This window comes from Prochlorococcus sp. G4PB16 (assembly GCF_059772465.1).
The window spans coordinates 1,459,962-1,517,632 of record NZ_CM186289.1 but is presented as its reverse complement, the minus strand read 5'-3'; the positions used below and the strand labels follow the sequence as shown (position 1 = coordinate 1,517,632).

Sequence of the window (57,671 nt, the reverse complement as noted above, 5' to 3'; positions counted from 1 at the left end):
ATCTACCCTGACGCCTGGTCCGCCAGGAGGCAACCAACCTGTGATTTTACCTGGAGAAGGTCTGAAATTATGACTAGGATCTTCAGCATTAATTCGACATTCAATTGCATGTCCTTCAAGCTTGATCTCAGATTGACTAAATTGTAATTTTTCTCCTCCTGCAATACGTAATTGTTCTGATATTAGATCCATACCAGTAACTAATTCCGTTACTGGATGCTCCACTTGTATTCGAGTATTCATTTCCATAAAATAGAAATTACCTTCTCGATCCAGCAAGAATTCCACTGTTCCAGCGCCTTCGTAATTGATACTTTTTGCAGCTGCAACAGCTGCTTCTCCCATTTTTAATCTCAGATGATCATCTAAAGCTGGACTTGGTGATTCCTCTAATAGTTTCTGATGCCGTCTTTGAATCGAGCAATCCCTTTCTCCAAGGTGCACAACATTTCCAAAACGATCAGCAAGAATCTGAACCTCTACATGCCTTGGGCGATCGATAAATTTCTCCATATATAATCCTGGATTACCAAATGCAGCTTCAGCTTCCCCCTGTGCAGCTTTAAAAAGATTCTCCAATTCATCTGAATGTCCAACTAAACGCATACCTCTTCCACCGCCTCCTGCAGTTGCTTTAATCATTACTGGGTACCCCATTTCTGAGGCCAGCTTGGATGCATCTGAGATACTATCTAGCAAACCCTCACTTCCTGGAACAGTAGGAACTCCAACCTTTTGCATAGTCGATTTAGCCGTCGACTTATCCCCCATAGAACGTATTGCATGAGGAGATGGGCCTACAAAAATAAGTCCGTGGTCCCCACAAATCTCTGCAAATCGATCATTCTCAGCTAAGAAACCATACCCAGGGTGAATAGCATCGACACCTCTGGATGTAGCTGCAGCTAATATGTTTGGAATATTTAGGTAACTTTTACTGCTAGGCGAGTCTCCAACACATACAGCTTCATCAGCTAACTGAACATGTAATGCATTTTTATCAACAGTACTGTAGACAGCAACCGTTGCTATCCCCATTTCGCGACAGCTTCGGAGAATTCTTAACGCTATTTCGCCACGATTAGCTATCAGCAGTTTGCCTATGGGCATTCAAAATTATCAAGTCCTCATCTGGATCGTATCAGTATTCGTGCCCAAGATTAAAACCAATTAGGTAGAAGCTTAATAGGTTTAGCATTATGATCAGGTTACTTAGTGCTCAACTAAGTTAAAGCGGATGTGGCGGAATTGGTATACGCGCATGTCTAAGGAACATGTGGCTTCGGCCTTGCGAGTTCAAGTCTCGCCATCCGCATTCTCAAAACCTAGTGCTCATCAATAAATGAGTAATAATTCTCTAGCAATTATTTTCGTCTCAAATGGACCAGGAGAACTAACTACATGGGTTAAGCCTCTAGCTCAAGAGCTTCACAAACAATTAGATCTGAGACCAAAAGCGCATAATTCTTCAATATCTCTAAATTTGGTATTAGTTCCATGTCCAAATGCAACTGGCAATGAAAGTTTTGCTGCAAAAAAGTGGTTGCTTTTTGAAAAAATAATAAAAGCAAAAAATTTCTGGGAGCTTCTCTTAAAACCTAAAAAATTTGGAGCATGGCCATCACAAGGATTAGTGATTTTTTTAGGAGGTGATCAATTTTGGAGCGTTCTGCTTTCCGCGAGATTGGGATATTTAAATATGACCTATGCAGAATGGATCGTCAGATGGCCTTTTTGGAATAATCGAATTGTCGCTATGTCAGAAAGTATCGTTAAAAAACTACCCAGACGAATTCAACATCGTTGCTCAGTAATAGGAGACCTGACCGCTGACTTAACTAAAACTGCAAAAGTTGATGATCCACTGCCTTCCGGGAAATGGGTCGCTCTCATGCCAGGTTCGAAAAGTGCCAAACTCAAAATTGGAATACCTTTTTTTCTTGATGTAGCAGATAAAATCTCACAATCAATGCCAGATTGTCAGTTTCTAATACCTCTTGCTCCTACCACAAATATAGACGAAATCAAATACTTTGCCAGCAGAAGTAATCCAATTTCAAAACAATATAAATCTGGAATTAAATCAATTACTAAAGTCAATAATGAAGAAAAAAGAGGAATATTAATAACCAATAATTCAACAGTTATTCTAATACAAGAAAAGTATCCAGCATACAGTGATCTCAGTCAGTGTGACATAGCACTTACGACAGTAGGAGCAAATACTGCTGAGCTTGGATCATTAAATATTCCAATGATAGTTGTTGTACCTACACAACACATTTTAGCCATGGAAGCATGGGATGGATTCGTTGGATTAATAGCTAGATTACCAATTTTAAAATGGTGCCTAGGTTTATTAATTAGCTTTGTAAAACTGAAAAGAAGGGGTTTTATGGCTTGGCCAAATATATCTGCAAAAAGAATGATTGTACCTGAAAGAATCGGGCACATAACTACCACACAAATAGCCGAAGAAACCATTGATTGGCTAAATTCACCTTCAAGACTTCAGGGGCAAAGGCAAGACCTTAAAGAACTCAGAGGAGATAAAGGAGCAACAAAAAAATTCTGTAAACAAATTATTAATCTTTTAGTAGAAAAAAAACTTTTAAAATAATCACCATGGATCTTCAATATCTAAAAGTTCTTTATTATTAGATGGATAATCCTGAGGGTTTTTAGTAGACAATCTTTCTATAGGTTCAACATCCATAGGTTCTTCATCTCTTTTAGTTGATGATCTATTTTTAGTATTTCTAGGAGATATTTTTTTCTCTACGATATCAGATCTATTTATTAATTTTGATTCACTATAACTTAATTGATCTTCTTCAATTTCTGAATAAAACGAAGGCTGATTAGGTTCATCTAGGTATCTTAATTGTTGATCATATTGCTGTTCTTCTGAATCTTCTAATTCTACATATTCCATTTCTTCTTCTTCAAATACATCTTCTTGGGACTGTTCTAAAAGTCGTTGATCATCGCTTGAACTCTCCCCAGAGGCCAATTGGTTTTCTACTGGAACAAGGTTAACTCTATATCTCTCTCTTTCACTTTCTTCCCATCCAGAATTACCTACACCAAGCTTTTCGAGAAACCCACTATTTAATTGTTTTAACTTCTCTTCAGCTCCCTCATAAACAATTATTCGATCTGGACCACTACTTACAATTTCATCAACTGGCATCTCCCAAGTACTTAAAACACCTTCACCCAATAAAGGCACTCCAAGTGCTCCCATAACCAAAGTAAGTAATTCACCCGTTTCAATATCAAATGAAAAACCTAAGACTCTGCCCAACTGATCTCCTGATTCAGTAATAACCTGGCAATTAATAACTTTATTAAATCTTTCAGGAACAAAGCTTTCACTTAAAGAATCTATTGTATCTACCAATATCACGTCCCCTACTTGACGAATCTGATCAAGAGGTAACCATCTTGGCAATCCAGGTAAAAAACGTGTTAAGGGATTATCTCGTAATCCCAAAGCCACAACTTCTCTACGATCAATATCAACAACTACCTCTCCTACAAGACCCAACCTACGTCCAGTATCACGGGTGATAACCTGAGTCCCCATCAACTCAGAACGAAGCCACAACCTGTCACTTGGGACAGCAGATGTTGATTCTTGTGGGGCTTGAGTGTTGGTCAACTCAAATATGCAGAAATGAGATTCGTATAACCATATTGGACCATCTTAGTAAATTCAATCAAGCTGCGATTGGTAACCCAACAACTTGAGTATGGTTTCCTCTTGCTTGCGTAACTCCAATAGTCCTCATAGATGCTCCAATCATAGGTCTTCTATGACTAACTACAAGAAATTGTGCATGTTCAGCTTGTTTAGCAATTAAGGCAGCTAACCTTTCAACATTTACTCCATCCAAGAAACTATCTACTTCGTCAAGGGCATAGAAAGGAGAAGGTCTAAAACGTTGCAATGCAAAAAGAAAGCTTAGAGCAGTTAAAGATTTTTCTCCACCTGACATAGCTGCGAGCCTCCTAACTGGTTTCCCTTTAGGATGAGCGACCAAAGTCAAGCCACCTTCTAAAGGTTCTTCAGGATTTTCAAGTTGTAAATGTCCATCACCTTCCGACAGACTTGCAAAGATTTCGCGAAAATGTACATCAACTGCTTGAAAAGCCTCCATAAATGCCTCTTGACGCAAAGTTGAAACTGTCTCAATACGTAGCAATAACTCTGATCTTTCATCAGTTAGCACTTGAAGTCTATTTTTAAGTTCATTTAGCCTCTCCTCTAATTTTTCCAGTTCTTCTAAGGCAAGCATATTTACAGGTTCCAATTCTTCCATTCTTTTTTGCACGGCTTCTAAATTAGAACGTAAAGCCTCAAGGCCATTTTCTTTTATTTGATCAGAGATCAAAGGCAAAGGGTTCGGCAGCTTCTTCTCTAATTCAACACATCGAATACTTTCCATTCGTATCTCTTCTTGCAAATTTTGTTGGTCTTGACTAAGACGTTCAAGACTCCATTGAATTTCTTGGAGGTTCACGCGTTTTTTAGCTACATCGGCTTCCACGGAATCTCTTTCACGTCGTTTTTCTCCAAAGCGAGTTTCTAGATTTTGTTGTTCATTTAACAAATCTTGCCGACTTGAATCAAGTTGCTTGTTTTGCTCACGCCAACTCATGTGAGCAGTAGCAAGAGTCTCTATTGATTCCTTAAGACGTTCTTCTTCAATAACTAAAGAATTTTCTTTATCATTCAATCGATCGATCGCAAGCTTATTTTGTGACTGTTTATTAGAAATCGCATCTCTTTTATTTCTAAAATCAAGAAGGTTTTTATCAGCATCTTCTAGTTCCTTTTGTAATTCAGTCCAAATAGATGAGTTCCTAGATTGATCTAGTGTTTTTTCTTCCTTCTCAATTTTCAATAGATCGACTTCTAAAGGTTTGATATTCAAATTAATAGAATCTAATTGAAAGAGTTTTTCTTTTTTAGATTTCAGAAGATCTTCAATTCTTTTTGAACGAAGACTTTGGCGTTCTAGTAAAGGTGAATTTGATCTTTTAGAAGTAACTCTCTCAGCATCAATCGCTGCTTTTTTTTGTTCCAATTTATTAAGATCATTTCTAAAATTATCTAACTGATTAATGAGTTGTTTTTCTTTCTTTTGACAATTAACTAAAGTCTCGCCAACTTCAAATAATCTACTCTTTAATGGATCACAATCATCATTATCTTTTACTCTTCCAAAACTTAAACCTAAACCTCTAGTATTTAAACTTCCACCAGTCATAGCGCCACTTTTCTCTAACAATTCTCCTTCTAAAGTCACAGCTCTTTTAATACCAAGTTGATCACGAGCTGATGACAAGTCACCAAATACAACTGTCTCACCAAATACATACATAAAAACATTTTTATATATTGGATCAAATTTAATCAAATCGATCGCTTTACCAATTAATCCAGTATTTGTATTAAAATTAGTGGAAAACGATCTCTCAAATACTTCAGATTTATTTTGAAATTTTTTTAAAATCTTATTAAGAGGTAAAAAAGTCAATCTTCCTGATCGTTTGCGTTTTAAAAGATTGATTGACTGTGCAGCAATTTGATCGTTATCAACAACAACTTGGCCAAGTCTTGATCCTGCGGCCACCTCAAGAGCAATCCTATATCGATCTTCAACCTCACCTAAGTTAGCAACAGTTCCATGTATACCATCTATGCCAGATTCTAATAACAAAGTTAATGCACTTGTTCCTCTACTTTCATATATAATTTCTTTTCTACTTTCTATACGTGCAATATTATTTTCAAGCTTTGCTTGTTCTTTCTCTAATCTATATCTAGTTCGTTCTTGTATACCTTTTTCGGAAACTAATTCTTGGAATTCTGCTTTTTTAAGTTCTATTGAACGTAATATTTTCTCCCATTCTTTATTCAAGTCATTAATTTCTGCATGTACTTTTTGACTAGCAGATTCATCAGCTTTTTGATCAATATTTAATTCTTTTAAAATAACATTTAATTGTAATAAGCTTTCTTCAAGATTTTGTTTTTCTAGTCTTATAGGATCTAATTTCAATCTAATTTGATTTAAATCATTTTTATGTTTCTGTTGTTTTTCTATCCAAGCGCCAGAAAGACCTGCAACTTCTGAAAGTTTCCTTCTGGAAGATTCAACCCAACCCTCAGCTTCTTTGCATTTCAATTCAGCTTCATCTAAATCTTTAGGATTAATTTCATTAAATCTATTTTGTAATTCAGTTTTATATTCTTTCTTTCTCTGAAGAAGATTATTTCTATATTCCTTTAATTTTTCCCCTTCATTTTTATGATTAATTCCCTGCCGTTCTAACTCTCTATGCTGAGATTCAATTCCTGCTATTTTAGCTTGAACAGCAAGTAATTGATCTTCTCCAAGTTCTTTAACATTTTTCTGTAAAACATCTAATTTATCTATAAATTTCTTAAGATCATTTTCACTATTTAGTAGTTTCTCCGAATCTATTTTTTCTTTATTTTTCAATTCTTTATGCTTTATCTCTAACTTTTCTAAACCCCTTTTTGAATCTTCATAAGATAAAACCAATTCTTGCTCTCTTCCAATCAATAATTGATTTTTAAGTTCTTTATATAAACTGGCTTTTTCACAATCTTTTTGTAAGCGCTGTTTTGAAATATTCAACTCTTGTTCAACAATTCTACAACGTTCCTGTCTTTCGTAAACATCATCTAACTTTGAACGAGTTTGATCAATACGAGTATCAAACAATGCAACGCCAGCAAGTTCGTCTATAAGGCCTCTACGATCTTTATTACTCATAGAGACAATTCGAGTAACATCTCCCTGCATAACAACATTGCTGCCTTCAGGATCAATCCTGAGACGCCTTAGTTGAGTTTGTAATTGCTGCAAATTACAAGTCTCACCATCCGCACTGTAAGTAGAAGCATATGACCCCCCTGGCATTACCTTTAATTTTCTCGAGACTATCCATTCTTTTTGACCATGCTTGATCCAAGGTCCTTCTTCAGTAGGTTCTATTCCATCTTCTGCTTCATCGGGCTGCCAATCAGTTAAATCAAACTTTACAGTTACTTTAGTTTCTGAAGATTTTCCAGCTTTTAATACTCCACTATTAACCAAATCAGGTAATCTATCAGCTCTCATACCTCGACTATTTGCAAGGCCTAAACAAAATAAAACCCCGTCAAGAATATTACTTTTACCTGAACCATTTGGACCTGTTACAACTGTAAAGCCCTCTTCCAATGGAATCGACATCGATCCACCGAAGGACTTGAAATGAGAAAGATCTACATGGTTGATATGGACCAACAGAATGAATCCACGATATGAATGACCATAGCGAAATATCAGAGAAACTCAAGGCCTTCTATTTAACAAGCAATATTTAAGATTTTTTGCTGAAAATTCTAAAACCTTTTTTATCTATCACCAAATCAACTTCAGAATCTTCCCAATGAATGGTTAAGTTTAAAAATTTACTTGGAATTGTTTGTATGTAGCTAGCAAAAATACCCCTTTTAATTCTAGTTGCAACTCCTCTGTTGCCAGATATAACCTTTTCTTCAATTTCAAGCCATTCGAGTTTATGAGGAGCAATATAAATAGAATCCACACTAGGTCCATCCAATAATGGTATGTCACTTAAACGCCAAGTTCTGCAAAAATTTTTATCTTCTAAAAGAAAATCAAAATGAATACCTTTAAAGTCATCTGGCGCTCCAACATGTCTTAATAAAACCCACCTATAAGGTTTTTGTTTACCAAGAGTATTCAATTGAAAAATAAAAAGACTACATAAGAAATTTCCATGAAGATCTCTCAGGAGACAAGTCTCCTCAATAGAAATTCCCGAACGATAAACCTTTTAGCTTTTAGCCTCAGGCACAAACCTTAAGGCAATTAAAAGAAGGCTTCCAGCACCTGCTATTGCAGCTAATACTAAGCCAAAATCAGTAGGTATTGTATTAGAAGCAAAAACCATTGATGAAATTCCGACGCCCATGGGTTGTTAAGGAGATACCAATGACGTTTAGCACTATAAGTATTCGAATAGCAATATTTGTAAGCAAAGACGACGAAAAATTCTTCTGAAATTTTGGACTTCAAACATTTAAAACCCAAAAATCAATATTCTCATAGGGCAACTTTCCAAAATTGAATTTCACTAAGGGGTTTCGATTAGGACAATATCTCTCTATTCTTTAATAAACCTTTGGGTTTATGGAATCAGTGAATTCCTCATCCTCTACAACATCAAATTCAGTTGAAGCTGAAGAGCCAATTGCTGAGAGGTCGTCTGAGCAATGGTTCAATGAACAATTTGAGAATTTATTGCCAAAAATTCAAGAGCGTTGGCCAGATTTGGCTAAACAAACATTAGAAGCCACAAAAGGCAGTCTTGACGATTTAATCAATGTCATATCAATACATTCAGGCAAAAATAATTTGGGTGTACAAAAACAACTAGAAGAAATTTTTAATTCAGCAACTGATACAACAAGGGGACTAGCAGAATCGCTAGAGCCACTCGAACAACAGCTTGAAAACCTCTTAGACGAGCTGAACAGTACATTAAGACCGCGAATTGAAAAGCCAGTACGAAAAAGACCTCTCTTAGCCATAGGTATTGCAGCTGGAATCGGAGTGTTATTTGGCATACTGCTTGGAGGCGGCAGAAGAAATTAATGACCAACTCAGAACGCAAAAAAGGCTTAGGTGCTGCAGCAAGAGTGACTGCATTAGCAAGTTCAGTTATGGATCTTCATGTGCGCATTGCACTGCAAGAAATGGACAAAGAAAAACGGCGCCTGATAAGTGGTGGGATTTTCTTAGCGACTGGAGGAGTATTGATGTTATTTGCCTTACTAGGGTTTGAAATAATTCTTGGATTTTGGCTTAGAGACCTGCTTCAAATAGATAACAAATCAACAATTTTAATTTTAGTTTTTATCAATCTTGTTTTGGCTGGAATGAGTCTAAGAATTGGTGGATATCTTGCTAAAGGACCTTATCTTCCAGAAACCTTAGAGGGCATTGCAAAAACTACAAAAGCAGTTTTCGGAAAAAATTAAATTACTTAATTTTGTAGTTCAACCATCGACAATCGATAGAACCATTATTCACTTGAAAACGACGATTTGCTTTCATCCCTAGGTATTTACTTAATTGTGGATTCCCATTCAGTAACCAAAGATCCCAGCCAGATGCATTTCTTTTGCAATATTCACCTAATTGTTTGTAAAGATTAGGTAATTCATTTTTGTCTCCTATTCTTTTTCCATAAGGAGGATTACAAATCAAAAGTCCTAATCCAACTGGCAAAGAATATTCTTGAAAAGAGCAATTAATGATTTCTATGTAATTTTCTAAGCCGGCTTTAATAACGTTATCCCTAGCAGAATTAGCAATCATTTCATCAATTTCACACCCAATTATTTTTGGTAACCTCCCATTAAAAGTTTTCTTTTTCTCTGCCATTTTTAATTCTTTATCCCAAATAGAGATATCAAAATCTGGCCAATTTTTGAACAGAAATTGTCTATCTAGACCAGATGCAATTCCAAGCAAAGTACTAACTGCTTCAATTAAAAATGTTCCAGAACCACATAATGGATCAACCAAATTTTTTGTTCCATCCCACTCAGTCATTCGCATTAAACCTGCAGCCAGCGTTTCCTTAATGGGAGCCATACCAACAGCTGGCTTATATCCTCTTCTGTGAAGACTTGAATGACTACCATCAACACTTAAAACAGCTTGATTATTTGAAACGTGTAAATGAAAACAAATATCTGGATTGATCAAATCAATATTCGAACGAAAACCCCAACGTTCTCTTTGTAAATCAATAATTGCATTTTTGACCTGTAAAGCAGTGAAATGAGTGTGTGATAATCCTTGACCAAATCCAGTAACATCTACTCGAAAACTTTTTTTGGGATGGAGCCATCTTTCCCAATCAGTAGCTCTTTGAACACAGCTATATAATTCACGAGGCCCATGACAAGGAAATCGGTTAATCTCTCTTAAAAATCTAAAAGACAAGCGAGCCTTTAAATGCAATCTATATAAACAAGCCAAATCAGCTTCGAATAAAATGTGCCTCCTTGAAGGTTGAACTGATTTAGCTCCAAGTTCAATCAACTCTTTTGCACCCTCTTGTTCCAGGCCTTGTGAAATAGATGCAACAAGTTTCATTTTATTTAAGTTATCAAAACTACCAAAAACTTCTTTAAAACTAATCGATTAATCTCAAAAGATCTGTCAGAATATATTTGTCTATTTTCTAATGGACTAGGTGATTCACACCAGTATCTCGGACAGCGGTTCGATTCCGCTCAGCTCCATAAATGGGGCTGCAATGGCTTCGACGGGGTATCAGGCGAGTGACTGAAGCCTGCTCGGTCAGAGCAAAACCATAACTGCTAACAACATCGTTAGTTTCTCCCGTCAAACAGCCCCTGTTGCTGCTTGATCCTTAAAGGAGATGGGGTCAGATCAGCCTTATTACCCAATTGATCCATGGACGCTGGAAGGCGTCCTTTTTAATTGCTATCAATTGAGTTATGAATCTAAGAAACTCAAAAGGAACTGATCTAAGTCAATCCATCTGTTTCAGATAGAAAGCTACTTTCAACCAAATCTAATTATCCTTCAACATTTGTGAGAGTAGGAACCCCTTCAGCTGCTGCAACAGTTACCCACATAACTGCTGGTACTTTTCCATTATTAGCCATGATATGAGGAGGAGTATCAGCCGCTAAAACAAAAGTATCTCCCTCGCGAAAAGTTGTGCTCTTACCTTTCTTAGTCTTTAAAGTTAATTGACCTTCTTCGATATAACTAGTTAGTGGTGCCTCATGAAAATGAAGAGGGACAACACCTCCTGGTTGCACATCGACTTTATAAAGACGCATTTCCGCTTTACCTTCAGGGTATGTGAAGGACTCTCCATAAATTGGTTTTGTGCTTGTGAAAAGCTCTTGTACATCTACCGGAGGCTTATCTTCGACTGCCATCGCAATCGGCGCATAACTAATCAATGTCAAAGCAATACAGACGATAAGGCTGAAGATCTTTGGAAGCATTAATGTAAAACCGTCATAGATATAGATTCTATCCCATGCAAAAAATTAGGAAAGTCCTAATGAATAAAAAGCGCTACATACAAAAAATATCGAGAAACTCATTACTAATTTTTATTTATTGAAAACGAGGACTCAACTGATCAATGGTCAAGTAGAGACATACAGAGATACTTTAAAATTGTTTTGAATTAAATTATGGTAATAAAAAGCCTAAAAAATGAAAATAACTAACTGAGAAAAAATGCTAAAAAAGAAAAAATTCAAAGTTACTTTTCGAACAATAAAATTAATTTAGCTATCATAGAATAGAAAATTAATTTAAATTTTTCAAGATTTTAATAGATTAATAGATATAATAATTTTTAATAAGGAATTGAATTGAAAAATTCATTTTTGATATTATGTTTATTAATAAATAGTTATTTCTATGCAGTTATCTATTATCGCCTTAGCCTCATCAGAATGGGGTATTGCTAGATTCACAACAGATTCTTATGCACTCATCTCATTAGGGATATTAGCTAGTCTCCCAATTCTATTGCTTAAGAGTAAAGTAGGTCTGAAAAATATATGGACTAGCGGAAATGCTCTATCAAATCGATAAATAGTATATGTTTAATTTCAAGACATTTGAGTGAGTAAATAAAAAATAAATTTTTTATTTAAATTAGGACATCTTTTCGAATAAATCCTTGTGATAATCAACTACATTTTGACAGCTTATCACTGGGGTTATTTCCATATCAATTCCAAATTGTGCTCTCCATGGTGCAAAGTGTAAGAAAAGTTCCTTATCACCATTTGCATTGCATAGAATCACAACACGCCCTTCTCCTGGTGCATGAACACGAAAAAGCATTTCAAACCCGTCAAAATTATCTTGCTTAGTCATCTCTCCATTTTCCCAAAACTCAACAAATTGCTTATAGGCAGCAACTTGATTCTCAATATTAGGGAATTGACAATCAACCAAATAGAGTTGCATTAGTTATGGGATAAAAACTAATTTTAGCCATAAAAGCAAAATAAATGATTGATATATCAATCAAGAAACAAATATGTTGCAAAAAATAGAAATATGGATAATCAAATCATCAGAAACTATTTCTAGTTGGAAAAATAATATCAAAATATCTTCTAAACGGTCCGTAAAGCATCAAGGAGAATTGAAAAAACCATTCGAGAATAAAAACCAACACATAAGAAGCAAAGGACCAACGCCAAATACAAAAAGAACAATTTTTGCATTTCTAGGTGTTGTTTTTTTATCTACATTCGAATCAACAATCTTAGAAGATACTTTTTTTGTTGATTTTTTACTAGGCATACCAAAATAATAGAATCAAAAAACTATAATAGCAATTATCTTAGAGGAGCCATATTGGAAAAATTAATTTCATCTAACAAAAGCAGAGTTTCTATAGCTTTTAGTGAGAACAAATTGAAAGAATATACTGACATTTCTTTTAAATAATGAAAAATTTTGGATTAAATAATTTTACTATTAGCTTGAGAACAATTAATCAATTCCTTGAATAATGCTTTCTATTTCTCTAGCCGTATCAAACCAATTAAAAGATGCAGCTCTTACAGGTCCTTCATTAAAAGCTTTCTCAAAACATTTTTTATCATTGATAACTGCATTCATCGCATCAGCTATGGATTGAAGATTAAATGGATTAACAAAATAACCATAGTTACCAATCACCTCAGGAAGTGCACCTTTGTCAGAAGCAATAACTGGAGTTCCACAAGCCATTGCCTCAAGAGCTGGGAGACCAAAACCCTCCCAAAGACTCGCAATAATTAATGCTTGACATTCGTTCAATAATAATAATTTTTCGTCATCATCTATCCAACCTTTCCATACACATAAATGTCTAATATTTAGCTGATCAACTAGTTTCAAAAGACTTGGTGTATACCTTTGGTCAAGAGCACCAACAAAAACAAGTTTATAATCATTGAGTTTAGCAAATGAAAATGCTTTAATCACTCTCTCCAAATTCTTGTGTGGATTATGTCTTCCTATAATAAGAAAGAATTTTTGTTTAGTTTTTTTTATTGGATAATACTTTTTATTATTAAAACCTAATTTAATTGGAAATAATTTATGCTTTGGAACTTTATAAAAATTATGCAAATCGTTAGAAGTAGAGATAGAATTACATAGAATTATCCTAGATTGTTTTAAAATGAAAGGAATATAAATTAAATGATATAGAGTTAAAAATGATATTGAAGGATACCTAAGTGGTATAAGATCATGAGCCAAAACAATTGATTTCACATTTTCAAATATTGGTGCTTCCAGCAATGGCGACAAGAAATATTCAGCATTTAACTTATGCATAATTTTTGGAACAACTTTTTGAAGCCAATGCAACCTTCTAAAATGACTTTTAAAACCTTGGCCTGGAGAAAGATTATTAGGAATATAAATATCTCCTTTTATTCCTAAATCTTTAGGAATAAGTGAAGTTATTTTTTGAGACGATAAAGAATTCACTAATTCCTTCGAAACCACTCCAATACCTGTATTTTTTTTTGTTATGTAGCTACCATTAAAAACGATAGAGGACATGGTTATACTATTCACATATGAATCTATTTAGATAATAGTAAGTCAAATGTTGATAGCAAACTTTTTTGATAAATTTTTTAAATACAAGCAAAATAATAGAAATAAAATTGTGAAGTACAGTTCAAATAAAACAATTGACTTAGAAATTGATATAAACAATAAAATCATAGAAATAGATCAGAAAATATCAGAAAATAGTCAAGCTTTGCTTCAGGCACAAATCATAAGATTAAGATCCACTTTCTCAACATCAAATAATTTTATCAAAAGAATAGGGACAAATGTCTATAAGAAGAAATTAGAGGAATCAATTAATTGGCATCAAAAACAGATACAAGAACTATATTTTGAAAGAAGAGAATTACAAATTAATCTAGAAAAAATCAAAGGTAAATTTTGGATAAATCGATTCAAAAGATTTTTGAAAATTATTTTCTTAGGATTTTTTATCTTTTTATTTATAGTTATATTTTTATCTGGTTTTATGATTATTATTTATTTATTACCACTTTTAATATTAATTTTCCTAGGCTATTTATTAGCGACAAAAAAATATTAAGCAATCTTTTAATGTAAATAAATCTTAATTTAAATTTAAATAAATTTCATCATCAAAAGAATGCTTTTTAAAAAGTTATTTCTAGATTTTCCTACCATTGGCTTAAACAACACATACGCAAACACCCAAAGAACTGGCTTAAGACAGAGAAATAACTTCTAAAAATTCAGTAATTTTATAAAATGACTAGCACCAGCAAAACTTATCATCTATTGGTGCGTCTACTAAAGGCACTACCAGTTAAAAGAAGAAAGTCTTTATTAAAACTAATTCCAGTAGCAGCTTTGACTGGATTAGTAGATGTAATTGTCGTAGGAATTGTATCTAGATTATTCACAGTTTTTATAGGTCAGGCTAATCAACCGCCATTACCATTTCAAACCTTTATACCTGAAGATCCAAAAACAAAAGTTATCACTCTGGTTGTCATATATATTTCGATGAACTGGCTGGCATCATTTTCTAAATTATTCCTAAAAGCAGCACAAGAAAGACTTCGAGTAGCAATTTGGCGAGATTTATCAGAACTAGCACAAAAAAAATTACTCTCTCAACCATATGAATTTTTCCTAAACAAGAAAAGATCTGATCTATCTTCAAAGGTTTTGATCAATATTTCCAGAGTTTCAGAATTTCTAGTACGGCCAATCCTTCAGATTTCTAGCGGCTTATGCGTTATTACTTTTATATGTATCGCTGTTCTTTTTATAGCCAAATCAATAGCACTTTATTTAATTATTAGTCTCTTAACTTTTTATATATTTATATCATTGTTTGTAACACCTTATATACGATACTCTTCTCGTCAAAGATTAAAACTAGAGAAAGAAACAAACAATATTCTAACTGAATCAATGAGAACAATTATAGACGTACAACTTACTAGCTCAGAATCTTATTTTGAAAAAAGATATAAATTAGCCGGTAAAAACTCTTTCCCTTTCATTTGGAAAGCTGAAGTTCTACCAGAGTTCCCTAGATCATTAATAGAGCCTTTTGGTATTACGTTAATTTTCGCAATTGGTCTATTTCCTTATATTACTGGAAAAAACGATTCAATACTTATTGAAATAGTTCCATTCCTTGCGACCATAGCAGTTGCTGCACTAAAACTAACTCCTCCATTACAAGATTCATTTAGAGCTCTAACATCAATGCGCGCATCAATACCAGATTTGGAAGAAATACTAAAATTGATCGAACTTCCATCTAATAGGCTAACAAAAAGTTCAATAGGAGTCCCTACAAAACAAGGAATAGAGCCTAGAAACAATATAAAACTGGAAAATTTAAGTTATAAATATCCCAATAGTAATGAATACACATTAAAAGGTATCAATATCACTATCCCTATTGGTGCAAGAATAGCTTTTGTTGGAGAAACTGGAAGTGGCAAAACAACCACAGCCAATCAATTACTATGTCTTCTGAGGCCCACAGATGGAAATCTATTGTTAGATGGAGTTGAAGTTACTGATACGGAAGTACCTGCATGGCAAGATTGTTGTTCTTACGTTCCACAATCAATTACTTTATTAAATAGCAATATTATTGAAAATGTTGCATATGGTTTAGATCAGGAATCAATCGATATAGAAAGACTATGGGATGCACTTAAAGCAGCTCAACTAGCAGAACTAGTAGCAGAAATGCCAATGGGATTGCAAACGCAAGTTGGTGATAATGGAATCAGACTATCTGGAGGACAAAGGCAAAGATTGGCAATAGCAAGAGCCTTTTATAGACAATCAAAATTATTAGTTTTAGATGAGGCTACTAGTGCATTAGATAACAGAACAGAAGCAGAAGTAATGAATGCAATTGAAATTATAGGTAGACGATGCACAATAGTAACTATTGCCCACAGATTATCTACTATTGAAAAATCAGATTGCATATATGAATTTCAAAATGGAAGAATAATCGCTTTTGGTAATTATCAACAACTACTAAAAAAGTCTAATACCTTTTTTGATATGGTTGAGATTGCAAAAAGAACAACTGAATCGAATATATAAATTAAAATAAGATAAATATACTAGTGATAAATCAAACTTAAAAAAGGATTTTAAAATCTATAACTTCTTTAGCTGTAAGATATAAAATAAGACCTGTTCCAATTATTGATCCAGATAGACCGCCAAGAATACCAAAAAATAATACACTCAAATTTTTTCCATCAGAGATGGTGGTTTTAGTCGAGATAGGGCGTTTTTCAACAACTTTTAAGCGCTCAGTGGCAGGTCTGCGACTGGTTTGTTGATGTCTAACAAGTGCTTCGAAATCTGGCATTGAATTTGTTTGGCAATGGAACAATAGGCCGACCAACCTGACATTCGCCTGGGATCGGATCGACCTTTATCATCAACTGCATCAATTACTGCTGCTCCCTGGTTTTCTGCTTTATCAAAGGCTGATAACAACGGAATATCTCCCTCCAGTACAGTTAAATCAAATTTTTCAAGAGCTTCTCTTGCTTCGTTTGCAATTCTCTTTTGCCGACAGTCAACTTTAACAAGTAAAACTGCATGCTGAATATTTAACTGCTTCAGTAAAGATGCTAATTCAACAGTCAATTCAACAGACCTTGCTTTTGGCGCTGTAGGCAAAAGAACTAGGTCAGAACCAGCTGCTAAATGTTTCAACTCCTCTTCATCAGTACTTGCTTGACCATCAGTGATAACAATTTCCGACATTCTCGTTGCTTTAGCAGCTGCTTCTACAGCAACAACATTGAACTTGAGGTTACCTCTTGAGGCATATGCCAGAGCAGATCTATTTCTATCAGCATCAACTAGGCAAACATTTTTCCCTTGAGAAGACCAAACACTTGCTAGATGGATTGAGGTGCAAGTTTTAGCTACTCCACCTTTTTGGCCACATACAGTTATGAACAAAGAAAGGAAATAACATCTAAAAATTAATTTGCAGGATTAGTTCAGAAAGTCAAGTAGCAAAAGAAGGACTAATCAAGCAATGCTAATGATACATATACCAAGCATAAGAAAAGTAAATACAAGCAAGCTTATTTTGTATTTAATACTACATTTTACTCAATTATTTAGTTACTCCGGCATCAAAAGAAAATATTTTTGCTTGCAAGAAGTTTTTTCTAATGCATATTGAATTATATATATTAGAAAAAAATGTTCATCAAAAAAATTTTATTAAATACAAAAAGAAAACTTTCCAGCATTTTTAGACTTTTCAATAGAGAAGAAGAAAACTTATCAGATAGGTGTGAAAATCTGACATCACTTCCAGGCATAGGAGCAAAAAATTGTAATAATTTCTATGAGGCAGGATATATGACTCCAGAATCAATTATTTCAGCATCCGATGAAGAACTTTTAACCATACCAGGAGTGGGTATTAGCTTTGTTAAAAAATTAAGAAAAACATTCAGTAGAATATAAATTAAAAGATAAAAGAGAATATTTAGATGTATTATTAAAATTTAATAAACTTAGAGGAAGTTAAATAATAGAAATTTCTACCAGGGTAAAACATCTCCATTTGAATGCCAGAAAGTCCCACTAGTTGCAATTGTAAGTTCATCAATTCTTTGAATAAGTCCTTTGACGGATTCTTCAGGTTGAATCCCATTAGAAGTAAATCCTGTCATTCGAGTACTTACTAAACCAGGATGTAAAATTGCCACCGAAATATCTTTACTTTTTAAATCAACTGATAAAGATTTTCCAGCCATACACAAAGCCACTTTAGACATTCTGTATCCATACGAACCACCAGAGCTATTGTCCTCTATAGAACCCATACGACTACTTATTAAAGCTATTTTTGCAGATTGGCTTAGATGACTGAGCATACTTTGCACAAAGCACAATGGGCTTAAAGCATTAACCTCAAATTGATGAAGGATACTTTGCGGATCTAAATTAGAAAGAGAATTAAATTCTGCAATTCCAGCATTTTGAATCAAAACATCAATTTTGATATCACTTAACTTCTCTCTAAGCTTAATAACAGAGTCTCCTGAGGTGACGTCTATACCTGTCTCAACTCTAACTGATAATTCGTTTAACTCTAGAGATGTAGATCGACAAGTAGCAATTACGTCTTCGCCTCTATTTTTTAATTGTCGAACTAGTTCTAGACCAATCCCTCTATTGGCTCCTGTAATTAAGTAAGTAGACAAAATCAACCTTAAGCTTAAACTAGCCTAAAACAAAAAATAATAATAATTAAATTCAAGTGATACAAATTAATACCAGGTATTAAAAATTAATAAACAAGTATCAAATACATTATCAATAATTCAAATATTCATATATTGAATCAGATAGATCTGAAGGAGATCCTGAGAGAATATTAGGACCGGATAAAAAAATATATTTTTTTCTAACAGACAAATCCGCTGATAATCTAATACAACAAAATCCTTTTTTAACAACAAGTAATCTCCAAAACTCACTCCAATCTATACACTGGTCTAAAATCTCCTTTATATAAAAAGATTCATCTGAAGAATGAATTTCGATTCTTAATTTATCTCTTAAAAAAAAATATTTTGCGAGCCTCTCATTTTTTGAAGTGATTTTACCAATGTATCTAGTATTCTGCAGATCATAATCTAAAGTTTCTAAATAATTAAGAATTTGATCGATATCAATTTTACTCAAACCATCCTTTTTCAAAATTGTTATTATTGGCAAATTGTCATTCATTCTTTGATTCTTCGTTTATAATATATTATTTTATATCCATAATTCTAAAAAATTAAAATATTATCAAAATTTAACACACAATAAATTGATATAAAAAATATTTTAAATTATTATATATCATTTATGATCATAAATAATATTTTCAGAGCCTCCAATTAGAGATTTCAATGACATTTGATACGCCTTTTTGTATGAACTTGAATGAGTATTTGGCCTTAAATTTCCAAAATCAAACCAATTATCATTATCAAAATTATGAATTACTTTTCTAATCCTATATCCCAAATTAAGACTTTGATAAGCAAGCTTTCTCCATTCACCATTTTTCTTTCGATAGCCAAATTCGAAATAATAAACTCCTTTATTAATGGGAATTTGGAAAGAAATAGAAGATTGAAATTTATTTACCTCAATCTCTTTCATGATACAAGTTGAATTATTATGATTTCTATTATTACTTATGTCAAATAATCTAATAGCGTAAAAACAACTTTTACTTAAATCAATTCTAAAATTATCAATAGGACTAAGATGCCACAAACATTTGATATAACCATTCCCTAAATCATTAACTCTTAGATTACTAAATGTGTTAGTAATTTTTTTTAAGCTATTCCAAAAGTATTCTTTAACATTCACATGAAGTCCAGATTTCATTTCCTTATTTAAATTAAAATACATATTATAATTATTTCTAAAGTCTTTACTGTAAATTTTATTATCAATAAACTTATTCGTACTATTCAATACATAATTTTCTTTATTTTCTCAGGCAAAGCAAAATAAAGAATTTTTAGTAAATAATACCTATTTATAAAAAGTTAGGCTGCTTTCGACTGTTGTCTTTCAGATAGAATTGTTTCCACAAAGTCTAAAGTAGATTTTCTTGATGAGATATTGCTTGTCTTCCAGTGATTAATTAAAGTTTTCAACTCAATTATCCTTTGTTCGGCTACTTCAATTTTTTCTTCATTAGACATCGAAATAAATGAATAACTGATATGCTTTCAGAATAACCCTTTAAAAAGATATATCAATAGATAATCAAAAATTCATTAGTCTAAAAAATCAGAACCTCAAGAAAGATTAGTAGAAAATCATAACACAATAAAAAAGCCAGTTACACAGTAACTGGCTAAATAATTAATAGATGGAATTTCTATATAAATCTATTAATAATAAAACCCTTCAAGGCAGGAGTAACAGAATAACATAGCTTTCTCATTACCATTGACTCTTGACCGGTTGGTAGATACGACAATGGATCACCTCCTAAGATAAACATGTTCAAACGATAGCTAGAAAATGATCCAAGTCAGTAAATAAGGTAACAATTTTCGAAAAAACAAAGATTTGATTATGGATGATGAACAAGAAAATACTCTTAAAATAGAAGCAATGCAAGAAAATCTGATTGGGCCTTAGAGATAAAAATTGATTATTAAAGTGCGCAATTGGATAGGGCATAAAATCAAAAAAAGGTAGATTATATAGTCTCGCACTTGCTAAAAATAATATTTTGCCAAAACTGTATTTCCAACTTTAATTGTATTAGTCTAATTTTTTTTGCTGGTTTATTAACCACTCACGCAGTCACAGCCCCAATCCCATGAATAGAATTGATTGTATTATTTGTAATTGTAGGAATTATTTTAGGACAAAGCCACAAGGGAATGAATACTCCAGCTCTAGGAAATGAAAAATAAACCTCAAGACTAGCTGTACCTAACTTAAATAGATTAAGTTCTGATAAAAAAATAGCAGTGATTATTTACCCCGTAGTCGCATAAGCGCCAATGCCAGCAACGAAAATCAACATTGCTATCAACCCATTGAAACGAGCAGCATCAGAATTGTATTAATTAAAAACCTACAACAACCAACATCTAATGATCATTGAGATCGGAATACCGAACGCTTAATTTTTGGGCAAAAAATATTTATAAGTTCAGAATAGTTGACATTTCTGACTTTGACTAAGGTCTAAACTCGACAGGAACTAAAGTCTTTAAAAAATTAATTTAATTAGACAAGCGAGCAAAAAAGTTTCCTGAAGTAATCAAAAGAATACTTTGCAGAATAAAAAGAATAAAAAGAATTTCCACTTAAAGAATAGATGGGAAGAATGATCAAAAAACGACTCAAATATTTAGAAAATACGATTAGGCTTATAATTAATTAGCTGATATTTATGAAGATCTCTTCTGTTCTGATACAGACTACGATGTAGACGATATTATGAAATTATTGAAATATAAAATATTTGTCATAAATCAAAGTAATTTATTGAATATCTAAAAATTGAATACTGAAAGAGAAATTTAAGTGAAAATCACTCCCTACTGATCGTAAGTAAATGCAGAATTTAATAGCCATGCTGCTCAAGAAAGAAAGATTATTTTGTTTGCACCATCTTCTTTTTTATCTCTAATATTTAAAATCATATAATTAGAATTAGTACTCTCGTTAAAAAAACAAGTCATGTCTGAGAAAAACGTTTTTGGTACTGAATTAAAATCATGTAGTTGCAAGCCAATGACCGGGTGGTATCGAGATGGATCATGTAAAACAGACATATCTGATAAAGGCATGCATACAGTATGTGCTGTTATGACCGAACAGTTTCTCTCTTATAGTAAAGCCCAAGGGAATGATCTCTCTACACCTCAAATAGGATTTCCAGGATTAAAAAAAGGCGATCACTGGTGTCTTTGTGCTCCTAGATGGAAAGAAGCATTTGAAGACGGAATGGCACCTTTAATTGACCTTGAAGCAACCGAAGAAAGTACATTAAAAATTATTGAAATAGAAATATTAAGGAAATTCTCGCATAAAAAATAATCTATTAAAAAGATTTTTATGATTAACATGTAAAGTAAATAAATCAACCAACCACTCAGTTTCTAAAAGAAAAACAAGACATTAAAAGAAGAAAAGGGGAAAAATTTAAAAACATCTGTAAAGGATGAGATAAAGATTCATAGAACATCTCATTTTATAAAATCACAGTTTTTTTAATAAATTCTAAATTTTTGTCTACTTTTCTTGCACTTTATATATTACGAGCTACAAATAAAAAAATATAAATGTATTCATGCTCACTACATCCACTCGCATTCGAATACAAGAAATATTAATTAGAATAAGTAATGGAAGTGAAGTAACTCTTGAAGAAAGAATTTACATAAACAAATTTGCATCACGTGATCAAAACGTATCCTCGTGGTTACGAAAAGCTTCATATATTCAACGAAACAATCTTAGCAAGAATCCAATAGACGAATTATTAAATGGACTTGATTTATGTGCACCTGAGCCACATTCAACATACAATCCAGAGGAAGATGATCTTGGAGAATGGTTCTCTGGAGCACCCTCTTGGATTAGAAGAAGCTAGCATTTAGATAAAAAAATGATTAAAGTATAAATAAATTTTGCAGTAAATAATCAAGCAGCCTTATCATTCTTTTCAAGCTTGAGTAGATCAATAACATTAGACTTCATAGATGCAAAGTCATCATCTTTAGCTGAGGCAATAGAGTCCTTCATCAAGAGCTTTACAAGAGACGTTAAGGAAGAAAATAGATATTTTAAGCTTTCGAATATATTTCCTAATTCATTTTGAATTTCCTCTTGATGCTTCCCTTTACTCATTAATGTTGAAACAGTCCACCCAGCCAAGCCGAGAACAATTAGAAAAACTAGCGTAATCATAGTTAAAAAGAATACAAATTATGTATATCTATTCCTCACAAATAAAGCAAGCTGTAATATGTATTTTTCATAATTTTAATAAACTTAATATAATTTTTTAATATTCCAGGATGAATTGTCAACTAAGACGTCATTAATTTTTTCAAGAAATGAAAATAGAGCCCAATCAATCTCTTCTAAGATAAGAAATAAAAAAATAAAAGCTAAGATGATATTAATAATCAAAAAGTTAAAGGCATGAAAAATATTCTTAATCTCAAATATACTGATTTTTCTATTGATACACAAAGTCGAAGAATTCATCCTAAAAATTGATTTATTTATTAAATAAAGTTAATTAATTTGCATAAAAAGTCAATAGTAAAAGGAAATTATTTTATAAGTTAAATAATTTTAAGTATTTACTCTTTTATAAAGAGTCATTTCTAGTTGATAATATTGGCCAAGTTGATTGAACTATTCATAGCCACCTCTACTGCTGAACACCCCTCAAAATCAAACCAATCTCCACAAAAACCAATATTACTAGTTGAAGACCACTGTAAATCCTTAGATACAAAATTATTGATAGGTTGAGATGCCCTCCAATCCATTATATCAAAAATTGTTGATTGCCTAAATAAATCTAAGAAAATTTTGTGTTTATAAAAAATCATAATTAAGAATTCGATAATGCTATCGATATTATTTGCCACAAACTGATTATGATTAATAAAAAAACAGTGTAAGATTATAATCATAGATCCATCTGATTGGCCCTGAAAGATTATTCTTTCAAAGTTAAAATCATCCTTAATAGCTTTTGAAAAGTTTATTTGTAAATATTTATACTTAAAATCATTAACAATTTTAGAATTTGATACATACAGAATATAATTTTTTCTCTTTATATATTCTTGCTGACTTGTTATTCTAAGTAAAGAATCTAAAGTCTTATCTTTTCCTTTTTTGACCGCATCCCGAAGTGGCAAGGAATTGATATTAAAAATATTTAAACATCTTGGATGTGCTATTAAAGAACTTGACAAAACCAAGCTTTTACAACTAACAAACTTTTCATGATTAATATTCAGCTCCCATAAATCATTCCTACGTCTAATCGTTTTAGTATGTGTTTGAAATAAAAAATTAATTTTCTTTGGATTAATAGATTGACTAATTATCTCCTCACAAAAATTTATCATAAAAGGAAAACCCCTATAAATTTTTTCATTACTATAAACATTATCTATTTCACCAAATTCATTAATAACTAAAATATCATCAGTTATATCAATCAATTTTTTAGACTTTATTAATGGAGAAATTATTGAACATAAATCTTTTGAAATATTTTTACTTAAGGTAATTGATGGCAATCCATGATCAAATTGAAAGATTTTGTTTTTTCTTGATTTTCTGGTTGTTGACCTACCTCCAATTCTTGTTCCATATTCAATCAATAATATAGAGGCTTCAGAAAATCTTTTATTCAACGAAGATGCAAAAGTACAACCGGAAATACCGGCACCTATAACAATAAAATCATAAAAATTATTCATTAATTTGGTAAATATAACTCACGATTACTTGCAATTTCTCCCTCTTCCTGAAAGAAATCTTTTAACTCAATCTCCTCGTTTTGACTAATATATTCACCACACTCTTTTTTAATTCGTCCAATCGTAAATAACCAAAGAGCTTCTATAAATTTTTCATCATTAGGAAAAGCTACAAATTTTAGGTAAGTATTATTTAATGCAAACTCACTGGAAAATTCTAAGGAGAAACCCTCCTCTTTGGCCTCACAAAACTTACTTGCAAATCTCGTTCCGACTGAATTTTGAGCTGAAGTTAAATCTAACTCTATTGCTTGTAAAATTGTTATATTGTAGAAAATAATTAAAAAGAAAAAAATAATTCTAACTAAAAAAGGTAGTTTCTTAATTTGAGTCATGAAAGGAAATTTAAAATTGATCGAAAAACATTCACAAAAGGTTTTAGAAGATAAAATTATCCACTAATAGCTACTTAAAAAGGATTTATACGAATATTATATAAAAAAAAGAAAGTCACGACAGGTAGAAGATCAAAATATATTAAATGCATAGGCTACTGAATCATATAAATCGCCACCTTTTAATAGTTTTTAAAATTATTTTAGTGTAGATCTATGCTTTATTTATTTCAAAAAAATTAGTAGCGAGGCTTCATCAATATAACTATCTCTTTATAACGTGACTTTAATCTACTTTTTGGATTTTGAATTTGAGCTGTACTGCATATCATTAACAGGAAATTTTCTCTACGTGCACTCTCGCGAACTCTGCCGAATTCATGTAACGTTATAGGTCAACTTCTCTAATTAACATATTGAATGTAAACAGCCTTATGAGTTTTAGGCAGGAATGAGGATACTAGCGATGTGAACTACTGATTAAGTCAATCCACTAGTCAAATAAATACTAGATGTAAAGATCTATTGGCTTTTTAGAAGCAATGCAAAATTGATAAGCTGATCATCCAGATAAAAACCTAGTCTAAAAAGATTATAAAAACTTTTCTTACTGTAAAAAATTAAATATTACCTATTAATTTATATACTTCTCACATCAGTTATATTATCATTTATACAAATAATTCAAACCCAAGGCAAAATGAGCATCAATACTGTTTTCCTTTTTCTTTTAGTAATCGCTGCTTATTTAAATTTATATTTAACCTTTAAGAAAATAAAAATGCAGAAAAATAAAACGCAACTACCTATTTCATCTAAAGAGTGGAGAGAAAAAATAGAAGATGAAAACTTCCAATCATGGCTTTCAAATAGAGAAAAATTAAAAGATAGAAAAAAAAGATAAGTAAAATTAGGTTACTTGAACCTTCTTACTTTATATATTTTTATATCTCCAATTCAAGTTAAGTAATTGTCAGTTTAACTATATGTACCAGTATAACAAAAACCATTCTTAATACAAAAATCGTATGCAAAAAGTTTTAATGAATCAGGCATATCCTGCCATTGCATTTCTTCAAGTTGATTTAATTGCTCTGAACTTAAACTCTCTTTAGCTTCATAGGCTTCCATCATTTGAGCCCAAGTTGAGGAAAAGCTATCAAGGTAAAAGGCTTTCTGGTTCTGATTAAAAAAATTAATTATATCTTCATTGGTCACTACTTCTCTAGATAATTTCTTGTAGTGTTCAAATTCTGAAGACCAATCTGGAGTTAAATTTGAAGACATCAAGAAAAAGATTTAATTCTTTATTATAATTTATGTGCTTGTTAATAATACGTGGAATGACCAAATGCACATAATGATTTAATTGAAAATAAAAATTTAGCTATACATAATAAAGTAAGAGATAAATACTGTAAAAAGCTACTGATTTTTTTAAGATCTAAGTAATATCAATAAAATCACTTATAAAACACTTTAATGGTATCCATCTGATGCATTTGCGTAAGTACGAAACACACTGAACTTATCTTTTTTATTAGCTATTTATTTACAATTTAAAAAAATTGATATCTATTAGGGTATTTAACAATAAGTTATTGATTTGCTCATGCAACTAAAAAGTTTAGATGGATGTCGATTAAAAATTGGTGCATATCCACCTTTTACCTACAATGCTTATGGAGGAGGAGGTAAAGCAACATTACTCCCAAGTTCAAGAAAAAGTATCCTTTGTTTGAGATTTTCGTCTAAAACATTTTCAATTCCTGCTTTAACATCACGAACAACAAAATTCTTATCTCTTCCATTACCTCCGGGTCTAAAAATCGATATGTGTTTGGATAAGCTGGAGGGAACCATTGATATGAATTCTGGAGAAGTATTATTGAAATTTGAATCTCAATTTATTTTTAGTATTAGACCTATACTTAAATTTCCAGCTTTATTAGTTCAAACAACACTTACGTCAGGAAAAGTAAAGGGTAAATTACATAAAGCTCAAGGACTTGTTCTTCAAGAAAATGGTAAAACAAAACTAGTAGGCATATCCACAATTCCTCCAACTGGGAGTAAAGTTTTGAATACCTTTCTAGGTCTTCCAACTGAAGCTTTGGCAGAGCTCCAATGCAAAATTAAATAATCAAATCACAAACCACCCCCTAAATATATTATGTAACTATATATTCAGATTAAGAAGTGATCCTTAAATGAATGGAGATAAATGACATATTTCATATTGAGTCGACTACCTATTTGTAGTTATTTACATAGCAAAATAATTAAATATATGCTATTCCTTTTTAGGGGCTAATTTATCAATCTTAGCTTGTTGAGTTTTTTGTTTATCTTTTCGTTTTTTTGCTATTCCATAAGTCCTTCTAATACTATATGTAATAAAAATGGCATTAATAGCAGCAACTAAAATAATCACCAAGATGATTTTATTAATCCCCTCCGCTGAGCCTAGATATTCCACTAAATAATCTGTATTCATCATCGCATGAATAATGAATCCATAGTAGCTGAGACCTAGCTTTTTGATAAAAAAATCAAATTAGCTCTAGTTAGAAAATCAGGCAATTAAAGCAACAGTATCTGCAAATCCATTACTCGTTAAATAATTAGTCATCTGATCTAAATTCTGATAATTGGCGTATTGAATATTGCCATCTGCATGCATAACAGCTCTTAAATAGGCAGTATTATCTACCTTACTCCAATACAATTCTTGAAATCCATCTCCATCAAAATCACCAACAGTTTTAAGTATTAAATTATCTAGTTTTAGATCATTGATAAATGTTTTGGAGCTATCAAAATCGCTATCTTTTTCCACAGTACCATTAGCAACTAAAGGATCTTCATAGATACCAACAATTCTTGTAGAACCACCTTCACCATGCTGAGTAGAATCAATAAATCCAGTAATTGGATCTATTGATGAAGTAGCCCAACGACCACTTCCTTTATTGGTAAAAATGAATTCATAAATACCATCATTATTAACATCTAAAATACCTTGATATTTATAAAGAGATTTAATATCTTCAGGCGCTTCATTTAAATATCCATGCTCATTCCCATCGTAATCTTTAAAAGGTGGATTGATTGTGTAGGAGCTACCCTTTTTTAGACTATATGATGTACTTAATAATTGAACTTCAAAATTTAAAGTTGAATTGGCAGGTACTAATCCATTTACTTGATTTCCATAAGCAAGTTCAGGCGGAATAACTAGTTTACGCTTACCACCCACTTTCATACCAGTAACACCTTGATCAAAGCCTGGAATAACAGTGCCTGCTCCTAATTGAAAGCTATAAGGTGATTTAAGAGTATAAGTACTATCAAAAACTGTTCCATCATCCAGTGTTCCAAGATAATTAACTATTAAAGGATTTCCCGACGAAGCTTGTGGGCCTTCACCCACAACTAAATCCTCAATTCTTAACCCATTAGAATAAACCCATGAAGTCATTTAATAGCCTCGTTAAATAATTATGCAATTAAATTAATTGTATCAATGAAGTCATTGCTGATTAAGAAATCAGTCATTTGCTGCATGTTTTGATAATTAGCATATTGAATATTATCATCTACGTGCATAACAGCCCTTAAGTATGCGGAGTTATCTACTTTGCTCCAATACAATTCTTGAAATCCATCTCCATCAAAATCACCAACAGTTTTAAGTATTAGATTATCTAGTTTTAAATCATTGATAAATGTTCTAGATCCATCTAAATCACTATTTTTCTCCGCAACACCATTAGTAACTAAAGGATCTTCATAAATACCAACAATTCTTGTCGTTCCCCCAGAACCAAACTTGGTGTAGTCAAAATCTCCAGTAACAGGATCAATCGATGCAATGACCCAGCGTCCACTAAATGCATTAGTAAAAATCGCTTCAATTATTCCATCGTTATTTACATCTAATTCACCTTGATACTTGTATCCTGAAATAACCTAAATAGGAGCACTATTCCATAAATATCCATGCATATTAGCATCGTAGTCCTTAATATTTTCCGAGGTATAAAGTGAATCTAATTGGTAATTTTTAATATCAGGGACATAATTGGTGCTTCCTAAATTATCAGCTCTAAACATTGATTCAAGTTCATTCTGAGAAGGTTTAACTATTACTTTAGAAATATATTCCTCAAATAATTTATGTCCTAAAGGATTATTATTTTTTATAGATTCAACAGTTAGAAAGGAATCAGACCATTCAGGATCTAGACTTCCACCTTGTACATATTTAGTAATATAATTCCACTCAGCAAAAGTTAGAGCATATTGATACTCAAACATTACAGTTTTCTAATGAATTCATCATCCACAGCAGAATTACCTCCAATTCCACTTAGTCCTGCTACTTCAAGTCCATATACTTCTATAGTACGATTAAAAGGGCCGTGATCACTTACATTAGTAAGTTTTCCACTGCTATAGAAATTAGAATTCAAAACGAAACTTAATCTGATAAATTATACCCAAACAAATAAAAAGTTGTGTAAGATAAAAGAAAGAGTCCATGATTTACCATTTTGCAACTAGCAATTCAAAAAAATCATCAAACTTGCTTGGAATTAGCATAGAGCTGGAAATTTACTCTGTCGCACATATTAAATAGTAAAGCTTCAGAATAGATATCATAAAAACAGCTTTCTGTTAAACAAAACTAAAAAATCCATTTTTCAAGTAATTTGCTCTATTAATGTCATATTCAAAAGTCACGGGTAAATATTTTTATGGAAATGGAGATTTCTATTATATTGATGGATTTATAACAGACATATGGGGGGGGGAAACTATTATTCAGGACAAAAAATTCTTTGGAATTATTCACCTATTGATGGATTTCACTATGCCGATTCATATAACGATACAAGTAACCTTGGTTATTATATCCTTGATGAGGTAATTAATTACACAGGTACAATTGGAAATAGTTCACACAGAAACTTAAATGGACTAAAAGTTTTAAGTTATTATGATTCAAATTCTCAAATAGTACTAATTCCTAATGCAAAAATAACTTATGGATTAGGAAACGAAAGTGGATATATTGAAGGATATTCAAAGGAAGCAATACATTATAGTAACTATACTTCTGTTGATCTTGGTAAAAACAATTTCCAAGGTGATTCTTGGGGAGATGATTTAGGAGCCATAAATAAAAATCAAATAATCTCAATTGATGATTCTGTAAGTTCTCAGAGTTACAAGTATCACAAATTTGATTGTTATAAAAGAACCTATATAAATTTTAAATTAAAAGATTTTACACAAGATTTAGATTTAGTACTCCTCAGATATAACAATATTAATCAAGAATGGGAAAATATTTTAAATTCTCAGACTAATAGTAATAAATTAGAGAGTTTCTTTAAAATACTAGATCCGGGTAGTTATATAATTTCAATAACTAACTATGAAAATAAAAATAAACAATCTTATACATTAGAAGTTGATACTAAAACATTTCATGAAAATACAATCCTTCCTAATGACTCTCGATTTGAGGAACAATGGAGCTTACTAAACTATGGACAGGGTGATGGCTTTGATAATGCTGATATATATGCACCAGGAGCTTGGAAGTTAAGAAGTAAATCACCTAATATTATTGTTGCGGTTATCGATAGTGGTATAGATTATAACCATGAGGACTTAAAAGATAATATATGGAAAAATAATCTAGAAATAGCAAATAATGGAATTGACGATGATTCAAATGGATATATAGATGATAATCAAGGTTGGGATTTTTATAACAATGACAAGAATCCTCATCCTTATAGCTCCTCAAATATTCATGGTACACATGTAGCAGGAATTATTGGAGCAAAAGGAAATAATGGCAAAGGAATAGCCGGGATAACATGGGATGTTCAACTTATGAACTTAAAAGTTTTTTCTGATTATAAAGAAATTAAAACGGCTTATGTTTCAGATATTTGGGATGCAATCATATATGCAGCAGATAACGGCGCCGATATTATAAATCTTTCACTTGGAATTGATATTGGAAGACAAATTGTTGAAGGGGGATATTATTATAAAGGTTCTTTTGACGACTTTAAAAAGGTTGCGCCAGACTTTTATAATGGATGGTACTCAGTTTTAAAATATGCCTCAGACAAAGGTTGTTCAATAATTGCTGCAGCAGGAAATGAATTTAGTAGTAATGATAATTTCACTTGTATTCCAGCTGATTTTGCTTCTGAAATTCCAGGAATGATTTCAGTTGCTGCTGCATCAAATAAAGGAAGAATTGCCTCTTATTCGAATTATGGAAATATCATCTCAATAGCTGCTCCAGGAGGAGATTTTAACTCTGGAAGAGAGTCTCAAATTCTAAGTACTATTCCATATAACCGCTATGAGGCAGTAAGTGGTACTTCAAGCGCTGCTCCTATAGTGTCGGGTGCAATAGCATTAATTCTGGCTGAGAACCCTTCTTTATCTCCTGAAGAAATAAAACATATACTAATGAATAGCGGAAATAAATATAAATGGCTAGAAGGTAAAGTTAATTCAAATAATTTTCTAAATCTATATAAGGCAATTACTTATTCCCCAGGTTTTGACACAAATAAAGCTCCAACAAGTTGGTATATTTCAACAAATAACTTCGATGAAAATATTAGTCCTGGATCGATAGTTGCAACATTACATGCAGTAGATGAAAATCATTCTGATATTCATACCTACTCCTTAGTAGATGGATATGAGGAAAATTATGATAATAAATTTTTTACTATTGAGGGAGACAAGCTAAAGATCAATATTTCGCCAGATTACGAAATAAAAAATTCATATCAAATTGTTGTTAAAGCTACTGATCAATTCGGATTGAGTACAAATGATTTATATGTAGTCCTAAATGTAAATGATATTTTTGAAGATAATCAAGCACCAATTGATATTACTTTATCTTCATCATTTATTGACGAAAATATTTCCTCAAATGCCACAATTGCTACGTTAACAACTGTTGATCAAGACACTGATGATGAGTTTTTATATACATTAGTTAGTGGCGAAGGTGATAAAGATAATAATGACTTTAATATTATTGGTGACTCACTAAAAATTAAAAATTCGCCCAATTATGAAATCAAGTCCTCGTACACAATTAGAATACAAACAGAGGATAGTGGTGGAAATACGTTTACAAAAATAGTACCAATTTCAGTGAATGATCTGAATGAAGCACCGACTGATTTTTATCTATCAAAATATACAGTTGAGGAAAATACCCCACCAGGTACAACTGTGGCAACACTATACGGAGTTGATGAAGATATTGGAGATACTCATACTTTCACATTTCTCTCTGGATTCTTACAAAGTAGTGGTAATAGTGCATTTATAATAGAAGGAGATAAATTAATGATCAAAAACAAACCAGATTATGAAACACAAAGTTCATACACAGTAGTGATAAAGGCAACGGATCAAAATGGTAAAAGTTCTAAAGGGACATATTATAAAACGATCAGTATTATTGATATTGAAGAAACTAAAAAGACCCAGGTTGCTAAGCAAACAAATGGCTTAATAATAAATAATAAGTATAATCTTGAGAAGGTAAAAGATTATGATGGAAATCCTCATGGATTTATTGGCAGCGTTCCATTAGAAGTCAATGAAAGTTATAAATATCAAGGCAGCTTAGATGTGAATAATGATGGCAATAGAGAAGCAATCTATACAAACCACGAAAGTGGTCGCTGGGTCACAGCATCAATCGATCCTGTAACTGGAGATTTCAATTATTCTCAGCATGGTGAAGGTGGTTCTACAAGAATTGTTGGTATCTATGAAGATCCTTTAGTTGCTAATGGTACTGTGGAAAAAGATAGCGATTTTGATAGCTCCAAAACATTTATCAATGATCTAAAACTAGATAATTTAATACTTAAAACTGTTGGTGATTTTGATGGAGATGGATTTCAAGAATTGTATTGGAGTAAGGTAGATAATACTGCCTATTTAAGAGCTGTTATGCATGCAGATGGCAATATTCAATACGCCAATTATCAGAATTTAGATCAGATGACTAATTATTTAACGAGTAATGGATTTGCAGATACTGTTGCTTTAATCATCTAGAATTAAATTAATACAAATAAGGGTTTGCCAGCTATGGTCCCTATGTTAATCTTAGTAATGGTAAGTATAAAATTAAAATTTTCTATTCTTTAATTAATAATAATACTTTAGCTAATAATTTTTTAGAGGTAGGTTGCCTATCTAATGACAAAAAATTTAAAAAAATAAAATCAATAAATTTGAGTATAGGTGTTGGAAAGATTACTGAACTATTGATTACTAGTTCTAAAAGAGATAAATGTGTAACAGGTTATGAAGCTCGCTCTTATATTGATAATGGCTCAAGTATTTATATTAATCAATTAGTAATTGAAAAGATTTAAGTAAAATTTCTTATTTGCATTATATCTAAAGGTTGAATCTTTAATTATATTAAATTTTTGAACTTAAAAGCTTAAATAATTAATCATACTTGTACCTGCTTAATGCTACTAATTTCTACTCTTAAATTATTAGAAGATTAGTCAATACAATCAGATCTATCATTAAAAGAATCATCAAAAAATGCTTGAGAAGATGCCGGAGTTGATCGAATATCACTAACAACATTCCTTTTTAGACTCAAAGTTCCTGAAGTACGTCCAAGAGAATCACCTAAAATAGCGCCTGTAACTCCCCCTAATACTGCACCTGTTGCAATTGAAGTTGTAGAACCAACAATATCACCAATTACTGCTCCAGTTGACCCCCCAACTATGCTTCCTATCTTGCTATTCCTTGCACTGGCAAATGTGTTTCTATTTTCATTTAAAGATACGGTAGAAATATTGTCGGTTCCCGAGAGTGCATCTTTTCCGCGTGAGGTACATTTAGTAGTCGGTCCAGCTTGATCATGATTAGCCGCAAGACCAGACAAAAGTTCCAAAGAACCTAAAAAACTCTGAGCAGATTTAAAATTGAAAAAACCTATTTCACTCATCCTTCGTTTGCCGGCACCATTAAAGTACTTAATTAAAAATCTATAGTCTTCATTTTTTCCAATTAGCAATACACCTCCTCTATTAGATGCATTAGTTAATGTCCACCCAATAATCCTATCTGAGCTTATTCTTATTCCATTACTAGTCACAATACTTTCACCATTAATTCCAATAGTGCAAGAAGACTTTCGTCCACAAGTGCCTTCTAACTTTAAAAATTCTTTTAAACCTAAAGCATTTGAGTTGATTGCTGCAGCATGTTTCTCAGCTAAGAATTCAGGATGTATTGTACTTGAATTAACCTCGCTAAATAATTGCAAAGGAAACAAAGCTGAAATCACAATGCAAAAAGCTTTCATTTCAGGATACTTAGTATATACATAGTATATAACATCTATACAAGCTCACTTAAGCTTTATAAATGAGAAAGATCTTTTGAGATAATGTCTAAAAAAAAATACCTTGAATTTATCCTAACCATTAGAAATTGGGATATGAATTATGTGCACGTCTCAAAAAAAGCTAATCAATTAACGATTGATTAGTCATAAAAAAGAGCTGATAGATTAGCTTCTACTTAAAGGAATAATCTGCTTGACCTGATAAGAGCAATGCCTGGCACACCTCATTTTTGATAAAATCATAGTCCAAATATTCGAGAAAGCTCAATACATTGAAGAGAGAGAAACTTATCTTGAGCATGTTCTCGATTACTGCAAGAAAGATTATCAACCAGCTTATGTGAAGCAGTACGAAATTGATCTGAACATATTTGAGATTAAATAAAGGTATGAACGTCAGAAGAAAAATAATTATTCATCTCCAATTTTTCTTAGCCAATATGGAATAAAAGTTGCTTCCTCCTTTGCTGAATCATATAGATAATCGGAGGTACCTTCTAACAAAGCTGCAAAGGTGAGACGCACACTAGGGAAAGTGAGGCCAAAAAGAATAAAACTTAAAAAGATGATCTTCAAAGCAGGCTATATAGTATTTTTCAACAATATCTCAAATCTAGTCAAAACAAATCCTCATACCTTGTTAACTTTTAAGTCAGGAATATCTTCAGGTTCTATTTTACGTATCACAACTTTCAATGAAGAAAAAGTAAAAGATTTTCTTTAGTTGTACGAAAAAACAGAAATAAATGGCGAAGATCAATTTTAGTGGTTCAAAAATTATGCGTCGATTGGTTTCAGGAATAGTTGGTATGACAATGTTATTAACTGGCTGTGCGAGCCCTAGTCAGGAAAATAGTTCGAGACTTGATCTAATAAAAAAGCGCAATGAATTAATATGTGGTGTTAGTGGAAAAATTCCTGGATTTAGTTTTCTCGAGAGTAATGGTAGTTATCAAGGATTAGATATAGACATATGCAAAGCATTTGCAGCTGCAATAATAGGAAATTCGAAAAATGTCCAATATAGACCTCTAACTGCGGCAGAAAGATTCACAGCTATTAAAACTGGTGATATCGATCTTTTATCACGAAACACCACTTTTACTCTTAGTAGAGATTCATCAGGAGGAAATGGACTAACATTTGCTCCAGTCGTTTTCCATGATGGGCAGGGATTAATGGTCAAGAAAGATAGTGGAATAAATAGTCTTGAAGGACTTGCAAATAAATCTATCTGCGTAGGATCAGGTACGACTACTGAGCAAAATATAAATGATGCATTTGAAAGTGCTTCGCTTCCTTATACTCCCATCAAATATCAAGATCTAAATCAAGTAGTTGCAGGATACTTACAGGGTCGTTGTTCAGCTATGACTTCTGATCGTTCACAGTTAGCAGCAGCCAGGTCAGGTTTTAAAAATCAAAAAGACCATATTATTCTCGAAGATGTACTTAGTAAGGAGCCACTGGCTCCAGCCTCTGATGGTCAAGACCAAAAACTCAGTGATGCTATGAGATGGGTAGTTTTTGCTCTCATATCAGCAGAAGAACAAGGAATAACAAAATCAAATATTGAAGAAAAAGTACAACTTGCAAACAGTAATCCACAATTAAAACCTTTAAGAAGATTTCTAGGAATTGACGGTGGCCTAGGAGAAAAACTTGGTCTTAGCAATGACTTCGTAGTAAAGGTAATTAGAACAACTGGAAATTATGGAGAGATTTATAACAGACATTTGGGTCAAAAGAGCGAAGTACCCATTCCAAGGGGATTAAATAAGCTATATAACAAGGGAGGAGTTCATATTTCTCCTCCATTTAACTAAAAAATAAATTATTTCTAGAATGAAGAGAAGTAGAAAAATATTTGTACAATTTGGAATTTGTTTTTTCGTTATTAGTCTTGTTGGAATATTAATTAATAATCTAACAATCAATCTTATTAGAACTGGTCTAGGTTTTAATTTCGGTTGGCTTTTCAAGCCAGCCAGTTTTGCTTTAGCTGAGCATCCTTTACCCTATTCATCTTCAGATCACTATGCCTGGGCATTATTGATAGGTTGGCTCAATAGCCTCAAAGTAATAGTCTCATCATCGATATTAGCTACTGTTGTGGGAACAGTTGTAGGTTTTGCAAGAACAGGCAAAAACGCTTTATTAGGTATCATTTCAGCTGGGTATATAACCATAATTCGACAAACCCCTCTTTTACTTCAACTTATGTTTTGGTATTTTATTGGGTTTTTAGGTCTAAAAGATAATACATTTGTCCATATAAAAAATATATTTAAAATTTCAAATCAAGGAATAGAATTATCAGGGTTAACACTGTCCTCAGAGTTTTCAGCATTATTATTTGGTTTAAGTATATTTACAAGTGCTTACATAGCTGAAGTAATCCGTGGAGGAATTATGTCTGTCCCAAAGGGCCAATGGGAGGCTTTTAGAAGTTTAGGACTTTCTGAAAATAAAGGTCTTATCAGTATAATAATGCCTCAAGCATTACCAGCAATTTTACCAGGCTTAACAAGTCAATACTTGAATCTTGCTAAAAATAGTACTTTAGCTATTGCAGTGGGATATTCAGATATTTACGCAATAAACGATACTATTATCAATCAGACAGGAAGAGCCATTGAGTGTTTTATTATATTACTTACAAGTTTTCTATTATTAAATCTCTTGATATGTAATATCATGGAAATAATTAATAAACTAATCGTCAATTCAAGAAAATATAATTAATTTATGACCAATACAAGTTTAAATTCAATTTTAATTTTCTTTCAAAAAATGAGAAAGAATTTATCCTCAAATTTACTCAATGCTTGTATTAGTTTAATCATCATATTGATCATTAGTTTCGTGTGTTTAAATACTTTTGAATGGCTTATTTTTGACGCTAATTGGAAAGTAGTAAAATCGAATCTTCCTTTATTCGCATTTGGTAGTTTTCCAGCTGATGAACAATGGAGACCTGCTATTTGGCTTATGAGCCTTCTAAGTATGAGTATGATCACTCTTTTTGGCCCTAAGTGGAAATGGCTACGTAAAAATCTATTAATAATGTGGATAAGCACTATACCTCTTGGTCTTTATTTACTATATGGTGGTTTTGGCTTAACACCTATAATGAGTAGACATTGGGGTGGATTAACACTGACTATTCTCCTGACTACTTGTAGCTCATTATTATCTTTACCATTGGGTATAGTCTTAGCACTATGCCGCCAAAATTCGTTACCATTAATTGAAAAACTTAGTTCAATCTACATAGATGTAATGAGAGCAATCCCTCTTATTGCTGTACTGTTCTTTGGTCAACTACTAATACCTTTATTTCTTCCAGTAGGCATAGAAATTGACCGTGTTTGGAGAGCTGTCTTTGCTTTCACTTTATTTGTCTCTGCCTACATAGCGGAAGATATTCGTGGCGGCTTGCAATCAATTCCTAAAACTCAAATAGATGCAGCCAAAAGTCTTGGACTTAATCAATACCAAATAATTCGACTTATCTTAATTCCTCAAGCTTTACGCATTGCATTACCAGCTCTTACTAATCAATCTATAGGCCTTTTCCAAAATACATCTTTAATGGCCATTTTAGGATTAGTGGAATTACTAGGCGTAGGAAGAAGTATCCTGGCTAATCCAGAATTTATTGGTCAATATATTGAGGTTTATGTTTGGCTAGCATGTGTTTATTGGTTTGTTTGTACGATCATGGCTATTCTTGCAAGACATCTTGAACAAAGAATGGCAATTAATCCGTCAAAGTTTTAATAATTCATGGAACCTATTGTTATTGCAAAAAATCTAACCAAGTCTTATACAAAAGGATTACTAACTCTTGATAATGTTTCTCTTACATTAAATCAAGGCAAAGTCCTTGTAGTTATGGGACCTTCAGGATCGGGTAAAAGTACTTTAATTCGTACTTTTAATGGTCTTGAAACTTTTGACACAGGAGAAGTCAATGTTCTGGGAATTAGAGTAGATCCTAATCATAACGAACGAAAAATCCAAAAAATAAGAAAAAGAGTCGGAATGGTTTTTCAACAATTCAATTTATTTCCTCACCTTTCAATTCTTGAAAATATAACTCTCGCTCCAGTTTATGTACAAAAACGTCGTCCAATCGAAGCTGAAGAATATGCTATGTATCTCTTAAGTCAAATGGGAATAGATTCACATGCAAAAAAATATCCAAGTCAACTTAGTGGTGGAGAGCAACAACGAGTAGCAATCGCGAGAGCTCTAGCCTTAAAACCTGAATTACTGTTATTCGACGAACCGACTAGCGCTTTAGATCCAGAACGAATCAACGAAGTACTTGATGCGATGAGAAGACTAGCTAAACAAGGAATGACAATGATTGTAGTAACACATGAAATTGGTTTTGCTAAAGAGGTAAGTGATCAGGTTTTATTTATGGACTCAGGGAAAGTTATAGAAACATCTACTCCAGATATTTTCTTCTCTAATGCAAAGCATGAGAGAAGTAGAAAATTCCTAAACCAACTTGATAAGTACTAACAACCAATCCACTTTGTAGGTATGGATAAATACAAATGCAATCATATCCCTCACTAATTTCTTAAAAACGTTATTAAGAAGATTCGCATACAACATGTAGTAACAATCTTGTCAAAGTTGCTAAACGTTTGCACCAGGGAAGAACATTAAAAAAGAGTCCTTCCAACATGCTTATTGATATGATTTCTATTGCTTGAAGTAAAGAATATGTTTTTATAGACATATCGATTAAAGATGAACTCTTAATTCCCGACTGGGCGGAGGTTAACAATCAAAGTTGAAGTTTCTTGTTTCGTTGGAGGGATGGTCATCAAAGAAATAGTTCATGTAGATAGATTTGAGGATGCCGATCAGGTTGCAATAGAAGAACATCCAAAGAAAAGTGCCAATTTTTGTATGATGCAAAAAAATGACAATATTTAATCAAATCACTAATTTGATACAAAATAAAAGTATGAAAAAGCATATGAAAAGAGCGTACGAAAATGTTCCTTTCTATCAAGTCTCACACCTTTTCAGCGGCTTATCGAACTTTGTATTAAAAGCAAGCAAATTAAATATGGCCAGAGTACGAAAAAGGCGTAATCATCTCAATAAGATATAGTTCTCTGATCCAATGTCATTTGAAGTTACTTACAACGGAGATATTCAATACATTAAAGTCTTCTACTCAACAGAGAAAACACGAGCGGGAAAGTATTATGGCGAGTTCTATAAAAAAATGGATGCACTTGCGAGTGATATAAAGCGCTTGAAACAAGAACTTGATGAAGATAGTGCAAAGGCAGCTAAGATTGCTAAAGATGCTGCTAACAAGGCACTTTCGGAAAGATTTGGTTCACTCCGATATATTATTGATGAACGTCACTGGGACGAAGACATGGTCATCAGCAAAATTCTTGATAACAGAAAAGAAGAGATGCTAGCACTAGCTCAGAAAACTTTTAATAATGAAGTTCTTCTTGAAGAGGATGGGGCAGAGGAATACAAGATTCACTTGGATGAAGGACAAATAGAAGTTGATGGTAAGGGTATTGAGACATCGGTGATGGGGTTGTTTGATTCTGGTGACTACCACGAAGAGAATGAAGCAAAACTAGAAAAATTAGAAAAGCTTGATTGGTTTATTATCTGGTCGAGAACAGAGGCAGGAAAATTCAAGACAGCGGGTGGAAAGCACGATGGAAATTTTTCGTCACAGGAACTAAACATGGAAAATTGTTTGGTTACTTACAGAAATTTACCCCTTGTGATTCCCACCAACGGTACGGACATTTTTAGTAATGAACTTGAAATCCATTTTGTAGATGCAACTAGAGCATCTCTTGAGATGGAAGACACAAAACAACATCCTCATTAAATTGATGCGCAACTAATCTTGACTACTTGCCTTAAGGTATCCAATCTCCGTAGTGACTTTGGGTGCCTATCTTTGCTTACAGAACTATATATAAAGAGTTGCGATCAATTTCTTAATTGCCGTTATCAGATAAAAGAATCGCTATACATTGGGTGATTCTTAGACACAATCGTTGAAAATTTTGCTTCATTTTTCACGGAGAAAGACTAAATACAATAGCCAAAAGAGTGACTGCAGAAACTACGTTGGAACTTAATTGAATAATTCCATAGGTAAACATCGTTTTTCATTAGTTGGTGCATTTGTTTTTGCTTTTGTTAACGTCTTTCGTCATTGAATCAAAATTTATTTAATTGAATTGATTAGTAAAAAATATTTTAAAAATTGTTCAGAAAACCTTACTGATTGCTTTTTCCTTATATAACCTCCTCTGGATCAAAAGTAGAAACAAAAAACCGCTGTGATATGCACAAGCCAGTTTTTTAGAGCAGTCTCAATTGTTTCCTTGTTTCCACTGCGGAGGATCTGAGTTCTCACAAATTACAATTTTTCCTTGATGGCAGTAATCTCAGGTATAAACCAAGTGGTCTAATGATTGTCATATTGAGCAATTTATACAAATAGTCATTTAAAAAGCACCCTACCTACAAGAAGTGGGGTGCTTTTTTTAACAGAACTATTGTGTGAGGAGTTGTCCTGTAAGTTTATTTTTACTCCTATGAGGACTTTTTGTCACTATCAAAAAACAAAATGACTTAGATGAAAAAGTTCACTTGGTTTTAAGCACACTGAAAGCTCAGTTTTCGGCGTTTTCAAACTGTTTTGCTAATCTAAAGGCTTTTCTAATAATTAAATAAACTCCATATAAACCAGCAATTAAAGGAAGAACAATCAAAGGGTTTGGACTGTAGTTAGAAAAATCTTTTACACCATCAACATATTCGATGCCTGAACATTTTAAGAATAGAAAACTTGTGAAAACAATGCCCCACCCAATTATTGAGAGTATTCCTCCTTTTTTGTCACCTTCATAGAACCTATCTAAACCCCATCCCCAACCAATAGCAAGGATCACTCCCCTTGTAACAGCATTTTTTTCTTGCTTGCGTAGCATTGTAGTTGTTTGAATATGTTCGCAATGAACATAACTTAATTATTCATGTTATGCCAAACCAATTTAAAAAAGATACTTATTCCTGTAAGAATTTGTATGTATTCTTTCATAATATACAAAGTGAGATTTAAAAAATAGAAAACCAGATAAATTTTATTTTTTCAGCATGCACTATTTCATCAGTAATAATATCAGAGGCAACTAAGCTTTTATAAAAAGTCTTTAATAAGAGAAGCTAATGCAATAGATCAGTAAATATTCTTTTTAAGTATTTTAAATCTAATTAGAGCAGAAATTAGTATTTTTTAAAAGAAGAAATACTTAACTATTTTTATTTGATAATAGGATAAGAAGATTAAAATCTGCTTCTAATTCCAGCATCAAAATCAAAATTCATGAAATGGATGTTACTTAATTCAGCTTTAGAATGATTTCAATATTTCTTTAAAGTCCTATCAAGTAAAGCATTGTTTAGAGGAATAATCTTATGAAGGGGTGGTCTAGTTCAAAAAAAAAAGATACCTTGGTTCAATAGCTGATTACTTTTGACAGTTGCACCACAGACTGATGTAAGGTTGAGTCGACGCCTTCAGAAAGATAGTATAACCATCTTAGGAAAGGTGATTTATATTAATCCTTTTTTGTATTGGCGACGTTTTGATAGCAATACTGATAGGTGGCTAAGAGAGCCTGGGCAGTTAAGTGAAGAGCAGATAAACTTAAATAGAGCACGCTTTTATCCTGAAGTTGATTGGACTTTTCTAAAAGATGAAGAGCGATTGATAAAAGATGCTGCAGTGGAAATGTTTTTGAAAACGCTTGAATTAATAGGCACTTTTCACCCTGATCTTACTGCAGGACAATTGTTAGAGGTCGAGAGAAAAATGGCAGTCACTAAGAAAAAATCTTTCGAACGTTGGGTAGCAAAATCGTTTAGAAGAAAAATTAATCAAGCTTCCAGAGAACGCAACAGGTTTGCTAGAGAACGTTTTATCAGAGGGTGGCGAGAATGGTTAACGCTTGAAACCACTCATCAAGCTTTTCTCCCATTCGCAACAATAATTGTGATGTCAATCTTTGGTGGTTGGTCTATAGGGATTTCTAATAATAGTTGTACTCCTTACTTTTCATCGTCAGAAACGAGTATCCTGAAGTAGCTTTTGTAAAGCCATTATGGCTAAAGATCACTTAAGAGATTTGCAGTTATTTGCACTCGAATATGCCTTACCTTTTGGTATTGGTATTGTAAATAATGCTAAAGCTGGTGGATTAAAAAAAATAATGACTGTATTTAAATCAAAAGATCCTTTTTCAGAGTTCCAGGTAGACGGCGAAACATCTGCAAAGAAAGTCAGGGATAAGATTGATAAAATTATTCCTGGCTTAGGTCATCCAGTAGTTTCAGTTGATGTGACTGTTGAGGATAATTTTCCTGATCATGAAAGCAATGATAAGGACTCTTTAGTCTCAACTTTAAATAGAATTGATAGCCAACTAGATGAATTAAGGCATTATTTAAGTAATGACTCACAAGGTATAGACAATAAATAAATACTATTGAATTGTAGAAATGCTACAAAAGGAAAAATTACACTTAGGTAGCAAAAAGCATGTAGGTGCTTTCAATCAACCCTTAGTTTTCTTTTTCTTGATATGTTTGATTTTTTCAGTGGCAGGCGCTCGTCTTTTTTGGATACAAATAATTAATGGCTCCTATTATAAAAAGCTTTCAGAAGAAAATAGAATTAAGCTTATTAGCAATCCACCAATAAGAGGAAGATTATTAGATCGTAATGGTGTAGTTATTGCAGATAATAAACTATTTTATTCTTTATCTATTCAACCTCGACTTTTGACCAATGATAAATGGATTGATCTGAGAAAAAACTTATCTGACTTATTAAATGTTTCGATTAATCAATTAGAGGCTGCATTTAATAGAAATAATTCAGAAACTCCTTATAAAAAAGTATTACTCACTAATTTGTCGGAGGAGCAGGTAGTTAGGTTCAAAGAACAAGAAAGAAACTTGTATGGAGCCCAAATAGATATTGATTTAGTCAGAAATTATCCTTTTAAGTCTCTAGCTGCGCATGTTTTGGGTTATACACAGTTGATCACACAAGAAGAGTTTTCTCAACTTTCAGAAAAAGGATATAAATTATCTGATCGAATTGGAAGAAAAGGTATAGAAGCTGCTTTTGAATCTCAATTAAGAGGTCAGTGGGGAGGTGAAATGCTTGAGATTGATTCGATAGGTACTGTTCAACGAAGTCTAGGTTTAAAGTTACCAAAAGCTGGCCAGGATATCAAATTAACTCTTGATCTAAAGCTACAACGTACTGCGGAAAAAGTATTGTCTGACAAACTTGGTGGAGCAATAGTAGCGCTTGATCCGCGTACAGGTGCAATTAGAGCTATTGCAAGTCAACCGACTTTTGATCTTAATTTTTTTTCTCAGCCTTTTACAAATAATCAATATGACACCTTATTTTTGTCATTAAAGCGTCCTCTTCTTAGTCGAGCATTTAATGCCTACGATCCAGGTAGTACATGGAAGCCTATAACAGCTATTGCTGGTATGGAAAGCGGCAAATTTCCTGCTAATCGAAAATTAAATACTATTCCTTGTATTAAATATGGAAGTCATTGTTTTCCAGAGCACAATAAAAGAGGGTTTGGTTGGATTGGTTACGAAGATGCATTTAGAGTATCTAGTAATACTTTCTTTTATCAAGTTGGGGTTGGGGTTGGATCAGAGGCTTTATATGATGCAGCAATCAAGCTAGGCTTCGATAACTATACAGGTATAGAAACTTTTATTGATGAAAATAAGGGCTTAGTGGGTAATAAGAAATGGGCTGATGAAGGTCGTGGATGGGGGAAACCTGGAGAAACCCCTTGGATCGTGGAGGATATAGCTAGTGCATCGATTGGACAATCTGTTGTTCTAGTTACTCCATTGCAATTAGCACGTGCATATGCAGTTTTTGCAAATGGTGGTTATTTGATTACTCCTCATTTAGTTGATAACAATAAAAACTGGAGGTCAGAAAAATATTTTCAAAAAGTGGATATTCAAGATACGACACTCGAAACAATCCGTCGAGGGCTTCGAAAAGTTGTAACTAATGGGACTGCAATGGGACTAAATATAGATACCTCTATTCTTCCTTCAGTGGCTGGTAAAACAGGAACAGCTGAAGATAGCAGTGGAGGTGCTGATCATGCATGGTTTGCTGGCTTTGCACCTTATGAATCTGGCGAGATAGTTATTGTTGCTTTTGCTCAGAATACTCCTGGTGGTGGTTCAGTGCATGCTCTACCTATGGCAAAAAAAATGTTGGAGAAATGGCATAAATTAAATTCTAATGAGCAATTAATCAGCAGTAAAGATGAGTTATAGATTTAATGAGACTTATTTTAGTTGTAATAGTTGATTTAGAATTGCGTTAATTGATTTATCTTCAGCAATCTTTGATTTATTTGTAGCCAATTGACGACCTAAGACTAAAGCTCCAAGATGAGTTAACTGAATTCGCATAGAAAGTAATAATTCCATACACCCTCCTCCTGAAAAACTTGCAATTGCAATTGGACGTTCGTTAAATAAACTACGAAAATCTGTTCCTTGCACAGAAAGCCAAGCTATTACATTCGTAAGAATTGGAGGAATTGAACCGTTATATTCAGGCGCACAAATGACCCAGTGTGAGTGGCTCTCCATTTGAGTATTGATCGACTTAAGATTTTCTGGTACTTTATCTTCTGAATTATGACGTGGATTAAATATAGGTAAATCATTTTTTGATTCTGTCAAATCAAGTAATTCGCATGAGTAATTTAGTTCTTTTCCTGCAACTAGAAATCTTTTAGCTAATTTGAGATTTTCGCCATTACTAGCAGCTATAACAAGAAGGTTTTTATTAGACATTTGGAATTAGAAGAGGGGTATAAAAGGATTAAGCCGATTTTGGAATGGGTCTAGTAGTTCGCTCCGGTTTTTCGATGATGAACTGCTGTTAATCCATCTTTTTTAATGACTTTTCCATGTTTAATCTCAGCATATATTAGCCAATGATCCCCACACTCCATTCTTTGATTAACTGTACCCTCAAGCCAAGCTAAAGCATCGTTTAATAATGGCTGATTGTTTGGACTTAATTTGATCTCAAGATCGGTAAATCTATTATCTCCAGGTTTGAATGATTGAAGAAATTGTTTAAGAAGACTTTGGTGATTGTTTTGCTCTAAAATGTTTAAAGCAAAGTTATCACCTGTATAAAGTAAGTTTTCTACAGCTCTTTCTTTCGCCACCGCAATGGTAATACCAGGAGGAGAAAAACTTGCTTGACTTACCCAACTTGCAACCATCGCTCCGTTAATAAGATTATCTCCATTTCCTTTTTGAGCAGTCAATATACATAATGAACCAACGACCCTTCCTAGTGCATTAATTGTTGGATCATTTTTACTTGTATTTAAACCAACATTAGCTTTTCTTTGTTGACGTAATTTCGCATTAATTAATTGTTTACCAAATTGAATACCTGTTTCTTCAAGCTTTTTAATCATAAAAGGATCAGGACTAAATTTGATTTTTATAGGTTCGAAACCAAATTTAAACCCTCCATCTTTCAATTTTTTTTCAAGTAAATCAAGAGCTTCCCCACTCCATCCATAACTTCCAAATACTCCAGTAGGTTTGCCTCTATCACCCTCAGCCAAAAGTGTCCCAAGTGCTGAAACAATAGGAGTGGGGGCATGACCTCCTAATGTTGGTGATCCAATTAAATATCCATCAGCATTTTGAATTTCAGTGATTAAGTTGTCTGATGCGGTGAATTCACAATTAATAATCTTAACTTTGACGCCTGTTTTACTAATCCCTCTACCGATGGCATCAGCAATAGCGGCAGTATTTCCATAAGCACTAGCAAACAATAGAGCAACCCTTAAGTTGCTGTATTTCTGGCTTTCCCCCCAGCTTTGGTAGTTGTTTAACAAACTTCTCCAACTACCTGTAATGGCAGGTCCATGTCCAGGAACTATTATATCAATCTCAAAGTCTTCTAATTTTTCGATAATACTATTGACTTGAGTAGACATTGGTGCCATAAGGCAGTCAAAATAATGTCTTCTTTCTTCCTCCGTACTACTACTGTTTAATTCAGCCCATTTTTCCTCGTAAACATGTGCACCAAATAATTTATCACTCATCAGTAAACCGGTTTGCTTTTCAAAAACAATTAGTCCACCTGGCCAACGAGCTGTCGGTGCAGGAATGAATGTAATCTCAAAATCATTATTGAGTGACAGAGTCTCTAATTGCTTAATAATTTGAATATTTGGAAGGAGTGCAACTGTATCCAATGCATCTTTAGTATTTGTAGTCTTAGATGGTTTTCGTAAATTCCAAATTTCCTTGAATAATTTTGCTCCTGGATTCGAACAAATAACCGTTAAATTCTTATATTTCACATTCATTCTTTTCACAAAAGCCACTTTATTTGGATTGATATGACCCATGACTAACTTTATTGCTGCGGAATCACTGCTAATTAATGTCTCAAACTCTTCTAAAAATTCTTTTTCAAATGTTAACCCAGGAGGATGGATTAAAATATATTCTTGTAATTTAGAATGTTCATCTTTAGAAGACTTAAATAAAAAAGAATTAGTACAGCTTCCTTTTTCAAGTGAATATTCAACTTCAAATCTTGTTCTTTTTGGATTTAGGCTTCTTAAGCAAAGGAAGTTCTCTTCAATAGGAATCTGAATGGTTTTTTTTATAAAAGTATTTAAATTTGTCGAAGAAACTTTTTCTACTGTCATTGTTAATAATTACTACCAACTCTTCTGTGATGAATTGCTGTTTTACTCTGAGTATTAGATAAATTACCTTTTTCAACTAATGAATAAATGATCCAATGATCTGTTGTCTCCATTCTTTGAATAACTTTACATGAAAGGAACGCCAGCGCGTCAGATAGAACTGGTCCTCCAGCAGCAAGATCATTCATCAATTCAACTCCTTCAAATCGATTAGCACCTGGTGGAAAACGTTTTAAAAAGTGTCTGAAGAGGTGCAAATAATTATTTTCTTGAAGGATGTTCAGAACAAAACGATCATTGACTTGCAATAATGATTCAATGGCTCTGTCTTTGGCTACTGCCACAGTTATTCCAGGGGGTTCAAAACTTGCTTGACTAACCCAACTTGCAACCATCGCACCGTCTCGACTATCCGTGCCTTCACTATCTTTTGCTGTGACAATGTAGAGTCCCCCGCTTAAGCAACCAAGTGCTTTATTTAAGTCTCCATCAAGGCTTTTAGTAGCAGCTAAATTTTTCTTTCTAGTAAGAATTTGACCTAAATCTGTACCAGCTTCTTCAAATTGTTGGTAAACACTTTTGTTTGGTACATCATGCACTCGAAGTGGTTTGAAAGCTTCTTTTTGTCCAAGCTTTCTTAATTGGTTAGTAATAAAGTCAATAGGCTCTTCATTTCCGCCATAGGAGTCATAAGTAGCTACCCACTGCTTTTGTTTTAACGATGCAAGTAGAGTTCCTACGTTGCTTTGTAATTCTGAATCAGATTTTATAGGCCATGTAGGAACAACGACTGCACTTGCCTCACTAATTAAAGCGGTTAACTCCTGAGTATCTGAAGCAATAAGATCAACTAATTGGACTTGAGCATTTGCCTTACCTATGCCATGAGCAATTGCTTGACTAAGACGATCACAAAAACCATATTGACTTAGATAGCAAACCACAGCGTAATTTTCGCCTGTACTTCGTTGTTTACTCCATTCTCTATAATTATTCAGCCATAACTGCGTATTAAAATTGAGGATTGGTCCATGTCCAACACTAATAGTCTTGATAGCTGGCAATGCATCAATTTTTTTTAATGCTTGAACTACGCTGCGAGCATTAGGACCCATGAGGCAGTCGTAATAAAATCGAAAATCTTCATTTAATAGACTTGGATTTTCGTCGAACAATGTTTCTGAACAGTAATGCAAACCAAATGCGTCACAAGTATATAAAACTTGTGTACCGTGATCAAAAGAAAAAATAGTATCGGGCCAATGGAGATTTGGCGCACTAATAAATTCAATTTTATGCTCGATTCCGCTGATTGAATTAATTTCTAAATTTAGATCCTCACCACTTTTGACTGCTCTTGACCTAAAAGGTTGATGGATTTGGTCTTCTAGAAATTTTATAGCTACCTTAGATGCGACAATTTCAATATTAGGGTTTAATTCAATTAAGTATTTAATTAGTCCTGAATGATCTGGCTCTGTGTGACTGACTATTAAATAATCAATTTCTATTGGATTGATTTCTTGTCTTAGTTTTTCAAACCAAATGTCTTTAAACTTTAAATGGCTTGTATCTATAAGTGCAGTTTTTTTGCCTCTTATTAAAAAGCTATTGTAAGTCGTTCCATTTCGAAGGCCAAATTCAATATCAAACCTACTCCGATCCCAATCCAACGATCTTAAAGTGTGCGTATCTTCAGCAATTTTTTCATATTGCAGTGAAAGCCTAGGAGCATCCTTTTTCTGATTTTCTAAAGCTGTCGATTCAGTAAAAATCATGTTCCTAAAGACATTAATCAGAGAGAGCTAGAGAGCAGCAATAAATAAGATTGCTGAGTGAAAATACCTAGTTCATATTTTACTATAATAGGATAATCAGGTTTGGACTTGTGATACTGCTTCCCGTAAATATTATTTGTTTGCAAAGTAGGTATGGATCTCGACGGATTTTTTTGAATATTTTGTGTTTCGAAGTCTCATGGGTTTCCATTTTGTTATTGTTTAAGGGCAAATTGAGCCAATCTGACCATTTTTGTGATTGTTTTCAAAAACCTTTTTAGAGATAATTTTTAGTCATGAAAAAAAATTCTTCCACCTTAATAGATCCACCATCTCTTTCAGGTGATGAAATAAGAGAAGCATTTATAAACTTTTTTGCCAAACATAATCATAAGAAACTTGCAAGTTCTTCTTTAATTCCAGATGACCCAACTGTTTTATTGACAATTGCGGGGATGTTACCTTTTAAGCCTATATTTTTAGGATTGAAAGAGTCTCCTACTCCTAGAGCAACATCCAGTCAAAAATGTATTAGAACAAATGATATTGAAAATGTAGGGAGAACAGCTAGGCATCATACTTTTTTTGAGATGCTCGGTAATTTTTCCTTTGGTGATTACTTTAAAAAAGAGGCAATTCAATGGGCGTGGGAATTAACCACTGATGTTTTTCAACTAAATCCAAAGAATATAGTCATTAGCGTTTTTGAAGAAGACTTAGAAGCAGAGCAAATATGGAAAGAAGTTGAAGGGGTTGATGCAAAGAGAATCATCAGAATGGGTGCTTCGGATAATTTTTGGTCATCTGGAGCTACAGGACCTTGTGGGCCATGTTCGGAACTGTATTTTGATTTTAAACCTGAATTAGGGAGTGATGGTATAGATCTTGAAGACGATAGTCGATTTATAGAATTTTATAATTTGGTTTTTATGCAATACAACCGAGACTTAAAGGGCACTCTTGAACCATTGGCGAATTGCCATATTGATACAGGAATGGGCTTAGAAAGAATGGCTCAAATTTTGCAAAAAAAATCTAATAACTACGAAACGGATCTTATTTTTCCTCTAATTGAGTCAGCGGCTTTGTTAGCTAAAATTAATTATGAAACTACAAATAAAAAAAATCAAACATCCTTAAAAATAATTGGAGATCATTGCAGAGCTGTCACTCATTTAATTTGTGATGGTGTAACTGCTAGTAATCTTGGCCGAGGCTATATTCTTCGTCGTCTCATACGGCGTATGATTCGACATGGTCGACTAGTAGGGATTAATCAGTCATTTTTACCTCAACTAGCTGAAGTTGCTATTGAGCTGATGACAAATGCTTATCCTCAATTACTGGAAAAAAAGAAAATTATTCTTAATGAATTAAAAATAGAAGAATCTCGTTTCCTTGAAACTCTTGAACGGGGAGAAAAACTTTTGGCAGAGATAACAGCTCATGAATGTGATCTTATCTCTGGTGCTCAGGCATTTGAACTTTATGATACTTATGGTTTCCCTTTTGAATTAACAGAAGAGATCGCGAATGAAAAAGGTATTTCTGTTGATATTAATGGTTTTGAGAACGAGATGGCAAAGCAACGTAAACGTGCAAAAGATGCTTCTGTCAGTATTGATTTAACTGAAGAAGGTTCAATTGAAAGAGAAATTTCTTTATTTGATGAAACAAGATTTGAGGGCTATGAAAAGTTAGAGACCACTTCTACTGTGGTAGGTATTTTTAAAAACAATGAATTAGTGAAACAAGCTGTTGAGGGTGATTTAGTCAAGATTATTGTTAATGGCACGCCTTTTTATGCTGAGTCGGGTGGCCAAATTGGAGATAAAGGCCTAATAACGTCTCAAGGTCTAAAGGTATTTATAGAAAATGTTAGAAAAAAGAAGAATATTTTTATTCATTCTGGAATTATTAAAACTGGAGTTCTAAAAGTGAACTCATCTATTCAGATGAATGTTAATCCATCTTTTCGTCAACGAACTACCTCAAATCACACCGCTACACATCTATTGCAATCAGCTTTAAAGTTATCGATTGACTCAAGTGTAAGTCAAAGAGGCTCGTTAGTGTCAAGTGATCGATTGAGATTTGATTTTAATGCTCCAAAACCTCTAACAAACAAAGAGCTTAAAGATATGGAAGTGAGGATAAATCAATGGATTAATGAAGATCATCCAATTCAAATTAAAACAATGCCAATTAAAGAGGCTATGGCTGCTGGTGCTTTGGCAATGTTTGGTGAAAAATATGGTGATGTGGTACGTGTTGTGGATGTTCCAGGTGTTTCTATGGAGTTATGTGGAGGAACCCATGTAGCTCGAACGTCACAACTAGGTACGTTTAAGATTATTAATGAGACAGGTATCGCTTCAGGTATCAGACGAATAGAAGCCATCGCTGGTCCATCAGTTTTAGATTATTTTAATGAACGTGATTTGGTAGTTAAGGAGTTAAGTAAATCATTCAAGATTCAATCAGATGAAATTGTTGAGAGGGTTTCATCTCTTCAACTGGAATTGAAAGATAAAACAAAAGAGCTTATCAAAGTAAAGAATGAACTCGCATTAGCGAAGGCACTGGGTTTGGCGAGTTATGCAAAATCTGTTGGTAAGAGTAAATTATTAATCAGACGTTTAGATGGAGTTGACGGATCTGGATTGCAATCTGCAGCTTCAAGTTTAATAGATCATTTAGGCAAGTACTCTGCTGTTGTTTTTGGAGGCATTCCAAATCAGGAGATCGGTAATAAATTAGTGTTTGTTGCCGCATTTTCTCCTGATTTGGTCTTAGATGGTTTTCATGCAGGCAAATTTATAAGTGGGGTCGCAAAAATGTGTGGTGGTGGTGGTGGTGGTCGTCCAAATATCGCTCAAGCTGGTGGTAGTCAACCTCAATCGTTGGATCTAGCTTTAGAAAAAGCTAATGAGGATTTGACTCAACAATTGTCTTAATTTAGCTCTGTAGATAAGTACTTTGACGGAGGCTTGCTTCTACATGCTCTATTAGTTTTTGTGCATCCTGGATTTTTAGATGCCCGCCTTGAATAGCTGATTCGCTTGATTTTCGTAATCGCTCCAATAATACTTCTGGATCATGCTCCAAATATTCAAGAACATTTGATTTTGAATTCCCACGAATGACATGCTCAACTTTGTATTTTCCCTTTTCTGTGAATCTTATATGGACTGCATTAGTACTCCCAAATAAATTATGTAGATTTCCCATTACTTCTTGATAGGCCCCACCTAAGAAAAGACCGATTAAATATTTTTCGTCTTTATTAAATTCATGAAGAGGTAGCAAATTTTTAATTTTTCCATTATCAATAAATTGATCAAGCTTTCCATCTGAATCGCATGTTAAATCTGCAAAGTGACCAAGTTTGTTCGGTTCTTTGCTAAGCCGATGGATTGGCATGATTGGAAAAACTTGATCAATGGCCCAAGTGTCTGGTGCGGATCTAAATACGGAAAGATTTGCGTAATAGGTTATGGCTAAACTTTCACTTAATTTCTTTAGTTCTTTAGGTAGAAGTATATTTTTTGGTAACTGATTAACAATTGTTTTTGCACAGGCCCATGTCAACTGCTCAGCTTTTGCACGTTCGACTAAATCTATATAACCGAGACGAAAAGCCGCTAGTGCATCTGCTTTAAATTTAAGAGAATCATTCCATGCTTCCTGTAGTTTGGCTAAATCTTCTTCTTGATTAAGTTCTAGAGAATTTATATGGACTAATGTTTCACGTAAATTTCTGACAGAGAGACATTCTTTTTCGTCTTCTTTAGGAATGTCAGAAGGTAACGAATTTTTGCCTAAAATATTGAAAATTAAGATTGAAAAGTGACTAGCAATAGCTCTTCCACTCTCCGTAATCAAAGTGGGTAGTGGTATCTTTTTTGATTCGCAACACTCTTTAATTGTTGCTACCACATCATTTGCATAATTTTGAAGTGAGTAGTTAGTAGATGCTATTGAGGCTGTTTGACTTCCATCATAATCAATACCTAAACCACCTCCAACATCCAAGTATCCCATAGGTGCTCCAAGATTAATTAACTCTGCATAAATTTGTCCTGCTTCTTGTAAGGCATCTTTTAAAACACCTATATCATTAATTTGACTCCCTAGATGAAAATGTAAAAGCTTTAATTCATTGAGAAGATTTGCTTCTTTTAACCTTTTAATTGCATTCAATATTTCTGGAATTGAAAGTCCAAATTTCGATTTTTCACCAATCGAGCTGCTCCATCTTCCACTGCTTTGACTTGATAGTTTGGCTCTTATTCCTATGAGTGGAGATGCTCCGAGTAGATGACTAGATTTTATTATCAGATCAACATCACTTGGTTGTTCTATGACTACTATAGGTTGACGTCCAAGCTGACGTGCTAAAATAGCTGTTTCAACATAACGTTGATCTTTATAACCATTACATATTAGTAAAGCTCTAGGATCTTCTAGTATTGATAAAGCAATTAGTAACTCTGGTTTGCTTCCAGCTTCTAAGCCAAAATTCCATTTGGAACCACAGTTGATTAATTCTTCAACTACATGGCGCTGTTGATTACATTTGATTGGAAATACACCTTGGTATTTTCCTTGATATTGGTAGTCATTAATTGCTTTTTCAAAAGCTTTATGTAAGTTTCTTAAGCAGTCTTCGAGAATATCGTCAAATCTTATTAACAGAGGAAATTTTAGTTTTCTACTTTCTAGTTCATCTAATAGTTCCATCAAATCATGAGATTTGTTTTTGGAACCGTTAGGACAAATACCAATATTTCCTTTTTTATTGATTATGAAATAACCCTTTCCCCATCGATCAATCCCATAGAGGTCTGAGCTGTTTTGAATCGTCCAAGAGAGAGAGTGATTAGTATGGTTCACAGCCATTTATGCGATAACAAAGATGTCAAGTTTTGACCATTCACGATTAATACAATTAAATCTAAGAACAGTTTTATTAAGTGTCATGTTTTACTTGCCAAGAGGGTAGTTTTAGGAAGACTATGGCTTCATATTATTGAATACCGCAATGACTTTGGAAAGAACTTTTGTTGCTATCAAGCCAGATGGTGTGCAAAGAGGTTTAATCGCTGAGATTCTTGGTCGTTTTGAAACCAAAGGATTCAAATTAGTAGGCCTAAAGCAACTCACACCAAGCAAAGAACTTGCAGAAAAACACTACGGTGTTCACAAAGATCGTCCTTTCTTTTCAGGTTTAGTTGATTTCATAACAAGTGGTCCCGTTGTAGCGATGGTTTGGGAGGGTGAAGGTGTTATTGCAAGTGCGAGAAAATTGATTGGAGCAACAAAGCCTCTTGAGGCTGAACCAGGAACTATTAGAGGTGATTTAGCTGTGAATATTGGTCGTAATGTCATTCATGGTTCTGATGGTTCTGATACAGCAGTATTTGAAATTGATCTATGGTTCCAAAAAAATGAACTTGTTGATTGGACCCCATCAGATCAATCATGGAGAGTGGAATAGATTATTGCTGAATTTCACAACCTTTTGGTGAGTAGTTTTTAAAATCTGTCCCATCTGAATTGGGACAAAAAACTACTTTCCTCATTACTTAAAGAGCTCGAGCAGATAGATTTTCCAATTAATTCTGCAGTTATCGCCGCCAACAAAACTCCATTGCGATGATGCCCAGTAGCAAGCCAGAGTCCATTAATTGATGACATTCCAAGTAAAGGACCTTCGTCTGGTGTGCATGGACGGAAACCCCACCATCTCTCCATATGAGGTAGTTGATTAATTTCAGGAACAAGAGATTGAATTCCTTTTTGTAGCTCGCGTTGTCCTTTTGGAGTAAGTCCTTTTTGGAAGCCGGCCTCACGCTCACTAGTTGCTCCTACGATTATTAGGCCGTCATCTCTTGGAACTAAGTAAATGCCAGGTCCAAAAATAATTCTTTTTAGAATCTGTTTTGGTCCCTGAATAGATAACATTTGGCCCTTAACAGGAAAAATAGGGAGTGTTTTAAATATTTGTTTACTCCAGGCTCCGCAGCAGAGAACTGCCTCTTCGCTTTTTAAATAATTGATATTTCCATTAATGTCTTTAATTTTGACCCCATTAAATACATTTGAATTTTTCATTATTTCAATCACTTCAACTCCTTCTTGAAAATGAACACCTAATTCAACACAAGCTTTTTCAAGTGCTCTCATTAAAAGTCTTCGATTATCGATTTGACCGTCCTGTCTAAAAAGTAAACCTAATTTCCATTTTTTTGAGAGTCCTGGAATTTCTTGAAAGAGCTCATTCCCGTTTAGCTTTTCACCAAATTTATATGTTGGGTAGGATTCACAGTCTTTAAGGTTTTCAAATGGGACAACAATGCCACAAGTTTTAAGACCACATGACATTTTGCTATTTGTCTCAATGCTCTCTATCCATCTCGGGTGTCTTTGCAGACTAGTTTGACCAAGACTTAACAGATCACCTTGCAACCCTTCAGCGTGAGGAGCGAGCATTCCAGCCGCGACAAAGCCGGCTGCTTCGCGCCTGCTTCTACTTAAAACTTCGACGCGTTTACCTCTTTGAGCAAGTTCATGGGCTATTGCAAGACCCATTAATCCTCCTCCGAGGATTAACAATGGTTTTTCATTTAAGATAGCCATTGCTTGGATTTAGAAAATGTTATTTTCAATGTTTTAGATTACGTTAGCTTCCATGACTGAGCTTTTCTTTCATAAGATTCATATATCTAGGTCAAATTAATGTCAGAATCAAATGTTTCTTGGGAAGTTGTAATCGGATTAGAGACTCATGTGCAGTTGGGAACGAAGAGCAAAATATTTACTAGTGCCTCAACCAACTTTGGTGACGATCCAAATACTCATATTGACCCAGTGGTATGCGGCTTACCAGGCACTTTGCCAGTCCTAAATAAAAAGGTTCTTGAATATGCAGTAAAAGCAGCGATGGCTTTGAATTTAAATATTGCCTCTCACAGTAAATTTGATAGAAAGCAATATTTTTATCCAGACTTACCAAAAAATTATCAAATATCTCAATTTGATGAACCTATTGCAGAAAATGGGTGGATAGAGGTAGAAGTAGCCGAAAAAGGCAAAGAAACTTATGTCAAAAAAATAGGTATTGAAAGATTACATATGGAGGAGGATGCTGGAAAACTTGTTCACGCAGGTAGTGATCAGCTTTCAGGCTCCACCCATTCATTGGTTGATTACAATAGAGCAGGCGTAGCACTAGCTGAAATAGTTAGTAAACCTGATTTAAGAACAGGTAGAGAGGCTGCGGAGTATGCAGCTGAAATTAGAAGAATTATGCGTTATCTGGGAGTATCTGATGGAAATATGCAGGAGGGGTCTTTGCGATGTGATGTGAATATTTCAGTTCGACCAACTGTTAATGATCCATTTGGTACGAAGGTAGAAATAAAAAATATGAATTCATTTTCAGCTATTCAGAAAGCTTGTGAATATGAAATTAAGCGGCAAATTAAAGCTTATGAATCTGGAGAAGAAGTAAAACAAGAAACGAGGTTATGGGATGAAGGGAAACAACTGACTAAAAGCATGAGATCAAAAGAAGGTAGTAGCGATTATCGTTATTTTCCTGACCCTGATTTAGGTCCGATTGAAGTAAGTCATGCATTAAAAGAAAAATGGCGCTCAGAATTACCAGAATTGCCAGCTGCAAAAAGAAATAGATATGCCGCAGATCTTGGCCTTTCTATTTATGATGCACGAGTTTTGACTGACGAATCTTCAATGGCTAAATATTTTGAAAAAGTTGTTAATGAAGGTGGAGCACCAAAATCTTCAGCAAATTGGATAACTGGTGATATAGCAGCATTTATTAAATCGAATAGATTATCATTTGATCAATTATCTTTTAAGCCAAATGAATTAGCAGAAATGTTGAAAATGATTGATTCAGGAGAAATAAGCGGAAAAATTGCTAAGGAAATTTTGCCTGAACTATTAAGTAAAGGTGGTTCTCCAAAGCAATTAGTCAAAGAACGTGGTTTAGGTATGATTGGTGATCCAAAAGTTATTGAGAAAATTATTGATAAATTGATCCTTAATCATCCTAATGAGGTTGAATCTTTTAGAGCTGGAAAGAAAAAATTGCTAGGTTTTTTTGTGGGTCAATTAATGAAGGAAACCAAAGGGAAAGCGGATCCAAAACTCGCTAATCAAATATTAAATGAAAAGTTACAAGGCTAGAAATTATATAATTTTTTTAACTGCACTTTCCATGTCTCATCATTATTAGAATTATTAATTATATGATCTGCAAATTGTTTTTTTAAAGCATTGTCCCATTGCGCATCGATTCTTTGATTAGCTTCTTCAAGACTTAATTGATCTCGTGACTGAAGTCGATTTAATTGCATGCTTCTAGAGCAATCTACGTAACAAATTTCACTGCATAAACCTGTATAATTTTTTTCAAATAGGAGGGGAATAATCAAAATTACTATAGAATTTAATTTCAATTTGTCTAATTCTTCTTTAATTCGTTTGTAGACATATGGATGTATTATTTCCTCGAGCCATTGTTTTTCAAGATCATTTTTAAAAATTATTTTGGCTAATGCTTTGCGATTAATAATTTGATCATTTTTACTTGAATTCTGAATTATTGTACTTCCATATCTCAATAAGACTTTTTTCGCTATTTGACTTTCAGCTCTTAATGCTTCATGAGCATATAAATCAGCATCTACAATCGGCCATTTCTTGGCTTGAAATAGAAAATCTCCAATAATTGTTTTTCCACTGGCAATACCTCCAGTGATACCTATTCTTCTTTGCTTCCCTTTCCATCGAAGACAAAGTTTGTTGGTTTGTTTTTGATCAATCATTAATATTAATAATAAGTGAAAAATGCTCTTCTAAATTTGAGTAGTTTGACATCTTCTGCATGGTCTCCAATATCTGGTGGTATTACTACCCCTGATGGTTTTTTAGCAGCTGGTATTTCCGCAGGATTGAAACCTTCTGGTAAGAAAGATC

General features: G+C 33.2%; 58 protein-coding genes and 1 tRNA gene (2 of these 59 cut by a window edge). 27 read left to right on the top strand and 32 right to left on the bottom strand.

The annotated features are described in order from the left end of the window. On the bottom strand, positions 1 to 1,110 hold the 5' portion of the coding sequence (accC, locus tag AC6EIZ_RS08590; protein WP_498510470.1) for an acetyl-CoA carboxylase biotin carboxylase subunit. It extends 234 nt beyond the left edge of the window; the window shows 1,110 of its 1,344 coding nt (coding positions 1-1,110); the start codon lies at positions 1,108 to 1,110; its stop codon lies off the left edge, out of view. Positions 1,111 to 1,233: 123 nt separating this feature from the next. Here accC and AC6EIZ_RS08585 point away from each other — a divergent pair. Next, positions 1,234 to 1,315, top strand: a tRNA-Leu gene (locus AC6EIZ_RS08585). Positions 1,316 to 1,342: 27 nt separating this feature from the next. Next, positions 1,343 to 2,620: a glycosyltransferase family protein gene (locus tag AC6EIZ_RS08580; protein ID WP_498510468.1), complete on the top strand. Its 1,278-nt coding sequence runs from the start codon at positions 1,343 to 1,345 to the stop codon at positions 2,618 to 2,620. On the opposite strand, the gene AC6EIZ_RS08575 is transcribed toward AC6EIZ_RS08580, so the two are convergent. The 4 genes from AC6EIZ_RS08575 to AC6EIZ_RS08560 all read right to left on the bottom strand — a co-directional run bounded on the left by AC6EIZ_RS08575 (position 2,621) and on the right by AC6EIZ_RS08560 (position 8,022). Beyond that, the gene (locus AC6EIZ_RS08575) at positions 2,621 to 3,664 is read right to left on the bottom strand and encodes a PRC-barrel domain-containing protein (RefSeq protein WP_498510466.1); all 1,044 of its coding nucleotides are present in this window, start codon (positions 3,662 to 3,664) and stop codon (positions 2,621 to 2,623) included. 58 nt (positions 3,665 to 3,722) lie between these two features. Continuing rightward, on the bottom strand, positions 3,723 to 7,328 hold the full coding sequence (gene smc, locus AC6EIZ_RS08570; protein WP_498510464.1) for a chromosome segregation protein SMC: 3,606 nt from the start codon (positions 7,326 to 7,328) through the stop codon (positions 3,723 to 3,725). 76 nt (positions 7,329 to 7,404) lie between these two features. Beyond that, a complete protein-coding gene (locus AC6EIZ_RS08565; protein ID WP_498510462.1) occupies positions 7,405 to 7,794 on the bottom strand; it encodes a hypothetical protein in 390 nt (129 codons plus the stop codon). 90 nt (positions 7,795 to 7,884) lie between these two features. Next, on the bottom strand, positions 7,885 to 8,022 hold the full coding sequence (locus tag AC6EIZ_RS08560; RefSeq protein WP_011294050.1) for a hypothetical protein: 138 nt from the start codon (positions 8,020 to 8,022) through the stop codon (positions 7,885 to 7,887). Positions 8,023 to 8,240: 218 nt separating this feature from the next. On the opposite strand from AC6EIZ_RS08560, the gene AC6EIZ_RS08555 reads away from it, so the two are divergent. Together AC6EIZ_RS08555 and AC6EIZ_RS08550 are read left to right on the top strand one after the other, a co-directional pair. Next, positions 8,241 to 8,705 (top strand): hypothetical protein, encoded by a 465-nt coding sequence (locus AC6EIZ_RS08555; RefSeq protein ID WP_498510461.1) that lies wholly within the window; start codon positions 8,241 to 8,243, stop codon positions 8,703 to 8,705. Next, positions 8,705 to 9,091 (top strand): phage holin family protein, encoded by a 387-nt coding sequence (locus tag AC6EIZ_RS08550; RefSeq protein WP_498510459.1) that lies wholly within the window; start codon positions 8,705 to 8,707, stop codon positions 9,089 to 9,091. Before AC6EIZ_RS08555 ends, AC6EIZ_RS08550 begins: the two co-directional genes overlap by 1 nt. Position 9,092: 1 nt before the next feature. Here the strand turns inward: AC6EIZ_RS08550 and AC6EIZ_RS08545 are convergent, their stop codons facing one another. After that, the gene (locus AC6EIZ_RS08545; RefSeq protein WP_498510458.1) at positions 9,093 to 10,217 is read right to left on the bottom strand and encodes a THUMP domain-containing class I SAM-dependent RNA methyltransferase; all 1,125 of its coding nucleotides are present in this window, start codon (positions 10,215 to 10,217) and stop codon (positions 9,093 to 9,095) included. 449 nt (positions 10,218 to 10,666) lie between these two features. Then, positions 10,667 to 11,107, bottom strand: a complete 441-nt coding sequence (locus tag AC6EIZ_RS08540; protein WP_498510456.1) for a cupin domain-containing protein — start codon at positions 11,105 to 11,107, stop codon at positions 10,667 to 10,669. 427 nt (positions 11,108 to 11,534) lie between these two features. Here AC6EIZ_RS08540 and AC6EIZ_RS08535 point away from each other — a divergent pair, with 427 nt between their 5' ends. Further along, positions 11,535 to 11,711: a hypothetical protein gene (locus tag AC6EIZ_RS08535; RefSeq protein WP_498510455.1), complete on the top strand. Its 177-nt coding sequence runs from the start codon at positions 11,535 to 11,537 to the stop codon at positions 11,709 to 11,711. A 63-nt stretch (positions 11,712 to 11,774) separates the two neighbouring features. Here AC6EIZ_RS08535 and AC6EIZ_RS08530 read toward each other — a convergent pair whose 3' ends face one another. Further along, complete coding sequence (locus tag AC6EIZ_RS08530) at positions 11,775 to 12,092, bottom strand: DUF3303 domain-containing protein (protein WP_498510453.1); 318 nt, start codon at positions 12,090 to 12,092, stop codon at positions 11,775 to 11,777. A 73-nt stretch (positions 12,093 to 12,165) separates the two neighbouring features. Here AC6EIZ_RS08530 and AC6EIZ_RS08525 point away from each other — a divergent pair, with 73 nt between their 5' ends. Continuing rightward, positions 12,166 to 12,444 carry a hypothetical protein gene (locus AC6EIZ_RS08525; RefSeq protein WP_498510451.1) on the top strand — a complete coding sequence of 93 codons (279 nt, stop codon included), beginning with the start codon at positions 12,166 to 12,168 and terminating at the stop codon, positions 12,442 to 12,444. Positions 12,445 to 12,626: 182 nt separating this feature from the next. Here AC6EIZ_RS08525 and AC6EIZ_RS08520 read toward each other — a convergent pair whose 3' ends face one another. Further along, positions 12,627 to 13,691: a glycosyltransferase family 4 protein gene (locus AC6EIZ_RS08520; RefSeq protein ID WP_498510449.1), complete on the bottom strand. Its 1,065-nt coding sequence runs from the start codon at positions 13,689 to 13,691 to the stop codon at positions 12,627 to 12,629. A 109-nt stretch (positions 13,692 to 13,800) separates the two neighbouring features. On the opposite strand from AC6EIZ_RS08520, the gene AC6EIZ_RS08515 reads away from it, so the two are divergent. Together AC6EIZ_RS08515 and AC6EIZ_RS08510 are read left to right on the top strand one after the other, a co-directional pair. Then, the gene (locus tag AC6EIZ_RS08515) at positions 13,801 to 14,250 is read left to right on the top strand and encodes a hypothetical protein (RefSeq protein WP_498510448.1); all 450 of its coding nucleotides are present in this window, start codon (positions 13,801 to 13,803) and stop codon (positions 14,248 to 14,250) included. Between the two features lie 182 nt (positions 14,251 to 14,432). After that, positions 14,433 to 16,268 (top strand): ABC transporter ATP-binding protein, encoded by a 1,836-nt coding sequence (locus tag AC6EIZ_RS08510; protein ID WP_498510447.1) that lies wholly within the window; start codon positions 14,433 to 14,435, stop codon positions 16,266 to 16,268. 207 nt (positions 16,269 to 16,475) lie between these two features. Here AC6EIZ_RS08510 and AC6EIZ_RS08505 read toward each other — a convergent pair whose 3' ends face one another. Continuing rightward, complete coding sequence (locus AC6EIZ_RS08505) at positions 16,476 to 17,147, bottom strand: ParA family protein (RefSeq protein WP_498510445.1); 672 nt, start codon at positions 17,145 to 17,147, stop codon at positions 16,476 to 16,478. Between the two features lie 249 nt (positions 17,148 to 17,396). On the opposite strand from AC6EIZ_RS08505, the gene AC6EIZ_RS08500 reads away from it, so the two are divergent. Next, positions 17,397 to 17,666, top strand: a complete 270-nt coding sequence (locus AC6EIZ_RS08500; RefSeq protein WP_498510443.1) for a helix-hairpin-helix domain-containing protein — start codon at positions 17,397 to 17,399, stop codon at positions 17,664 to 17,666. Positions 17,667 to 17,743: 77 nt separating this feature from the next. On the opposite strand, the gene AC6EIZ_RS08495 is transcribed toward AC6EIZ_RS08500, so the two are convergent. The 4 genes from AC6EIZ_RS08495 to AC6EIZ_RS08480 form a co-directional block, all read right to left on the bottom strand. Then, positions 17,744 to 18,409: an SDR family oxidoreductase gene (locus AC6EIZ_RS08495; protein WP_498510441.1), complete on the bottom strand. Its 666-nt coding sequence runs from the start codon at positions 18,407 to 18,409 to the stop codon at positions 17,744 to 17,746. Between the two features lie 112 nt (positions 18,410 to 18,521). Further along, positions 18,522 to 18,938, bottom strand: a complete 417-nt coding sequence (locus tag AC6EIZ_RS08490; RefSeq protein ID WP_498510439.1) for a hypothetical protein — start codon at positions 18,936 to 18,938, stop codon at positions 18,522 to 18,524. Between the two features lie 117 nt (positions 18,939 to 19,055). Then, complete coding sequence (locus tag AC6EIZ_RS08485) at positions 19,056 to 19,595, bottom strand: DUF4912 domain-containing protein (protein ID WP_498510437.1); 540 nt, start codon at positions 19,593 to 19,595, stop codon at positions 19,056 to 19,058. A gap of 164 nt (positions 19,596 to 19,759) precedes the next feature. Then, the gene (locus tag AC6EIZ_RS08480) at positions 19,760 to 19,918 is read right to left on the bottom strand and encodes a hypothetical protein (protein ID WP_498510435.1); all 159 of its coding nucleotides are present in this window, start codon (positions 19,916 to 19,918) and stop codon (positions 19,760 to 19,762) included. A gap of 1,501 nt (positions 19,919 to 21,419) precedes the next feature. Between AC6EIZ_RS08480 and AC6EIZ_RS08475 the strand changes: the two genes are divergently transcribed. Then, positions 21,420 to 21,779, top strand: a complete 360-nt coding sequence (locus AC6EIZ_RS08475) for a DUF2237 family protein (RefSeq protein ID WP_498510433.1) — start codon at positions 21,420 to 21,422, stop codon at positions 21,777 to 21,779. 253 nt (positions 21,780 to 22,032) lie between these two features. Continuing rightward, positions 22,033 to 22,335, top strand: coding sequence for a DUF8638 family protein (locus AC6EIZ_RS08470; RefSeq protein WP_498510431.1), 303 nt, complete (start codon positions 22,033 to 22,035; stop codon positions 22,333 to 22,335). Between the two features lie 50 nt (positions 22,336 to 22,385). Here AC6EIZ_RS08470 and AC6EIZ_RS08465 read toward each other — a convergent pair whose 3' ends face one another. The 3 genes from AC6EIZ_RS08465 to AC6EIZ_RS08455 form a co-directional block, all read right to left on the bottom strand. Beyond that, entirely contained in the window at positions 22,386 to 22,652 is a 267-nt protein-coding gene (locus AC6EIZ_RS08465) for a hypothetical protein (protein WP_498510430.1), read from the bottom strand. 425 nt (positions 22,653 to 23,077) lie between these two features. Then, positions 23,078 to 24,193 carry an NAD(P)-binding protein gene (locus tag AC6EIZ_RS08460; RefSeq protein WP_498510429.1) on the bottom strand — a complete coding sequence of 372 codons (1,116 nt, stop codon included), beginning with the start codon at positions 24,191 to 24,193 and terminating at the stop codon, positions 23,078 to 23,080. Next, positions 24,193 to 24,588 (bottom strand): hypothetical protein, encoded by a 396-nt coding sequence (locus AC6EIZ_RS08455; RefSeq protein WP_498510427.1) that lies wholly within the window; start codon positions 24,586 to 24,588, stop codon positions 24,193 to 24,195. Before AC6EIZ_RS08455 ends, AC6EIZ_RS08460 begins: the two co-directional genes overlap by 1 nt. Before the next feature lie 700 nt (positions 24,589 to 25,288). On the opposite strand from AC6EIZ_RS08455, the gene AC6EIZ_RS08450 reads away from it, so the two are divergent. Next, the gene (locus AC6EIZ_RS08450; protein WP_498510425.1) at positions 25,289 to 25,492 is read left to right on the top strand and encodes a hypothetical protein; all 204 of its coding nucleotides are present in this window, start codon (positions 25,289 to 25,291) and stop codon (positions 25,490 to 25,492) included. A 74-nt stretch (positions 25,493 to 25,566) separates the two neighbouring features. On the opposite strand, the gene AC6EIZ_RS08445 is transcribed toward AC6EIZ_RS08450, so the two are convergent. Then, positions 25,567 to 25,875: a hypothetical protein gene (locus AC6EIZ_RS08445; RefSeq protein ID WP_498510423.1), complete on the bottom strand. Its 309-nt coding sequence runs from the start codon at positions 25,873 to 25,875 to the stop codon at positions 25,567 to 25,569. A gap of 325 nt (positions 25,876 to 26,200) precedes the next feature. Between AC6EIZ_RS08445 and AC6EIZ_RS08440 the strand changes: the two genes are divergently transcribed. Then, complete coding sequence (locus AC6EIZ_RS08440) at positions 26,201 to 26,731, top strand: hypothetical protein (RefSeq protein ID WP_498510421.1); 531 nt, start codon at positions 26,201 to 26,203, stop codon at positions 26,729 to 26,731. Positions 26,732 to 26,881: 150 nt separating this feature from the next. Here the strand turns inward: AC6EIZ_RS08440 and AC6EIZ_RS08435 are convergent, their stop codons facing one another. The 4 genes from AC6EIZ_RS08435 to AC6EIZ_RS08420 all read right to left on the bottom strand — a co-directional run bounded on the left by AC6EIZ_RS08435 (position 26,882) and on the right by AC6EIZ_RS08420 (position 29,063). Continuing rightward, the gene (locus AC6EIZ_RS08435; RefSeq protein ID WP_498510420.1) at positions 26,882 to 27,088 is read right to left on the bottom strand and encodes a hypothetical protein; all 207 of its coding nucleotides are present in this window, start codon (positions 27,086 to 27,088) and stop codon (positions 26,882 to 26,884) included. Between the two features lie 75 nt (positions 27,089 to 27,163). Continuing rightward, positions 27,164 to 28,069: an FKBP-type peptidyl-prolyl cis-trans isomerase gene (locus tag AC6EIZ_RS08430; protein ID WP_498510418.1), complete on the bottom strand. Its 906-nt coding sequence runs from the start codon at positions 28,067 to 28,069 to the stop codon at positions 27,164 to 27,166. 491 nt (positions 28,070 to 28,560) lie between these two features. After that, positions 28,561 to 28,908: a hypothetical protein gene (locus AC6EIZ_RS08425; protein ID WP_498510416.1), complete on the bottom strand. Its 348-nt coding sequence runs from the start codon at positions 28,906 to 28,908 to the stop codon at positions 28,561 to 28,563. Next, a complete protein-coding gene (locus tag AC6EIZ_RS08420; protein ID WP_498510415.1) occupies positions 28,908 to 29,063 on the bottom strand; it encodes a hypothetical protein in 156 nt (51 codons plus the stop codon). Before AC6EIZ_RS08420 ends, AC6EIZ_RS08425 begins: the two co-directional genes overlap by 1 nt. A gap of 331 nt (positions 29,064 to 29,394) precedes the next feature. Here AC6EIZ_RS08420 and AC6EIZ_RS08415 point away from each other — a divergent pair, with 331 nt between their 5' ends. Continuing rightward, the gene (locus tag AC6EIZ_RS08415; protein ID WP_498510413.1) at positions 29,395 to 32,718 is read left to right on the top strand and encodes a S8 family serine peptidase; all 3,324 of its coding nucleotides are present in this window, start codon (positions 29,395 to 29,397) and stop codon (positions 32,716 to 32,718) included. A 179-nt stretch (positions 32,719 to 32,897) separates the two neighbouring features. Then, positions 32,898 to 33,041, top strand: coding sequence for a hypothetical protein (locus AC6EIZ_RS08410; RefSeq protein WP_498510412.1), 144 nt, complete (start codon positions 32,898 to 32,900; stop codon positions 33,039 to 33,041). A gap of 137 nt (positions 33,042 to 33,178) precedes the next feature. Here the strand turns inward: AC6EIZ_RS08410 and AC6EIZ_RS08405 are convergent, their stop codons facing one another. Together AC6EIZ_RS08405 and AC6EIZ_RS08400 are read right to left on the bottom strand one after the other, a co-directional pair. Then, positions 33,179 to 33,979, bottom strand: a complete 801-nt coding sequence (locus tag AC6EIZ_RS08405) for a YMGG-like glycine zipper-containing protein (protein ID WP_498510410.1) — start codon at positions 33,977 to 33,979, stop codon at positions 33,179 to 33,181. A 471-nt stretch (positions 33,980 to 34,450) separates the two neighbouring features. After that, entirely contained in the window at positions 34,451 to 34,615 is a 165-nt protein-coding gene (locus AC6EIZ_RS08400; RefSeq protein WP_498510408.1) for a hypothetical protein, read from the bottom strand. Between the two features lie 203 nt (positions 34,616 to 34,818). On the opposite strand from AC6EIZ_RS08400, the gene AC6EIZ_RS08395 reads away from it, so the two are divergent. From AC6EIZ_RS08395 to AC6EIZ_RS08380, 4 genes are read left to right on the top strand one after another with little or no spacing between them, the layout of a single operon-like run. Beyond that, positions 34,819 to 35,865, top strand: coding sequence for an amino acid ABC transporter substrate-binding protein (locus AC6EIZ_RS08395; protein WP_498513241.1), 1,047 nt, complete (start codon positions 34,819 to 34,821; stop codon positions 35,863 to 35,865). Between the two features lie 19 nt (positions 35,866 to 35,884). Then, complete coding sequence (locus AC6EIZ_RS08390; protein WP_498510406.1) at positions 35,885 to 36,784, top strand: ABC transporter permease subunit; 900 nt, start codon at positions 35,885 to 35,887, stop codon at positions 36,782 to 36,784. 48 nt (positions 36,785 to 36,832) lie between these two features. Beyond that, entirely contained in the window at positions 36,833 to 37,822 is a 990-nt protein-coding gene (locus AC6EIZ_RS08385) for an amino acid ABC transporter permease (RefSeq protein WP_498510405.1), read from the top strand. 6 nt (positions 37,823 to 37,828) lie between these two features. Continuing rightward, entirely contained in the window at positions 37,829 to 38,575 is a 747-nt protein-coding gene (locus tag AC6EIZ_RS08380) for an amino acid ABC transporter ATP-binding protein (protein WP_498510403.1), read from the top strand. Positions 38,576 to 38,648: 73 nt separating this feature from the next. Here AC6EIZ_RS08380 and AC6EIZ_RS08375 read toward each other — a convergent pair whose 3' ends face one another. Further along, positions 38,649 to 38,798, bottom strand: a complete 150-nt coding sequence (locus AC6EIZ_RS08375) for a hypothetical protein (protein WP_498510401.1) — start codon at positions 38,796 to 38,798, stop codon at positions 38,649 to 38,651. Positions 38,799 to 39,191: 393 nt separating this feature from the next. Here AC6EIZ_RS08375 and AC6EIZ_RS08370 point away from each other — a divergent pair, with 393 nt between their 5' ends. Then, entirely contained in the window at positions 39,192 to 39,935 is a 744-nt protein-coding gene (locus AC6EIZ_RS08370; RefSeq protein WP_498510399.1) for a hypothetical protein, read from the top strand. 796 nt (positions 39,936 to 40,731) lie between these two features. Here the strand turns inward: AC6EIZ_RS08370 and AC6EIZ_RS08365 are convergent. Next, a complete protein-coding gene (locus AC6EIZ_RS08365; protein WP_498510397.1) occupies positions 40,732 to 41,049 on the bottom strand; it encodes a hypothetical protein in 318 nt (105 codons plus the stop codon). 545 nt (positions 41,050 to 41,594) lie between these two features. Between AC6EIZ_RS08365 and AC6EIZ_RS08360 the strand changes: the two genes are divergently transcribed. From AC6EIZ_RS08360 to mrdA, 3 genes are read left to right on the top strand one after another with little or no spacing between them, the layout of a single operon-like run. After that, entirely contained in the window at positions 41,595 to 42,206 is a 612-nt protein-coding gene (locus AC6EIZ_RS08360; protein WP_498510395.1) for a DUF8672 family protein, read from the top strand. A gap of 16 nt (positions 42,207 to 42,222) precedes the next feature. Beyond that, complete coding sequence (locus AC6EIZ_RS08355; RefSeq protein WP_498510394.1) at positions 42,223 to 42,600, top strand: hypothetical protein; 378 nt, start codon at positions 42,223 to 42,225, stop codon at positions 42,598 to 42,600. Between the two features lie 19 nt (positions 42,601 to 42,619). Then, the gene (gene mrdA / locus AC6EIZ_RS08350) at positions 42,620 to 44,455 is read left to right on the top strand and encodes a penicillin-binding protein 2 (protein WP_498510393.1); all 1,836 of its coding nucleotides are present in this window, start codon (positions 42,620 to 42,622) and stop codon (positions 44,453 to 44,455) included. A 12-nt stretch (positions 44,456 to 44,467) separates the two neighbouring features. Here mrdA and AC6EIZ_RS08345 read toward each other — a convergent pair whose 3' ends face one another. Genes AC6EIZ_RS08345 through AC6EIZ_RS08335 form a run of 3 tightly spaced genes read right to left on the bottom strand, consistent with a single transcriptional unit; the run spans position 44,468 to position 48,662 of the window. Then, the gene (locus tag AC6EIZ_RS08345) at positions 44,468 to 44,983 is read right to left on the bottom strand and encodes an NADPH-dependent FMN reductase (RefSeq protein ID WP_498510391.1); all 516 of its coding nucleotides are present in this window, start codon (positions 44,981 to 44,983) and stop codon (positions 44,468 to 44,470) included. Positions 44,984 to 45,033: 50 nt separating this feature from the next. Beyond that, on the bottom strand, positions 45,034 to 46,884 hold the full coding sequence (locus AC6EIZ_RS08340) for a flavin reductase (protein WP_498510390.1): 1,851 nt from the start codon (positions 46,882 to 46,884) through the stop codon (positions 45,034 to 45,036). 2 nt (positions 46,885 to 46,886) lie between these two features. Beyond that, the gene (locus AC6EIZ_RS08335) at positions 46,887 to 48,662 is read right to left on the bottom strand and encodes a flavin reductase (protein ID WP_498510388.1); all 1,776 of its coding nucleotides are present in this window, start codon (positions 48,660 to 48,662) and stop codon (positions 46,887 to 46,889) included. Between the two features lie 296 nt (positions 48,663 to 48,958). Here AC6EIZ_RS08335 and alaS point away from each other — a divergent pair, with 296 nt between their 5' ends. Beyond that, complete coding sequence (gene alaS / locus AC6EIZ_RS08330) at positions 48,959 to 51,619, top strand: alanine--tRNA ligase (RefSeq protein ID WP_498510386.1); 2,661 nt, start codon at positions 48,959 to 48,961, stop codon at positions 51,617 to 51,619. Position 51,620: 1 nt separating this feature from the next. Here the strand turns inward: alaS and speA are convergent, their stop codons facing one another. Continuing rightward, on the bottom strand, positions 51,621 to 53,564 hold the full coding sequence (speA, locus tag AC6EIZ_RS08325; protein ID WP_498510384.1) for a biosynthetic arginine decarboxylase: 1,944 nt from the start codon (positions 53,562 to 53,564) through the stop codon (positions 51,621 to 51,623). 142 nt (positions 53,565 to 53,706) lie between these two features. Between speA and ndk the strand changes: the two genes are divergently transcribed. Continuing rightward, complete coding sequence (gene ndk / locus AC6EIZ_RS08320) at positions 53,707 to 54,162, top strand: nucleoside-diphosphate kinase (RefSeq protein WP_413389512.1); 456 nt, start codon at positions 53,707 to 53,709, stop codon at positions 54,160 to 54,162. A gap of 38 nt (positions 54,163 to 54,200) precedes the next feature. Here ndk and thiO read toward each other — a convergent pair whose 3' ends face one another. Further along, on the bottom strand, positions 54,201 to 55,304 hold the full coding sequence (thiO, locus tag AC6EIZ_RS08315; protein ID WP_498510382.1) for a glycine oxidase ThiO: 1,104 nt from the start codon (positions 55,302 to 55,304) through the stop codon (positions 54,201 to 54,203). A 99-nt stretch (positions 55,305 to 55,403) separates the two neighbouring features. Between thiO and gatB the strand changes: the two genes are divergently transcribed. After that, the gene (gene gatB, locus AC6EIZ_RS08310; RefSeq protein ID WP_498510381.1) at positions 55,404 to 56,879 is read left to right on the top strand and encodes an Asp-tRNA(Asn)/Glu-tRNA(Gln) amidotransferase subunit GatB; all 1,476 of its coding nucleotides are present in this window, start codon (positions 55,404 to 55,406) and stop codon (positions 56,877 to 56,879) included. On the opposite strand, the gene coaE is transcribed toward gatB, so the two are convergent. Next, positions 56,876 to 57,520, bottom strand: a complete 645-nt coding sequence (coaE, locus tag AC6EIZ_RS08305) for a dephospho-CoA kinase (RefSeq protein WP_498510379.1) — start codon at positions 57,518 to 57,520, stop codon at positions 56,876 to 56,878. The two genes, gatB and coaE, sit on opposite strands and share 4 nt — an antisense overlap. A gap of 15 nt (positions 57,521 to 57,535) precedes the next feature. Between coaE and argJ the strand changes: the two genes are divergently transcribed. Next, positions 57,536 to 57,671 carry the start of a bifunctional glutamate N-acetyltransferase/amino-acid acetyltransferase ArgJ gene (gene argJ, locus AC6EIZ_RS08300; protein WP_498510377.1) on the top strand. 1,127 nt of this gene lie beyond the right edge of the window, so the window shows 136 of its 1,263 coding nt (coding positions 1-136); the start codon lies at positions 57,536 to 57,538; its stop codon lies off the right edge, out of view.

Bases quoted from the DNA above. Each gene is read 5' to 3' on its own strand.
- AC6EIZ_RS08340 (WP_498510390.1), bottom strand. From the start codon at position 46,884: ATGACAGTAGAAAAAGTTTCTTCGACAAATTTAAATACTTTTATAAAA.
- AC6EIZ_RS08440 (WP_498510421.1), top strand. From the start codon at position 26,201: ATGCAACTAAAAAGTTTAGATGGATGTCGATTAAAAATTGGTGCATAT.
- mrdA (WP_498510393.1), top strand. From the start codon at position 42,620: ATGCTACAAAAGGAAAAATTACACTTAGGTAGCAAAAAGCATGTAGGT.
- AC6EIZ_RS08500 (WP_498510443.1), top strand. From the start codon at position 17,397: ATGTTCATCAAAAAAATTTTATTAAATACAAAAAGAAAACTTTCCAGC.
- AC6EIZ_RS08390 (WP_498510406.1), top strand. From the start codon at position 35,885: ATGAAGAGAAGTAGAAAAATATTTGTACAATTTGGAATTTGTTTTTTC.
- coaE (WP_498510379.1), bottom strand. From the start codon at position 57,520: ATGATTGATCAAAAACAAACCAACAAACTTTGTCTTCGATGGAAAGGG.
- AC6EIZ_RS08480 (WP_498510435.1), bottom strand. From the start codon at position 19,918: ATGTCTAATGAAGAAAAAATTGAAGTAGCCGAACAAAGGATAATTGAG.
- AC6EIZ_RS08490 (WP_498510439.1), bottom strand. From the start codon at position 18,938: ATGAATGACAATTTGCCAATAATAACAATTTTGAAAAAGGATGGTTTG.
- AC6EIZ_RS08370 (WP_498510399.1), top strand. From the start codon at position 39,192: ATGTCATTTGAAGTTACTTACAACGGAGATATTCAATACATTAAAGTC.
- AC6EIZ_RS08465 (WP_498510430.1), bottom strand. From the start codon at position 22,652: ATGATTACGCTAGTTTTTCTAATTGTTCTCGGCTTGGCTGGGTGGACT.
- AC6EIZ_RS08345 (WP_498510391.1), bottom strand. From the start codon at position 44,983: ATGTCTAATAAAAACCTTCTTGTTATAGCTGCTAGTAATGGCGAAAAT.
- speA (WP_498510384.1), bottom strand. From the start codon at position 53,564: ATGGCTGTGAACCATACTAATCACTCTCTCTCTTGGACGATTCAAAAC.
- AC6EIZ_RS08335 (WP_498510388.1), bottom strand. From the start codon at position 48,662: ATGATTTTTACTGAATCGACAGCTTTAGAAAATCAGAAAAAGGATGCT.
- AC6EIZ_RS08510 (WP_498510447.1), top strand. From the start codon at position 14,433: ATGACTAGCACCAGCAAAACTTATCATCTATTGGTGCGTCTACTAAAG.
- thiO (WP_498510382.1), bottom strand. From the start codon at position 55,304: ATGGCTATCTTAAATGAAAAACCATTGTTAATCCTCGGAGGAGGATTA.
- AC6EIZ_RS08365 (WP_498510397.1), bottom strand. From the start codon at position 41,049: ATGCTACGCAAGCAAGAAAAAAATGCTGTTACAAGGGGAGTGATCCTT.
- AC6EIZ_RS08485 (WP_498510437.1), bottom strand. From the start codon at position 19,595: ATGAAATCTGGACTTCATGTGAATGTTAAAGAATACTTTTGGAATAGC.
- AC6EIZ_RS08460 (WP_498510429.1), bottom strand. From the start codon at position 24,193: ATGAATAATTTTTATGATTTTATTGTTATAGGTGCCGGTATTTCCGGT.
- AC6EIZ_RS08415 (WP_498510413.1), top strand. From the start codon at position 29,395: ATGGGGGGGGGAAACTATTATTCAGGACAAAAAATTCTTTGGAATTAT.
- ndk (WP_413389512.1), top strand. From the start codon at position 53,707: ATGACTTTGGAAAGAACTTTTGTTGCTATCAAGCCAGATGGTGTGCAA.
- AC6EIZ_RS08375 (WP_498510401.1), bottom strand. From the start codon at position 38,798: ATGTCTATAAAAACATATTCTTTACTTCAAGCAATAGAAATCATATCA.
- AC6EIZ_RS08470 (WP_498510431.1), top strand. From the start codon at position 22,033: ATGCTCACTACATCCACTCGCATTCGAATACAAGAAATATTAATTAGA.
- AC6EIZ_RS08385 (WP_498510405.1), top strand. From the start codon at position 36,833: ATGAGAAAGAATTTATCCTCAAATTTACTCAATGCTTGTATTAGTTTA.
- AC6EIZ_RS08455 (WP_498510427.1), bottom strand. From the start codon at position 24,588: ATGACTCAAATTAAGAAACTACCTTTTTTAGTTAGAATTATTTTTTTC.
- AC6EIZ_RS08530 (WP_498510453.1), bottom strand. From the start codon at position 12,092: ATGCAACTCTATTTGGTTGATTGTCAATTCCCTAATATTGAGAATCAA.
- AC6EIZ_RS08550 (WP_498510459.1), top strand. From the start codon at position 8,705: ATGACCAACTCAGAACGCAAAAAAGGCTTAGGTGCTGCAGCAAGAGTG.
- AC6EIZ_RS08355 (WP_498510394.1), top strand. From the start codon at position 42,223: ATGGCTAAAGATCACTTAAGAGATTTGCAGTTATTTGCACTCGAATAT.
- AC6EIZ_RS08425 (WP_498510416.1), bottom strand. From the start codon at position 28,908: ATGTTTGAGTATCAATATGCTCTAACTTTTGCTGAGTGGAATTATATT.
- alaS (WP_498510386.1), top strand. From the start codon at position 48,959: ATGAAAAAAAATTCTTCCACCTTAATAGATCCACCATCTCTTTCAGGT.
- AC6EIZ_RS08475 (WP_498510433.1), top strand. From the start codon at position 21,420: ATGTCTGAGAAAAACGTTTTTGGTACTGAATTAAAATCATGTAGTTGC.
- AC6EIZ_RS08580 (WP_498510468.1), top strand. From the start codon at position 1,343: ATGAGTAATAATTCTCTAGCAATTATTTTCGTCTCAAATGGACCAGGA.
- AC6EIZ_RS08520 (WP_498510449.1), bottom strand. From the start codon at position 13,691: ATGTCCTCTATCGTTTTTAATGGTAGCTACATAACAAAAAAAAATACA.
- AC6EIZ_RS08545 (WP_498510458.1), bottom strand. From the start codon at position 10,217: ATGAAACTTGTTGCATCTATTTCACAAGGCCTGGAACAAGAGGGTGCA.
- AC6EIZ_RS08450 (WP_498510425.1), top strand. From the start codon at position 25,289: ATGAGCATCAATACTGTTTTCCTTTTTCTTTTAGTAATCGCTGCTTAT.
- AC6EIZ_RS08435 (WP_498510420.1), bottom strand. From the start codon at position 27,088: ATGATGAATACAGATTATTTAGTGGAATATCTAGGCTCAGCGGAGGGG.
- AC6EIZ_RS08445 (WP_498510423.1), bottom strand. From the start codon at position 25,875: ATGTCTTCAAATTTAACTCCAGATTGGTCTTCAGAATTTGAACACTAC.
- AC6EIZ_RS08525 (WP_498510451.1), top strand. From the start codon at position 12,166: ATGTTGCAAAAAATAGAAATATGGATAATCAAATCATCAGAAACTATT.
- AC6EIZ_RS08555 (WP_498510461.1), top strand. From the start codon at position 8,241: ATGGAATCAGTGAATTCCTCATCCTCTACAACATCAAATTCAGTTGAA.
- AC6EIZ_RS08560 (WP_011294050.1), bottom strand. From the start codon at position 8,022: ATGGGCGTCGGAATTTCATCAATGGTTTTTGCTTCTAATACAATACCT.
- AC6EIZ_RS08430 (WP_498510418.1), bottom strand. From the start codon at position 28,069: ATGACTTCATGGGTTTATTCTAATGGGTTAAGAATTGAGGATTTAGTT.
- AC6EIZ_RS08395 (WP_498513241.1), top strand. From the start codon at position 34,819: ATGCGTCGATTGGTTTCAGGAATAGTTGGTATGACAATGTTATTAACT.
- gatB (WP_498510381.1), top strand. From the start codon at position 55,404: ATGTCAGAATCAAATGTTTCTTGGGAAGTTGTAATCGGATTAGAGACT.
- AC6EIZ_RS08380 (WP_498510403.1), top strand. From the start codon at position 37,829: ATGGAACCTATTGTTATTGCAAAAAATCTAACCAAGTCTTATACAAAA.
- AC6EIZ_RS08540 (WP_498510456.1), bottom strand. From the start codon at position 11,107: ATGCTTCCAAAGATCTTCAGCCTTATCGTCTGTATTGCTTTGACATTG.
- AC6EIZ_RS08535 (WP_498510455.1), top strand. From the start codon at position 11,535: ATGCAGTTATCTATTATCGCCTTAGCCTCATCAGAATGGGGTATTGCT.